Annotated in this window: 56 protein-coding genes (1 of these 56 running past the window's edge); 23 read left to right on the forward strand and 33 right to left on the reverse strand. The window is 62.0% G+C overall.

Annotated features, from left to right (window positions below):
• The first annotated feature begins 73 nt into the window (after nucleotides 1-73).
• The 3 genes from trpB to ALTERO38_RS19750 all read left to right on the forward strand — a co-directional run bounded on the left by trpB (nucleotide 74) and on the right by ALTERO38_RS19750 (nucleotide 2743).
• On the forward strand, nucleotides 74-1285 hold the full coding sequence (gene trpB, locus ALTERO38_RS19740; RefSeq protein WP_159969425.1) for a tryptophan synthase subunit beta: 1212 nt from the start codon (nucleotides 74-76) through the stop codon (nucleotides 1283-1285).
• On the forward strand, nucleotides 1282-2103 hold the full coding sequence (gene trpA / locus ALTERO38_RS19745) for a tryptophan synthase subunit alpha (RefSeq protein ID WP_159969426.1): 822 nt from the start codon (nucleotides 1282-1284) through the stop codon (nucleotides 2101-2103). Before trpB ends, trpA begins: the two co-directional genes overlap by 4 nt.
• A gap of 115 nt (nucleotides 2104-2218) precedes the next feature.
• Nucleotides 2219-2743: a transposase gene (locus tag ALTERO38_RS19750; protein ID WP_159969427.1), complete on the forward strand. Its 525-nt coding sequence runs from the start codon at nucleotides 2219-2221 to the stop codon at nucleotides 2741-2743.
• A gap of 42 nt (nucleotides 2744-2785) precedes the next feature.
• On the opposite strand, the gene ALTERO38_RS19755 is transcribed toward ALTERO38_RS19750, so the two are convergent.
• A complete protein-coding gene (locus tag ALTERO38_RS19755; RefSeq protein WP_159969428.1) occupies nucleotides 2786-3250 on the reverse strand; it encodes a nuclear transport factor 2 family protein in 465 nt (154 codons plus the stop codon).
• Between the two features lie 12 nt (nucleotides 3251-3262).
• Complete coding sequence (locus ALTERO38_RS19760) at nucleotides 3263-3874, reverse strand: NAD(P)-dependent oxidoreductase (protein WP_159969429.1); 612 nt, start codon at nucleotides 3872-3874, stop codon at nucleotides 3263-3265.
• 150 nt (nucleotides 3875-4024) lie between these two features.
• Here ALTERO38_RS19760 and ALTERO38_RS19765 point away from each other — a divergent pair, with 150 nt between their 5' ends.
• From ALTERO38_RS19765 to ALTERO38_RS19775, 3 genes are all read left to right on the forward strand, one after another.
• On the forward strand, nucleotides 4025-4408 hold the full coding sequence (locus tag ALTERO38_RS19765; protein WP_159969430.1) for a helix-turn-helix domain-containing protein: 384 nt from the start codon (nucleotides 4025-4027) through the stop codon (nucleotides 4406-4408).
• Between the two features lie 147 nt (nucleotides 4409-4555).
• Nucleotides 4556-5398, forward strand: a complete 843-nt coding sequence (gene yghU / locus ALTERO38_RS19770) for a glutathione-dependent disulfide-bond oxidoreductase (protein WP_159969431.1) — start codon at nucleotides 4556-4558, stop codon at nucleotides 5396-5398.
• 465 nt (nucleotides 5399-5863) lie between these two features.
• Nucleotides 5864-6652 (forward strand): hypothetical protein, encoded by a 789-nt coding sequence (locus ALTERO38_RS19775; RefSeq protein ID WP_102837245.1) that lies wholly within the window; start codon nucleotides 5864-5866, stop codon nucleotides 6650-6652.
• A gap of 82 nt (nucleotides 6653-6734) precedes the next feature.
• Here ALTERO38_RS19775 and ALTERO38_RS19780 read toward each other — a convergent pair whose 3' ends face one another.
• The 7 genes from ALTERO38_RS19780 to pnuC form a co-directional block, all read right to left on the reverse strand.
• Nucleotides 6735-7226, reverse strand: coding sequence for a DUF4126 family protein (locus ALTERO38_RS19780; protein WP_159969432.1), 492 nt, complete (start codon nucleotides 7224-7226; stop codon nucleotides 6735-6737).
• Between the two features lie 98 nt (nucleotides 7227-7324).
• The gene (locus tag ALTERO38_RS19785; protein WP_159969433.1) at nucleotides 7325-8008 is read right to left on the reverse strand and encodes a TrkA family potassium uptake protein; all 684 of its coding nucleotides are present in this window, start codon (nucleotides 8006-8008) and stop codon (nucleotides 7325-7327) included.
• Nucleotides 7998-9329: a TrkH family potassium uptake protein gene (locus ALTERO38_RS19790; RefSeq protein WP_256663924.1), complete on the reverse strand. Its 1332-nt coding sequence runs from the start codon at nucleotides 9327-9329 to the stop codon at nucleotides 7998-8000. The genes ALTERO38_RS19785 and ALTERO38_RS19790 overlap by 11 nt, the downstream gene beginning before the upstream one ends.
• 392 nt (nucleotides 9330-9721) lie before the next feature.
• Nucleotides 9722-11200, reverse strand: coding sequence for a YdgA family protein (locus ALTERO38_RS19795; RefSeq protein ID WP_159969434.1), 1479 nt, complete (start codon nucleotides 11198-11200; stop codon nucleotides 9722-9724).
• Nucleotides 11201-11495: 295 nt separating this feature from the next.
• Entirely contained in the window at nucleotides 11496-12041 is a 546-nt protein-coding gene (locus ALTERO38_RS19800) for an AAA family ATPase (RefSeq protein ID WP_159969435.1), read from the reverse strand.
• Nucleotides 12042-12097: 56 nt separating this feature from the next.
• Nucleotides 12098-13933: an ABC transporter ATP-binding protein gene (locus ALTERO38_RS19805; RefSeq protein ID WP_159969436.1), complete on the reverse strand. Its 1836-nt coding sequence runs from the start codon at nucleotides 13931-13933 to the stop codon at nucleotides 12098-12100.
• Nucleotides 13934-14309: 376 nt separating this feature from the next.
• Entirely contained in the window at nucleotides 14310-14897 is a 588-nt protein-coding gene (pnuC, locus tag ALTERO38_RS19810; RefSeq protein ID WP_159969437.1) for a nicotinamide riboside transporter PnuC, read from the reverse strand.
• Between the two features lie 308 nt (nucleotides 14898-15205).
• Between pnuC and ALTERO38_RS19815 the strand changes: the two genes are divergently transcribed.
• The gene (locus ALTERO38_RS19815) at nucleotides 15206-16387 is read left to right on the forward strand and encodes a patatin-like phospholipase family protein (protein WP_159969438.1); all 1182 of its coding nucleotides are present in this window, start codon (nucleotides 15206-15208) and stop codon (nucleotides 16385-16387) included.
• A 153-nt stretch (nucleotides 16388-16540) separates the two neighbouring features.
• Here ALTERO38_RS19815 and ALTERO38_RS19820 read toward each other — a convergent pair whose 3' ends face one another.
• From ALTERO38_RS19820 to ALTERO38_RS19865, 10 genes are all read right to left on the reverse strand, one after another.
• Complete coding sequence (locus ALTERO38_RS19820; RefSeq protein WP_159969439.1) at nucleotides 16541-17107, reverse strand: DUF1993 family protein; 567 nt, start codon at nucleotides 17105-17107, stop codon at nucleotides 16541-16543.
• A 110-nt stretch (nucleotides 17108-17217) separates the two neighbouring features.
• On the reverse strand, nucleotides 17218-17601 hold the full coding sequence (locus ALTERO38_RS19825) for an ACT domain-containing protein (protein WP_159969440.1): 384 nt from the start codon (nucleotides 17599-17601) through the stop codon (nucleotides 17218-17220).
• A gap of 386 nt (nucleotides 17602-17987) precedes the next feature.
• The gene (locus ALTERO38_RS19830) at nucleotides 17988-18533 is read right to left on the reverse strand and encodes a hypothetical protein (protein WP_159969441.1); all 546 of its coding nucleotides are present in this window, start codon (nucleotides 18531-18533) and stop codon (nucleotides 17988-17990) included.
• Between the two features lie 80 nt (nucleotides 18534-18613).
• Entirely contained in the window at nucleotides 18614-19129 is a 516-nt protein-coding gene (locus ALTERO38_RS19835; RefSeq protein ID WP_159969442.1) for a hypothetical protein, read from the reverse strand.
• Nucleotides 19130-19219: 90 nt separating this feature from the next.
• The gene (locus tag ALTERO38_RS19840) at nucleotides 19220-19624 is read right to left on the reverse strand and encodes a hypothetical protein (RefSeq protein ID WP_159969443.1); all 405 of its coding nucleotides are present in this window, start codon (nucleotides 19622-19624) and stop codon (nucleotides 19220-19222) included.
• A gap of 443 nt (nucleotides 19625-20067) precedes the next feature.
• Complete coding sequence (locus tag ALTERO38_RS19845; protein ID WP_159969444.1) at nucleotides 20068-20625, reverse strand: hypothetical protein; 558 nt, start codon at nucleotides 20623-20625, stop codon at nucleotides 20068-20070.
• Nucleotides 20626-20869: 244 nt separating this feature from the next.
• Nucleotides 20870-21868, reverse strand: a complete 999-nt coding sequence (locus tag ALTERO38_RS19850) for an NAD(P)H-quinone oxidoreductase (RefSeq protein WP_159969445.1) — start codon at nucleotides 21866-21868, stop codon at nucleotides 20870-20872.
• A 280-nt stretch (nucleotides 21869-22148) separates the two neighbouring features.
• Nucleotides 22149-24194 (reverse strand): hybrid sensor histidine kinase/response regulator, encoded by a 2046-nt coding sequence (locus ALTERO38_RS19855; protein WP_159969446.1) that lies wholly within the window; start codon nucleotides 24192-24194, stop codon nucleotides 22149-22151.
• 111 nt (nucleotides 24195-24305) lie between these two features.
• On the reverse strand, nucleotides 24306-24506 hold the full coding sequence (locus tag ALTERO38_RS19860) for a DUF2934 domain-containing protein (protein WP_159969447.1): 201 nt from the start codon (nucleotides 24504-24506) through the stop codon (nucleotides 24306-24308).
• 156 nt (nucleotides 24507-24662) lie between these two features.
• Nucleotides 24663-26756: a PAS domain-containing sensor histidine kinase gene (locus ALTERO38_RS19865; RefSeq protein ID WP_256663925.1), complete on the reverse strand. Its 2094-nt coding sequence runs from the start codon at nucleotides 26754-26756 to the stop codon at nucleotides 24663-24665.
• Between the two features lie 377 nt (nucleotides 26757-27133).
• Between ALTERO38_RS19865 and ALTERO38_RS19870 the strand changes: the two genes are divergently transcribed.
• Nucleotides 27134-28924 (forward strand): sensor domain-containing phosphodiesterase, encoded by a 1791-nt coding sequence (locus tag ALTERO38_RS19870; protein ID WP_159969448.1) that lies wholly within the window; start codon nucleotides 27134-27136, stop codon nucleotides 28922-28924.
• An 82-nt stretch (nucleotides 28925-29006) separates the two neighbouring features.
• On the opposite strand, the gene ALTERO38_RS19875 is transcribed toward ALTERO38_RS19870, so the two are convergent.
• From ALTERO38_RS19875 to pbpG, 4 genes are all read right to left on the reverse strand, one after another.
• Nucleotides 29007-29189, reverse strand: coding sequence for a hypothetical protein (locus ALTERO38_RS19875; RefSeq protein WP_159969449.1), 183 nt, complete (start codon nucleotides 29187-29189; stop codon nucleotides 29007-29009).
• Nucleotides 29190-29253: 64 nt separating this feature from the next.
• Nucleotides 29254-29895, reverse strand: coding sequence for a DUF4157 domain-containing protein (locus ALTERO38_RS19880; RefSeq protein WP_159969450.1), 642 nt, complete (start codon nucleotides 29893-29895; stop codon nucleotides 29254-29256).
• 97 nt (nucleotides 29896-29992) lie between these two features.
• Nucleotides 29993-32062: a maltose alpha-D-glucosyltransferase gene (gene treS / locus ALTERO38_RS19885; RefSeq protein ID WP_159969451.1), complete on the reverse strand. Its 2070-nt coding sequence runs from the start codon at nucleotides 32060-32062 to the stop codon at nucleotides 29993-29995.
• Nucleotides 32063-32316: 254 nt separating this feature from the next.
• A complete protein-coding gene (pbpG, locus tag ALTERO38_RS19890) occupies nucleotides 32317-33258 on the reverse strand; it encodes a D-alanyl-D-alanine endopeptidase (protein ID WP_102837712.1) in 942 nt (313 codons plus the stop codon).
• Between the two features lie 419 nt (nucleotides 33259-33677).
• On the opposite strand from pbpG, the gene ALTERO38_RS19895 reads away from it, so the two are divergent.
• Together ALTERO38_RS19895 and ALTERO38_RS19900 are read left to right on the forward strand one after the other, a co-directional pair.
• Nucleotides 33678-33989, forward strand: a complete 312-nt coding sequence (locus ALTERO38_RS19895; protein ID WP_102837688.1) for a DUF883 family protein — start codon at nucleotides 33678-33680, stop codon at nucleotides 33987-33989.
• A gap of 15 nt (nucleotides 33990-34004) precedes the next feature.
• A complete protein-coding gene (locus ALTERO38_RS19900; protein WP_159969452.1) occupies nucleotides 34005-34616 on the forward strand; it encodes an NAD(P)-dependent oxidoreductase in 612 nt (203 codons plus the stop codon).
• Nucleotides 34617-34628: 12 nt separating this feature from the next.
• On the opposite strand, the gene aroE is transcribed toward ALTERO38_RS19900, so the two are convergent.
• Together aroE and hemF are read right to left on the reverse strand one after the other, a co-directional pair.
• Nucleotides 34629-35447, reverse strand: a complete 819-nt coding sequence (gene aroE, locus ALTERO38_RS19905) for a shikimate dehydrogenase (protein WP_159969453.1) — start codon at nucleotides 35445-35447, stop codon at nucleotides 34629-34631.
• A gap of 80 nt (nucleotides 35448-35527) precedes the next feature.
• Nucleotides 35528-36445: an oxygen-dependent coproporphyrinogen oxidase gene (hemF, locus tag ALTERO38_RS19910; protein WP_159969454.1), complete on the reverse strand. Its 918-nt coding sequence runs from the start codon at nucleotides 36443-36445 to the stop codon at nucleotides 35528-35530.
• 153 nt (nucleotides 36446-36598) lie between these two features.
• Between hemF and ALTERO38_RS19915 the strand changes: the two genes are divergently transcribed.
• Nucleotides 36599-37576, forward strand: a complete 978-nt coding sequence (locus tag ALTERO38_RS19915) for a quinone oxidoreductase (RefSeq protein WP_159969455.1) — start codon at nucleotides 36599-36601, stop codon at nucleotides 37574-37576.
• Nucleotides 37577-37610: 34 nt separating this feature from the next.
• Here ALTERO38_RS19915 and ALTERO38_RS19920 read toward each other — a convergent pair whose 3' ends face one another.
• The 3 genes from ALTERO38_RS19920 to ALTERO38_RS19930 form a co-directional block, all read right to left on the reverse strand.
• Nucleotides 37611-38168 carry an L-threonylcarbamoyladenylate synthase gene (locus tag ALTERO38_RS19920; RefSeq protein ID WP_102837683.1) on the reverse strand — a complete coding sequence of 186 codons (558 nt, stop codon included), beginning with the start codon at nucleotides 38166-38168 and terminating at the stop codon, nucleotides 37611-37613.
• A gap of 63 nt (nucleotides 38169-38231) precedes the next feature.
• Nucleotides 38232-39323, reverse strand: coding sequence for a DNA-processing protein DprA (gene dprA, locus ALTERO38_RS19925; RefSeq protein ID WP_159969456.1), 1092 nt, complete (start codon nucleotides 39321-39323; stop codon nucleotides 38232-38234).
• Nucleotides 39324-39409: 86 nt separating this feature from the next.
• On the reverse strand, nucleotides 39410-40435 hold the full coding sequence (locus tag ALTERO38_RS19930; protein ID WP_159969457.1) for a LysM peptidoglycan-binding domain-containing protein: 1026 nt from the start codon (nucleotides 40433-40435) through the stop codon (nucleotides 39410-39412).
• Nucleotides 40436-40583: 148 nt separating this feature from the next.
• Here ALTERO38_RS19930 and def point away from each other — a divergent pair, with 148 nt between their 5' ends.
• From def to trkA, 4 genes are all read left to right on the forward strand, one after another.
• Nucleotides 40584-41090: a peptide deformylase gene (gene def / locus ALTERO38_RS19935; protein WP_159969458.1), complete on the forward strand. Its 507-nt coding sequence runs from the start codon at nucleotides 40584-40586 to the stop codon at nucleotides 41088-41090.
• A gap of 42 nt (nucleotides 41091-41132) precedes the next feature.
• Entirely contained in the window at nucleotides 41133-42074 is a 942-nt protein-coding gene (fmt, locus tag ALTERO38_RS19940) for a methionyl-tRNA formyltransferase (protein WP_159969459.1), read from the forward strand.
• Nucleotides 42075-42079: 5 nt separating this feature from the next.
• On the forward strand, nucleotides 42080-43402 hold the full coding sequence (rsmB, locus tag ALTERO38_RS19945; RefSeq protein WP_159969743.1) for a 16S rRNA (cytosine(967)-C(5))-methyltransferase RsmB: 1323 nt from the start codon (nucleotides 42080-42082) through the stop codon (nucleotides 43400-43402).
• A gap of 72 nt (nucleotides 43403-43474) precedes the next feature.
• The gene (trkA, locus tag ALTERO38_RS19950) at nucleotides 43475-44848 is read left to right on the forward strand and encodes a Trk system potassium transporter TrkA (protein WP_102837678.1); all 1374 of its coding nucleotides are present in this window, start codon (nucleotides 43475-43477) and stop codon (nucleotides 44846-44848) included.
• 65 nt (nucleotides 44849-44913) lie between these two features.
• Here the strand turns inward: trkA and ALTERO38_RS19955 are convergent, their stop codons facing one another.
• Together ALTERO38_RS19955 and ALTERO38_RS19960 are read right to left on the reverse strand one after the other, a co-directional pair.
• On the reverse strand, nucleotides 44914-45567 hold the full coding sequence (locus ALTERO38_RS19955; protein WP_148925733.1) for a 7-cyano-7-deazaguanine/7-aminomethyl-7-deazaguanine transporter: 654 nt from the start codon (nucleotides 45565-45567) through the stop codon (nucleotides 44914-44916).
• 196 nt (nucleotides 45568-45763) lie between these two features.
• Nucleotides 45764-47173: a PLP-dependent aminotransferase family protein gene (locus tag ALTERO38_RS19960; RefSeq protein WP_159969460.1), complete on the reverse strand. Its 1410-nt coding sequence runs from the start codon at nucleotides 47171-47173 to the stop codon at nucleotides 45764-45766.
• 246 nt (nucleotides 47174-47419) lie between these two features.
• Here ALTERO38_RS19960 and ehuB point away from each other — a divergent pair, with 246 nt between their 5' ends.
• The 5 genes from ehuB (at nucleotide 47420) to ALTERO38_RS19985 (ending at nucleotide 51051) form a co-directional block, all read left to right on the forward strand.
• Nucleotides 47420-48274, forward strand: a complete 855-nt coding sequence (gene ehuB, locus ALTERO38_RS19965; RefSeq protein WP_159969461.1) for an ectoine/hydroxyectoine ABC transporter substrate-binding protein EhuB — start codon at nucleotides 47420-47422, stop codon at nucleotides 48272-48274.
• Between the two features lie 248 nt (nucleotides 48275-48522).
• A complete protein-coding gene (gene ehuC / locus ALTERO38_RS19970; protein WP_102837674.1) occupies nucleotides 48523-49182 on the forward strand; it encodes an ectoine/hydroxyectoine ABC transporter permease subunit EhuC in 660 nt (219 codons plus the stop codon).
• The gene (gene ehuD, locus ALTERO38_RS19975) at nucleotides 49179-49838 is read left to right on the forward strand and encodes an ectoine/hydroxyectoine ABC transporter permease subunit EhuD (RefSeq protein ID WP_102837673.1); all 660 of its coding nucleotides are present in this window, start codon (nucleotides 49179-49181) and stop codon (nucleotides 49836-49838) included. The genes ehuC and ehuD overlap by 4 nt, the downstream gene beginning before the upstream one ends.
• A complete protein-coding gene (ehuA, locus tag ALTERO38_RS19980) occupies nucleotides 49835-50668 on the forward strand; it encodes an ectoine/hydroxyectoine ABC transporter ATP-binding protein EhuA (protein WP_159969462.1) in 834 nt (277 codons plus the stop codon). Before ehuD ends, ehuA begins: the two co-directional genes overlap by 4 nt.
• 65 nt (nucleotides 50669-50733) lie before the next feature.
• Complete coding sequence (locus ALTERO38_RS19985; protein WP_159969463.1) at nucleotides 50734-51051, forward strand: tetratricopeptide repeat protein; 318 nt, start codon at nucleotides 50734-50736, stop codon at nucleotides 51049-51051.
• A 32-nt stretch (nucleotides 51052-51083) separates the two neighbouring features.
• Here the strand turns inward: ALTERO38_RS19985 and ALTERO38_RS19990 are convergent, their stop codons facing one another.
• The 3 genes from ALTERO38_RS19990 to ALTERO38_RS20000 all read right to left on the reverse strand — a co-directional run bounded on the left by ALTERO38_RS19990 (nucleotide 51084) and on the right by ALTERO38_RS20000 (nucleotide 52914).
• Complete coding sequence (locus ALTERO38_RS19990) at nucleotides 51084-51359, reverse strand: PilZ domain-containing protein (RefSeq protein ID WP_148925728.1); 276 nt, start codon at nucleotides 51357-51359, stop codon at nucleotides 51084-51086.
• 28 nt (nucleotides 51360-51387) lie between these two features.
• On the reverse strand, nucleotides 51388-52275 hold the full coding sequence (locus ALTERO38_RS19995) for a lysophospholipid acyltransferase (RefSeq protein WP_159969464.1): 888 nt from the start codon (nucleotides 52273-52275) through the stop codon (nucleotides 51388-51390).
• 72 nt (nucleotides 52276-52347) lie between these two features.
• Nucleotides 52348-52914: a DNA-3-methyladenine glycosylase I gene (locus ALTERO38_RS20000; protein WP_159969465.1), complete on the reverse strand. Its 567-nt coding sequence runs from the start codon at nucleotides 52912-52914 to the stop codon at nucleotides 52348-52350.
• 140 nt (nucleotides 52915-53054) lie between these two features.
• Between ALTERO38_RS20000 and glyQ the strand changes: the two genes are divergently transcribed.
• The 3 genes in view from glyQ to gmhB are tightly spaced (at most 4 nt apart) and all read left to right on the forward strand, a layout consistent with a single transcriptional unit that may run on beyond the window.
• On the forward strand, nucleotides 53055-54002 hold the full coding sequence (glyQ, locus tag ALTERO38_RS20005) for a glycine--tRNA ligase subunit alpha (RefSeq protein ID WP_102837667.1): 948 nt from the start codon (nucleotides 53055-53057) through the stop codon (nucleotides 54000-54002).
• Entirely contained in the window at nucleotides 53999-56053 is a 2055-nt protein-coding gene (gene glyS / locus ALTERO38_RS20010) for a glycine--tRNA ligase subunit beta (protein WP_159969466.1), read from the forward strand. Before glyQ ends, glyS begins: the two co-directional genes overlap by 4 nt.
• 4 nt (nucleotides 56054-56057) lie before the next feature.
• A protein-coding gene (gmhB, locus tag ALTERO38_RS20015; protein WP_102837710.1) for a D-glycero-beta-D-manno-heptose 1,7-bisphosphate 7-phosphatase crosses the window boundary here: on the forward strand, nucleotides 56058-56099 show its 5' end (the start). 501 nt of this gene lie beyond the right edge of the window; 42 of the gene's 543 nt are visible here — the first part of the coding sequence; it begins with the start codon at nucleotides 56058-56060; its stop codon lies off the right edge, out of view.

The raw sequence follows: 56099 nt of genomic DNA on the forward strand, positions 1-56099 counted from the left end.
GGGTAATTTCCTGCCCATCGCGCATGCCTTGCTGAGCCAGGGCGGCTGCCACTCATTCCCGCAGGAGATGACCATGACTTCATTCCGCAGCGGCCCTGACGCCAGGGGCCTGTTCGGCCGCTTCGGCGGCCAGTTCGTCGCCGAAACCCTGATGCCGCTGATCAACCAGCTGGCCGCCGAATACGAAAAGGCCAAGAGTGATCCGGCGTTCCTCGAGGAGCTGGCCTACTTCCAGCGCGACTACATCGGCCGCGCCAGCCCGCTGTATTACGCCGAACGCCTGACCGAGCAGTTCGGCGGCGCGAAAATCTACCTCAAGCGCGAAGACCTGAACCACACCGGCGCGCACAAGATCAACAACTGCATCGGCCAGATCCTGCTGGCCAAGCGGATGGGCAAACAACGCATCATCGCCGAGACAGGCGCCGGCATGCATGGCGTGGCCACCGCCACCGTGGCCGCGCGTTTTGGCATGCAGTGCGTGGTCTACATGGGCACCACCGACATCGAGCGCCAGCAGGCCAACGTTTTCCGCATGAAGCTCCTCGGCGCCGAGGTGATCCCGGTCACCGCCGGCACCGGCACGCTGAAGGACGCGATGAACGAAGCCCTGCGCGACTGGGTAACCAACGTCCACAACACCTTCTACCTGATCGGCACGGCCGCCGGCCCGCACCCCTACCCGGCCATGGTGCGCGACTTCCAGTCGGTGATCGGCAACGAAGTACGCGAGCAGATCATGGAGAAGGAAGGCCGCCTGCCCGACTCGCTGGTCGCCTGCATCGGTGGCGGCTCCAACGCCATTGGCCTGTTCCACCCCTTCCTCGATGACGAAGCGGTACAGATCGTCGGCGTCGAAGCGGCCGGTCACGGCATCGACACTGGCAAGCACGCCGCCAGCATGGCCGGTGGCGCACCGGGTGTACTGCACGGCAACCGCACCTTCCTGCTGCAGGATGCCGACGGCCAGATCACTGACGCGCACTCCATCTCCGCCGGCCTCGACTACCCCGGCGTCGGACCCGAGCACGCCTGGTTGCACGAGATCAAACGCGTCGAGTACGTGCCCTGCACTGACGACGAAGCCTTGAAAGCCTTCCACCAGTGCTGCCGCCTGGAAGGCATCATCCCGGCGCTGGAATCCGCCCATGCCCTGGCCGAAGCCTTCAAGCGCGCGGCGACGCTGCCCAAGGATCACCTGATGGTGGTCAACCTCTCCGGGCGCGGCGACAAAGACATGCAAACCGTCATGCACCACTACGACGAACAGGAAGAACACATATGAGCTCGGTAAACGCCCGTTTGCAGACGCGCTTCGACCAGCTGAAGCAGGAAAACCGCGCCGCGCTGGTCACCTTCGTGACCGCCGGTGACCCGGACTACGCCACCTCGCTCGCCATCCTCAAGGGATTGCCGGAGGCCGGCGCCGACGTCATCGAGCTGGGCATGCCGTTCACCGACCCGATGGCTGATGGCCCGGCGATCCAGCTGGCCAACATCCGCGCCTTGGCGGCCAAGCAGAACCTGCCGAAAACGCTGCAGATGGTCCGCGAATTCCGCGAGACCAACAGCAGCGCCCCGCTGGTGCTGATGGGTTACTACAACCCAATCTTCGCCTACGGCGTCGAGCGCTTCGTCAGCGATGCCAAGGAAGCCGGTGTCGACGGCCTGATCGTCGTCGACCTGCCACCGGAGCATAACGACGAACTGTGCGACCCGGCCCAAAGCGCCGGCATCGACTTCATCCGCCTGACCACCCCGACCACCGACGACCAGCGCCTGCCCACCGTGCTCAACGGCAGCTCGGGCTTCGTCTACTACGTCTCGGTGGCCGGCGTGACCGGTGCCGGTTCGGCGACGCTGGAACATGTCGAGGAAGCGGTGGCCCGCCTGAAGCGCCACACCGACCTGCCCGTATGCGTCGGCTTCGGCATCCGCACGCCGGAACAGGCCGCCGCCATCGCCCGGCTGACCGACGGCGTGGTGGTGGGCTCGGCGCTGATCGACCAGATCGCCGGGGCCAAGAGCCCGGAGGCTGCGGTGGAAGGTGTGCTCGGCCTGTGCCGCGAGATTAGTGCAGGGGTGCGCGGCGCACGCGGCTGATTGCGCTGGTGGGCTGAAGCCCACCCTACATGGACCTTCAATTCCGTAGGGTGGGCTTCAGCCCACCACTGCGTTAATACCATCCGCACCACCCCATGAAGGCAAGGAGGCCTCCATGTCGAACTACCGGCGCAGCACCGTGCCCGGCGGCACATGGTTCTTCACCCTGACCCTGGCCGACCGTCGCTCCCGGCTGTTGGTCGAGGAAATCGCGCTCCTTCGCCAAGCCTATGGCCAGACGCTGCAGGCCCGTCCCTTCCGCACCCTCGCCATTTGCATCCTGCCCGATCACCTCCATGCCATCTGGACATTGCCGGAAGGCGACGCCGACTACTCCGGCCGCTGGAGCTTGCTCAAGAGCACGTTTTCGCGACACTTCCCGGCGAGCTTCCGGACCGCAAGCAAAACTCGCAAGCGAGAAAAAGGGCTGTGGCAGCGCCGCTTTTGGGAACACCAGATCCGCGACGCTACCGACCTGCAGCGGCATGTGGATTACGTCCACTTCAATCCGGTCAAGCACGGGCTAGTCAACAGCGTTGCGAACTGGCCGCACTCGAGCTACCACAGGTATGTCGAAAAAGGGCTGCTGTCCCAGGATTGGGCTGGCAGTAATACGGCGATTGGCTCGTTCGGCGAATGATTGGCGATACGAGTCCAGCCCCCGCATGCCGATCACACGCTTCTAGAACATGGTGTTGTCGTTCGCCGACTCGGCGGGCACATCCTGAATCACGTCCCAATGTTCGACGATAACGCCATCGTCGACCCGGAAGATGTCGACCACCGCCTGACCGCGGTCCTCGGGGCCATTGGTTGAGTGCACGTGCAGGTAGACCAGATCGCCGTCCGTCGCGCTACGCACGATACGAGCGCGTGATTGCGGGTTTTCTTTGAAGAAGCCGCTGAAGTAACCCACGAAGGGCGCCTTGCCGTCCGGCACGTCAGGGTTGTGCTGCGTGTAGTCATCGGCAACGACACGTGCGGCCTCTTCCACCTGATGCTTGTTGAAGAACTGGTCGTAGAACTCGACGACCAGGGTGCGATTGGCATCCTCGGCCGCGAGATCCCGTGTGGATGGGCTGGCGGCGAAGATGGTGGTCGACAAAGCGGACAGCAGCGCGGCTGTCATCATAAGCGTGCGAAGCATGAGCAAATTTCCTTAGTAACCGACGGTAAAACGCTGGCGTACATGCGCCGGGTGCTCGATCTCGTCGACCAGCGCTACGGCGTAGTCTTCGAATGAAATACGGCTGCCTTGCGCGTTGCTGAGCAGCGCATCTTTGCCAAGGCGAAACTGGCCCGTCCGCTCACCTGGGACGAACTCGGCCGAAGGCGACAAAAAGGTCCATTCAAGCTCGGTCACCTGCCTGAGCTGCTCGAGAAAGGCCGCGCCGCCAGAGGCTTCAGCTTTGTAGGCTTCGGGAAAATCATGCAGGTCGATGACACGCTGACCTGGCGCGACCTCCAGGCTGCCGGCCCCGCCCACCACCAGATAGCGCTTCACGCCAGAGGCGCGTACCGCCTCGATCAGGGTGTGCGGCTCGGACGAGGTGAAGTTGACCGCGCTGACGACGGCATCGTGACCGCGCAGCGCCGACGTCAGGCCCTGCAGGTCTTGGGCGTCGCCCTTGACGGCGATGACGCCGGGCAGCTCGGCGATTCGCTCGGGATGGCGAGCAATTGCAGTTACGCGATGCCCACGGTCAGTGAGCTCTCTGAGAATGCGCGACCCGGCTGAGCCAGAGGCGCCAATCAATGCGATATGGGACATGACGCAATCCTTTGTCTAGTTTATGGACCAGGTATGTTTTGTAGACCTTAGGTGCGAGCAATGCTACGTTTCGCCGCCTCGCCCCACAAGAAGTCAGGTTCGTGGTACCTGGTCACACTGGGCTGACCTGCCTCGCCGACGGAGAACCCTATGCTGCGCGATGAAGTCATTAACGCTGCCTTGGACCACCCCTGCCCGATCCGCGATGTGCTCGATCGCATTGGTGACCAATGGAGTTTTCTGGTGCTTGAAGCGCTGGCCGAACGCACGCTGCGCTTCAATGAGCTCAGCCGTGAGATCGGGGATATCTCCAAGCAAATGCTTTCGCGAACCCTCAAGCGGCTGGAGATGGATGGATTTGTGCACCGCACCCTGTACGCCGAGGTTCCTCCGCGGGTGGAGTACCAACTGACGGACCTGGGCCGAGGGTTTCTGGTGCCCATGCAGGCGTTGGTGCAATGGGCCGATACCCACCACGCTCAGGTCTGCCAGTCACGTCGCGCGTATCGCTCAGCCGAAGGGGCTGTCGATTGATGCCGCATCAGTGCCAAGCCCAAGACCGGTATCCCGAACAAACCATTCCCCATCGATGACCAATATCGACCGGCTCGATTTCGACCGCGCCGTCTGAGCGCGTAGGATGCCCTGCACATCCCCAGTACCCACGCGAGGAGATTGTTCATGCCCGATAGCACTTACGTACCGCCGAAAGTCTGGACCCACGACGCGCCCTCGGGTGGCAAGTTCGCCAGCATCAACGCCCCGACCGCCGGTGCGCGGGAGGAAAAGCCGTTGCCGGTGGGCAAGCATCCGCTGCAGCTCTACTCCCTGGCCACGCCCAACGGCGTGAAGGTCAGCATCATGCTCGAAGAGCTGCTCGCTCTCGGCCACAGCGGCGCGGAATACGACGCCTGGCTGATCAAGATCGGTGACGGCGACCAGTTCGGCAGTGGCTTTGTCGAGATCAACCCGAACTCCAAGATTCCCGCGCTGGCCGACCACAGCGTCGACGGCGAGCCATTGCGGGTGTTCGAGTCGGGCTCGATCCTGGTGTACCTGGCCGAGAAGTTTGGCGCCTTCCTGCCGACCGAAATCCGTGCGCGCACCGAAACCTTGAATTGGCTGTTCTGGCAGATGGGCTCGGCGCCCTTCCTCGGCGGCGGCTTTGGCCACTTCTATGCCTACGCGCCGGAGAAGTACGAGTACCCGATCAACCGCTACGCGATGGAGGTCAAGCGCCAGCTCGACGTGCTCGATCGCCAACTGGCCGAGAACCGCTACATCGCCGGCGACGACTACACCATTGCCGACATGGCCATCTGGCCCTGGTACGGCGTGTTGGCCCGCGGTGAGCTGTACCAGGCCGGTGAGTTTCTCTCGGTGCAGGACTACAAACATGTGCAGCGTTGGGCCGCCGAACTGGCCGAGCGACCCGGCGTGATTCGCGGACGCAGGGTCAACCGCACCTGGGGCGATGAGTCGGAGCAGGCAGCCGAGCGCCATAGCGCAGCGGATCTCGACTGATCACCGGGCGCCAGACCCAGGACCTCTACGCGCGGCAAGCCCCACCGCGCGCATGCGGCCAGGGCGGATGCAACCTGATTGTGGGCAGGGTGTCTTGCCTTCACCGCATGACCTCATACAACGCACCATCAGCGCAGGTCGAAACGTTCTGGCGCCGCCCCCATAACACGGATGCTCCATTCTCCCAGCAGACCGATCACTGCAGACCCGGCCATCTGAACAAGGTGACGCCCGGCGGGCGCATCACGGCGAAGCCCCTCCCTGAAGATCTCCCGCCCGTTACGGCTTTGCGCCGCGCTGCCCCTCGACTTTTCTGAACTATGCCGCCCAGGCCAGACCAAATACTCATGAGCGCTGCTCCGAGGAGCGGATGAGCCGCCATCACTATGGCAGCTGTACTCATCAGTCCCGGGATAAGCGCAGTGCTCGGATAACCCAGTTGTTCAACACAACGCGAGGTGAACCATGAAACACACACTAGTAGCGGCGTTTGCGACGTCGACCGATGCCAACCGTACCGTGGGCGACCTGATGTCGCGGGGCATCGCCCGGGAACAGATTCACTCAGTAGGTGCTGACAGCGCGAACATTCATGCCTACGACGCGCCCTACTCCACCGAAGGCGGCACTGTCGACCGCGAGCATCACGAAGGCAAGGTCGCGCACTTCTTCAAATCGTTGTTCGGCCATGAGCCGCACGAAGAACACCGTCGCCATGCCACCGCCTACCCGGAAGCCGTACGCCGAGGCTCGCTGGTGATCGCGGTCGACGTGCACGACGACGATCAACTGGTCCGTGCACGCGACGCCCTGGAGTACAACGGCGCGCTCAATATCGACGACAACGGCAACGGTGCGGGCGCGACTCCAGGCTATTCCGGCGCAACTAGCCCCTATGCGGGCGCAACCGGCGGCGACAGCCACCTGGACAAGCACTTCGCTGGGTCCGCCAGCCATGCAGGCCATTCAGCCGATACCCATCGCGATACAGGCGCCCCGGGTGCGGGAACAACCGATACAGCGGCAACAGGCCGTACGGCTGATACCCATGCAGGCTCCGGCGATACCGGCCGCTACGATGTGGGCACGGCGGCCAAACGGGCCGGCACGGACTACCCGGAGAACGCCGGCACCGCATCCCCGACTGGCGGCGGCCTGGCCGGCGAGACGGTCGGTACTCGCGACGCGACGGAAAGCTTGGACGCCACCCACGCGGGCACCTGCACAGACCGGATCTGCGTGATCAAGCGGTAAAACGGTTGACCGACCGGTGAGCGATCAAGGGCCGCAAAAAGCGGCCCTTTTTTGCCGGCTTCAGCGAGGCGCGTCTAGGTCCTCAGCGCCCGTCCAGTGCGCGCCGCAACCCGGCGTTGCCGATCGCCAGGGCCACGCAATCTTCTGCAAGGCCTAGGGCGGCATTGGCCATCGGATTGGGCTGATAGGGCTTACGCAGGCTCAACCCCACCTTGGAAGCGACCAGTGCGGCGGATGCCCCGATCAATATCGGGAGTCCTATCGGCTGTCGACGCACACTGGCCAACGCTGCTGCGGTCACCCCGCCCGACAAGGCTCGAAACATCATCGATGGCAGGATGGTCCTGTCCGGCGCAAAGGGCATCTTGTCACCCAGCAGTTCGCCCACCGCCATGGGTACAAGAAATTGCTGCATGCGATGCGAGGCCAGGGTTCGCGCCGGCTCGCCCGCCTCGTCGATGTCGTCCCGCGCGGCCAGTGCCCGGCTGGTCATGGTGGGGGCCAGGGTGCTGCGCATCCCTGTTACCAGGCCGAGCGCCAGCGCGCCCCACAAAACATTGCTCAGAGTGGTCATGCGTGTGTCTCCCGGTGGCTTTTAGATGCGACCGGGTTAGCGCATCAGCCGTTCATGTTCATCTCCGAGCGGTCAGCTCGTCCCGCTCTGTGATGTCGCTAGCCCTTGGCCGCTGCAAACTTCTCTACCCGCTTGGTTTCACCTGCCACGATCAGGATGTCGCCCGGGTGGATCTGGGTTTCAGGCTTGGCGTAGATGAAGTCTTCGTGCGCCCGCTTAACCCCGACGATGGTAACGCCGTAGCGCTTGTGCACGCCGGCGTCCGCCAGGGTCTTGTCATGAATGTTGCGTGGGGCGTGCGTCGAGGCGATGGCAAACCCGTCGTCGAACTCGATGAACTCGAGCATCTTGCCGGTCACCAGATGCGCCACGCGCTCGCCCATGGAGGTTTCCGGGTACACCACGTGATGGGCTCCGGTGCGCTCGAGGATCAGCCCGTGGCGCTTGCTCAAGGCCTTGGCCCAGATGTCCGGTACGCCGAGTTCCTGCAGCGCGAGGACGGTCAGCACGCTGGCTTCCAGGTCGGTGCCGATACTCACGACCACATGGCGGAACTGATCCACCCCGAGCTGGCGCAGCGCGCGGATGTCGGTCGCGTCGGCCTGCGCCACATGGGTCAGCTGGTCGACCCACTGCTGCACGTTGGCGCTGTTGCTGTCGATGCCCAGCACTTCGTGGCCCATGGACGTGAGCGAATCGGCAACCGCCGAGCCGAATCGCCCCAGGCCGATGACGGCGACACTGTCGTTCTCGAATGTCTTGCCGAACAGGTTATCCAACAATGGGGCGTTCCTCCGGATAGCGGTAATGTTTGGTCACGCTGCGCAGCGCAAGGGCCGTCGCCAGCGTGATGGTGCCGACCCGGCCGATGAACATCAGGGCGATGATCACCAGCTGGCCGGACGCTGGCAGATCGTCGGTGATCCCGGTCGACAAACCGACCGTGGCGAACGCGGACACCGCCTCGAACAGCACCACGCCGAGCTCGTAGTCCGTCATGCTGAGCAGCAACATGGTGCCGATACCCACAATGAGCGAGCTGAGAAACAGCACCGTCAGCGCCTGGCGTTGCGTGGCGTAAGAGATGCGCCGACGGAAGGCGACTGTGTCCTCATTGCCACGGATCTCGGCCCAGATGAAGAAGAACAGCAGGAAGAAGGTCGTCACCTTGATCCCGCCCGCCGTACTGGCGCTGCCGCCGCCGACAAACATCAGAAAGTAGTGAACGGCCAGCGTCTGCGCTTCGAGCTGGCCGACGTCCAGGCTGTTGAACCCCGCCGTGCGCGCCACCGCCGAGCTGAACAGGGCTGACAACAGCTTGTCACCCAGCGACATGCCGCCCAGCGTGCCGGGGTTGCCCCACTCGTAGAACAGAATCGCCAGCGTGCCGCCGAACAGGAGCACGGCCGAGCCCCAGAGCGTGATACGGGTGTGGATTGTCCAAGGCTTGCCGCGCTGGTCGCGGCGAAACTCGTAGAGCACCGGAAAGCCCAGGCCGCCGATGATCAGCGCAAGCATGATCGGCACCAGCACCACCGGGTCCGTTGCGAAGCGCATCAGGCTGTCGGAATAGGTCGAGAAACCGGCGTTATTGAAGGCCGATACCGCGTGGAAAAGACCGTCCCAGAGCGCCTTCGGCCAAGGCACGTCATAGGTGAAATGCAAGTGGACGGTGAGGATGGCGGTCACGACCAGCTCAACACCGACCGTGACCAGCAGAATCAGCCGCAGCACGCCGGTCACATCGCCGAGACCTAACGAGCGCGTCTCCTGCTGCGCGACCAGGCGGCTGCTGAGCTGTAAGCGGCGCTTGACCAACAGCCCGAGCAGGGTCGCGCCACTCATGATGCCGAAGCCACCCACCTGAAACAGCAGCAGGATCACGCACTGGCCGAAGAACGACCAATAGGTCGCCGTATCCTGCACGATCAGACCCGTCACGCAGACGGCCGAAACTGCCGTGAACAGCGCCGTCAGCAATGACGCGCTGTCAGGCCCGGCGGTCGACACAGGCAACAGCAAGAGCACCGTACCCAGCAGGGTCGCAGCAAGAAAAGCGAGCGGAATGAGGCGAGCCGGTCGGCGAACTGCGTTGCTGAGCAAAGTTGATTCCTTAGGTGTTCCCTTGGCTGCTGACGTTCGCGCAAAGCCTTGGCACGAGCCTCTACCTTGTGCGGCCACCCTCGGTCAGTGGGCCGCGACAATAGCAAAAAGCATCGCGGCTGCGCTGCACAGCGCGGTTAGGCTGGCACGACGGATCCAACGCCCTGATGCTCTATCGACAGGCCTTGTCCGCAGCTGTTCACCTGCAGCCCGCGACACTACCCGAGCCAACCGCACCTTGTTTCTTGCAAACCTCATCAGTTTCTTCAACCCAAGGGCGATCCAGCATCGCCGCTGATTCAACCGGCACATGCAATCGACGTTGCAGCTCCGGTTCTCGTCCGATCAAAAAAGGCGACCCGAAGGTCGCCTTTTTCACACGGTACGGGCCGTTACTGGCCGAGCAGGCCGGCGCCCAGTACCGAACCGAAGGCAAAGCCGATGAATTCCTGAACGGTCATATCTTGGCCATTCAAGGTCACCTTGTCGTCGGCGTAATGCAGTGAGCTGGCCAGGCGATCGCCTTGCAGCTGGAACCAGCCCGCACCGAGTGCCATACCGCTGAACAACTCGGTCGTCAGGTCTGCCTGCTGCTGCAACGCAGCAGGGTCGGCGCTGTACTGCGGTTCGCGCTGAGCAATCAGGCTGGCAACATCGCGCACCAGGCCTTTATCGATACCTGCTTCGGCTTTGAGCGACGCCAGCATGCTGGTGATCATCGCATCAGGAGTAAAGGCTTCTGCACTCGGGGCCTGCAGGTCGGCCACAACAGACAGGCGGGCCGCACCGTTAGCGGTCTCGAAGCCGAACTCGTCGAGCGCCAAGGTGGGCTTGTGCTCCAGCAGTTGCAGGGCAAGCGCCTGCAGCTCCTGCTGTTGAGCGTCGGTGATGCTGTCGAGTGCCTCCTGCGGGGTCGCACCGCTGTCGAGGATCTGCTTGTAGCTTTCCAGCAGCGCCTTGAGGCTGCTTTCGTCCAGATCGCGCAGGCTGAGGGCCAGCGCCAGGTTGCGGATGGACTGACCATTGGCCCCCACCTCGCCGACGCGGTAGGCGATCGACTGGTTGAAGCCGCCGCTGCTTCGACTCGACACTTCATCAATGGAGGCTTTCTTGATGATTACGGCGGGATTGTTGTCCGTCTGGATTTCCATGCGGTCGAGCGTGATGGCAGACGGGCCTTGGCCGAACCCGTCGACATAGTCGTGCTTGTCCACGGTCATGCCGATACCGCTTAGCTTCACCCGCACCGGCTTGCCATCATCACGGCGTTGCAGGTTCATGTCGATTTCCGGCAGCTGACCTTCCAGGCGCACGGTAGTGGTTTCGTCGGCCACTTCGAAGTTCACGCTGCCAGCCGCAACGCGAACCGTGCCGTCTTCGTTCTCAAGACTGAGAGGCGCCGAGCGCAGCGCGCCTTGCTGGCTGCCGTCATAGCCGAAGGCGACGTCACCGACCAGCGGGTTTTCACCTGAAGCGGCCTCGAACAGCGCTTCGGTCTGCGCTGATCGCTCAAGACGGAAATGGCTCTGGGCCGCAACCGGCATCAGCTGCCCATTGGTCAGGCGTGAAACCGGAAACGGGCCATGCTCGATGCGGTCTTCCAACAGCACGGCGTATTGCCGGGGCTCGCCGTCGCTGTCCTGAACCTCGATGTCGACCTGATAGCGGGCGCTGCTGGAAAGCAGACCGCCTTCGAAACTGAGCATTTTGACGGCGACGTCGGCACCGGCTCCAACGCTCATCTCGCGCAACTGGATATTGGCCTGCTCGACGGCATCACGGGCAGTCGATTCAACCTGGGTGCTGGTGTAAACAGTGGCGCCGCCGATGAGGACCAGTGGAATGGCTACGGCAAGTGCGATTTTTTTCATGGAAACATCCTGTGCGGCGGCTGGGCAGACGTCCTGTCAGCCGGTGGTTGGCAAGCGGCCGCACTCTATCAGCGAGCCTGTGCAGTCTCCAGCGCGCCTTGCAGCGGGATCGGAAGGCTGAGAACGCGGCGACAAATCACGACGCTCTCACCCGCTGATAAACCAAACCCAAGCTAAGGATTCCAACTCACCGTCCGCGCCAGCGGTGGATGTGAAAAGCGACATCCACCCTACAACCGTAGGAGTGGATCACGCCTCACCAGTCCACCCCACGCCACACGCCACACGCCAGCGGTCATTTACCCGCGCTTCCGCGTGTTTGCGCCAGCAGCGCCAGGGTTTGAGCGATCGCCTGCTGCTCGCGGCTGGCCCAATCCCCGCCGATCTCCACGAAGGGTTGCTCGTTCCGCTGGAGCCATTGGCGGCAGGCGTCGTGGAAGCGCAGGCGCTCGACAGGCTCCGGTTGGCAGCGCTGGCCGTCTGTGTGCCATACGGCCCCTTCGGGCGAAAGCAGCAAGTGCTGGTCATAACGGCGCGCCAGCAGCTCATCTTCCAGCCACGCCGGGCAATCATCGAACAGCGTCCGGCTCCAGAGCATGTTGCTCAGCAGGTGGGTATCGAGGATCAGCAGCGCCGGGCGCTGGCCTCGCGCGGCGTCTTCCCAGGCCAATTGCCCGCGGGCGATGGCCGGGATATCTGTGAGGCAGGTGTCGCGCTGTTCGCGGTCGATGAAATGGCGAACGTACTCGCCCACTACCAGTCCGCCGAAGCGCTGCTGCAGACGCGCGGCGAGCCAGCTCTTGCCGGTCGATTCGGCGCCGGTGAGCACCAGCACCTTCATTGGTCTGCGCCCCTCGCCTGTCTGGTGTTCCCGTTCATCTGCCCCTGCCGTCCCGTTCAATCCACACCCACAAAGCCGCCGGTCTGATGCTGCCACAGCCTCGCATAGAGGCCGCCGCGCGCGATCAGCTCGGCGTGGGTGCCGGTCTCGATCACCTGGCCCCCATCAATCACTACCAGCCGGTCCATGCGTGCGATGGTCGAGAGCCGGTGCGCGATGGCGATCACCGTCTTGCCCTCCATCAGCGTGTCCAGGCTCTCCTGAATCGCCGCCTCGACTTCCGAATCCAGCGCCGAGGTGGCTTCGTCCAACACCAGAATCGGCGCATCCTTGAGCAGCACGCGGGCGATGGCGATGCGTTGACGCTGGCCGCCGGAGAGCTTCACGCCGCGCTCGCCGACCATGGCCTCAAAACCCAGGCCGCCCTGGCTGTCGTCCAGCGTTTTGATGAACTCGTCGGCGCGGGCCTTGTGCGCGGCGCCCCAGAGGTCTTCTTCGGTGGCGTCGGGCTTGCCGTAACGCAGGTTGTCGCGGATGGAGCGATGCAGCAGCGAGGTGTCCTGAGTGACCATGCCGATGTTGGCGCGCAGGCTCTCCTGGTTGACCTCGGCGACGTTTTGCCCGTCGATCAGGATGCGCCCGCTTTCCAGGTCATAGAGGCGCAGCAGCAGGTTGACCAGCGTCGACTTGCCGGCGCCGGACGGCCCGACCAAGCCGATTTTCTCCCCGGGACGGATATCGATGCTCAGCCCGCTGATCACGCCACCCTTTTTGCCGTAGTGAAAATGCACGTCCTCGAAGCGCACGCCGCCCTGCTCCACCTTCAGCGGCTTGGCGTCTTCGTGGTCGACCACGTGACGCGGCTGGACGATGGTCTGCATGCCGTCCTGCACGGTGCCGACGTTCTCGAAAATGCCGTTGACCACCCACATGATCCACTCGGCCATGTTGTTGATGCGGATCACCAGGCCCAGCGCCAGGGCGATGGCGCCGGTGGTGATCAACGCCTCGCTCCACAGCCACAGCGCCAGCGCGCCGGTGCCGACGATTAGCAGGCCGTTCATGCAGGTGATCAGGAAATCCAGGCTGGTGATGATGCGCGACTGCAGCTGGAACTTGCCGAGCAGCTCCTGCATGGCCTCGCGGGCGTAGCTTTCCTCTTCCTTGGAGTGCGCGAACAGCTTGAGCGTGGCGACGTTGCTGTAGCCGTCCACCACCCGGCCCATGACTTTCGAGCGTGCAGCGGAAGCCGCCGCCGAGCGCGCCTTGATCCGCGGCACGAAGTACCAGAGCGCCGCGGTGTAGCCGATGATCCATAGCACCAGCGGCACGATCAGCCGTAGATCGGCGGCGGCGAACAGGTACAGCGCACTGCCGGCGTAGACCACCACATGCCACAGCGCGTCGATCACCTGCATGGCCGAATCGCGCAACGACGGGCCGGTCTGCATCACGCGCTGGGCGATGCGCCCGGCGAAATCGTTCTGGAAGAAATTCAGGCTTTGCTTGAGCACATAGCGGTGGTTCTGCCAGCGCACCAGATTGGTCAGCCCCGGGTTGATCGCCTGATGGGTCAGCAGATTGTGCAGGCCGAACACCAAGGGCCGGATGATCAGCGCCACCACCGCCATCCACAGCAATGCGTTGCGGTGTTCGGTGAAGAAGGTCCGCGCGTCATCGGTCGTCTGGGCCATGTCGATCAGCTGGCCGAGGAAGCTGAACAGCGCCACCTCGATCAACGCCGCGAAGAAGCCGATCACCAGCACGGCGATCATCAACGGCCAGACCTGCTTCAGGTAATGCGCATAGAACCGCAGCAGGCCGGCGGGCGGCTCCACGTCCGGGCTGGGCTTGAAGACGTCGATGAGCTTTTCGAAACGGCTGAACAACATGGGGAACAGTCTGCTCTGGCGAATGGGCGGGCGTGTTGCTGACAGGGGCGATGCCGATCTTTGAGAGCGGCAACCGGGGTCTACCTGGACGTGGGTCGAGGCGCTCTGAAACGCGGGTTTTGCTGATGCAGCGTAGCAGTATCCGAAGTGCCTGGCGGCACCCTGGTCGGAAATGCGCCTCGTGCCGAAAGTGGACAGGCCTGCCAATTTAGGCGTGCAAGAAGAGCTTAAAGTGCGCCAGCCAGGCTGGGACTAGTTGGGCCTGTTCATCAGGTCTACGACACCGGGGCCGCTGGCCCTTATCCGTAGGGTGGGCTTCAGCCCACCACCCTCGGCCCAACACCGTTCCGGTGGGCTAAAAACCCACCCTACATCGTTAACTGTCTGCGGGCGCCGCGTGTTCATGAACCGCCGCCCTCGCCTGCCGCCATGCGCGCAGGCCCATCACCGCCAGCAACGTGAACAACCCATACAGCCCTGCGGTGAGCCAGTATTCCTGAAAGACAAAGAAGGCCACGTAAAGCGTGTCCACCACAATCCACAGCATCCAGCACTGCCAGCGCTTGAGCGCCATCCACAGCTGCGCCAGCAGGCTGAAGGCCGTGAGCGTTGCATCCGGCCAGGGATAGGCCGCTTCGGTAGCGGTCGCCATCAGCACACCCAGCCCAACACTCCCCAGCACCGCGACAACAAGCCCAACGCCGACCTCCAGGGCCGTCGCGCCCACCACCGGCCGACCGCCGTCACTGCCGCTACCCCGCGTCCACTGCCACCACCCATAAACCTGCATGGCCGCAAACACCCCGTTGAGCAGCACCTGCGAATACAACCGCACCTCGAAAAAGAACCAGGCATACAGCGACACCATCACCAACCCGATGGGCCAGCACAGCGGGTTCTGGCGGACGGTAAGCCAGACGGCGAGCACACCGAGGGCGGAGGCGATGAGTTCGAGGGTGGTCATGGGGTGGAGGTCAGAAGCGGCTACGGGGCGGGCATGATACGGCAAGCATGCGGAACGGTTCGAAGCGCACCGGGTGAGTGGGAATGGCTGGGCTATTCAGTTCAGGTTCACAAATATTGGTCAGCCACGCACGTACTCGTAGGGTGGGCTTCAGCCCACCGTCAAACCCCACCCCTCCGGTGGGCTAAAGCCCACCCTACGTTTACTGCCTTCGCCGGCGGGTGACTGCCCCCCTTTTTCAGTAATCTGTTCTTCGTTTTTCATGTGCGAGCCCTAGCTCTACCGAAAACCCCGAACTGGAATCATTGATGACCGAGGACACTGCAACCAACCCAGGTACCACTGGGCTCATTCTCTCGGGCGGTGGCGCACGAGCGGCGTATCAGGTTGGCGTGCTTTCCGCGATTGCCGATCTGCTGCCCGATTCTTCACGCAACCCGTTCCCCGTGATCGTCGGCACCTCGGCGGGTGCGATCAATGCCGTCAGCCTGGCGTGTGGCGCCCTGCACTTTTGCGAGGCGGTGCGGCGGCTGAGCAACGTGTGGCGCAGTATTCATACCGATCAGGTGTACCGCAGCGACTGGCCGGGTGTGTTGCACCAAGCCAGCCGTTTCATTGGCCACAGCGTGCTCGGTATTGGCAAGCAAGCGCCCGTTGCGCTGCTCGATAGTTCGCCCCTGGCCAGGCTGCTCGAACGCGAACTGGATTTCTCGGGAATCGCCGCGGCAATGCGCCATCGGCAACTGCGCGCGATAGCGGTGACGGCATTCGGCTACGAGTCGGCCGAGGCGGTGACCTTCTATCAGGGCCATGGCGCCATTGACCCATGGCTCCGCCATCGTCGGGTGGGTGTGCCGACCCGCCTGGCTATTCCCCATTTGCTGGCCAGCTCTGCCATTCCGCTGATCTTTGAGCCGGTCAAGATCAACCGCGAGTATTTTGGTGATGGCGCGGTACGCCAGACCGCACCGATCAGCCCCGCCCTCCATCTGGGCGCTACACGTGTACTGGTGGTCGGGGTCAGTGGCAACCCGATAGATGACCAGACCAAGACCGCGCCAACACCAAGGCCGACAGGCACCATCCCGAGCCTGGCGCAAATCGCCGGGCACATGCTCAACAGTACCTTCATCGACAACGTGGAGAGTGATATCGAGCTGCTGGAGCGCCTAAATCTACTGGGGAAACTGGTGCCTATCGAACAACGGAAGCGCGCCTATGGCCTGACGCCCATCGAGGTGCTGGTGATTTCGCCCAGCCAACCGCTGGACAAGATCGCCGCCCGCCATCGGCACGAAATGCCTGCGGCCCTGAGACTTTTCCTGCGCGGCCCTGGCGGCACACGCGAAGGCGGCGGTGGGCTGTTGAGTTATCTGTTGTTCGAACTCGGCTACTGCAGCGAGCTGATCGAACTGGGTTACCAGGACGCCATGGCCAAGAAAAGCGAGCTCACGGCGTTTTTAAGGCTTGAGCGTCCAGAGTTCGCATAGCGCTTTACAGCGCCCTCGGCAGAAGCTGTGGGTCTCGGGTGGCAAACGAAGCGTTGTCCACGCTACTTCAGCCGCCTGCTCTGCCGAAGCCCGGACGCTGCGTAGGGTGGAAAACGGCGGAGCCTTTTCCACGCCCACGTCCGGGCTATCTAGCTAGCCCTTCGGAATGGTTTCAGGACGCACATAGGGCAGCATGTGCGCCACGTAGTCCGCCTTGCCGAGATTGATGCCTTCTTTACGCAAGATCGAATACGCAGTCATGACGTGAAAATAGAACTGGCCCAGCGTCCAGTCACGGGCGTACTGGTCTGCGGTGAGATCCAGCACCATCCCGTTCGGAAGTTCATGGGCGATGGGCTTATCCCCATCCACATCGAGCGCATCGCCTGCAAGGCGGTCGAGCACCGCCACCGTCTCATTGATCCGGGCGTAAGCTTCAGCGAGCGATCCGGGGCTTTTGACCGCCTGACGTCCCTCATTGAGTAGCTCGTTGATAGCAGGCGGAAACGCCTCTCCCCTCAGCCGGCACATGGCTTCTCGCGCCTGCACACAGGCAAAGCGAACCTGCGTCGACAGCGGATACATGTCGGGCGCCAAACGTGCGGATAACAGTGCTTGTGTCTCTGTTTCCGGTAGCTGGGCCTGGGCCTTCTTTAGCCAGCCTGCGAGAGTTTTGAGCATTTGCGTGTAGGTTGGGACGAGCAGTGTCGTTAGCTGCATGGCTTCGCACCTTGGGGAATTGGGAGGCAACGTCGAAGAAAGTGACAGGGTGTTATGAAGCAAGCTACCTGAAAGGTAGATAGCCGTTCGCTTTTCCCAACTCAGTGTTATCAGTCCAGGAGGCGGTGACCCGCGTCTTTCAAAACCTCCACGGCATTTTCGAGATTCATCGACTTGATCAAGATGTAGTCGGTATCGAAGGTGCTCACCGCGAAAATGCCGATAGCGGCAGCCGCGAGCGGATCAAGCAAGGAGGCCAGGACACCCGTCTGATCAAAGGCGAACGGCCCCTGCACCTTGATCGCGCGCCAATCGCTGTCCACTCGGGCTAAACCGGTTGCGACGCCCTCAGCGCAGACAATCGAAAGCTCATCATCCGTCCGGGTGATCGACATAAAGCCTGGTGACGCCAAAACCGCGTTCGGCAGGTCAGCATCCCGCTCCAACTGGGCGATCACGAAGCTTTGGGGGAGGACAGAAAAGGCGTGGTTCATGTCAGGTCACCTTGTGATAAAGCGAGCGGGCCGCGAAGGTAGGACATAGGCGACCCGGCAAATAACGGCAGGAGAAAAAATCGGTCCTTTTACCCAGGCGTTACCATCAGGCAGCAACGCGTGGACAAGCGAAGCGTTGTCCACCCTACGCCACCACCCTCGCCTGCTCCGCCGGACCTCGGCATCGTAGGGTGGAAAACGGCGGAGCCTTTTCCACGCGTTTCGTCCAGGCTACCTCACTGGACGGGGCAGCGATGAGCTATTGGGTTTTCGCGGTGATTCGTGCAGCGGTTAAACAGATAACGGAGTTAGCGGACGGGAAAAGCGCCGAATAAATAAATCTGTCCCCTTTTCTTTGTTAAGCCTTGCCCATGGCTCCTGGCGCATTAATTACCAGGCGTTTTGTAGACATTGAGTCGCTCGGGCTGGCGCTGCGCTATAGCGAAAATAGTTTCAGATAAGGCACGAATGAGCTTGCACAGGAGTGCCACTAGCTCTTCAGTTTCACCTGACTCAAGTCGTAAGGACTCTTGAAAGAGAAGGAGTGGAAGTTTGATAGGAGAATCTGCCAACGGTTGAGTTGTGGAAATTTTGAAGTGCATCCGCTCTTCATCTGAGTGGGCGACTACCTTGCGGCGAAGGTCAAGGACCTCGCTCTTTAGTCGCTCCTCGGCCGCGTTTAACTGCACGCCGACGGCGCGTAAGCCGAGCGTGGTACGACCTCGGGAAACTTCAAAAGGGCGCGCAAATGCAACAATGGCAGAATTCTCGTAGCACTGAAACTTGCGTAGTTCCGCTATAGAGTATCTTGCCGCGTAGTCGCACTCTTCTTGCAGGAATGTCAGGGCGGATAGAGCTTGTTGGAAGTCTCCGCACGACTGAATAACCCGAATGAGTTGCGTATCCGTAAGGTCGGGAACTGGGCTATCCATAATCTTCCAAATGAGCCTAACGCTCAAAGCAGCAGGCCGTTAAACGCTTGCTTGGTCTGCTGGCTTTGCTTGTAGAGATTTTAAACGACATTGTCAGTATAGTTTTTTACATAATCCACGATATTGAGGATAGCCTTCCAACTTTTTCCGTTTAAGCTACCGTAGTAGTAGATATAAGGGTTGAACAACCTTTGGTCATAGCCTTGACGTTCCACTTCAACATCGTACTTTATAGTTTTAGCGTGGATTATCTTATTGCAAGCTTCTCTGAGATTCAGACCTGTGACGTTATTAGGGTTGTCCAGGTTTTTTATAAGACTTCCACAGTTACTATCGTAGTTCTTAAGATCGCCATCTCTATCATCGATAACTCTAGCAATCACAGCAGAAGTTAAAAGGATTCGAGTAGCTTCAACTTCGAAGAAATGATCAAGTGCATACATAGCGTGGTTTAGATAAGGATCGTCCGCACACATTTCAGACAAACGACGGCTAGCAAGAAATTGGTTAAGCAACCTATATAGATCTAGCCTTACAATTTCAATTTCAGGCCCATAGCTTGAACCAAATATTTTTGGATTTTCCCACTCAGCCATGGCTGTATCTCTAACGTTTGGTTAAGGGGCGGGCTTTAGCCGTCCCAGTGAGCGAAGCGAGCGATTTGAACGAGTTGTTAGGCTTGGCCATTACTCAGTGCCACCATAATTCTTCATTGCCCCAAGCTGTACTGCGGTGACAACCGATAATAGGCTGGTTCCAATCATTAAACCTTTTCTTTCTTTATAGGTATGAAATATTCCTACTAAGCGAGTGAGAGACCAGTCGTTTGAAAGCTCATGACCGGCGGGCCAAGAGAATATCCCGCCACCACTTACACCGCGCGGACTAAGCGGGTTCATTTTTTTGCCATCGATTGGGGAGATGGCGTTTTTTTTACGAAATCGAATGATGATGCTGAAATCACTAGTTAAATTCAGTTCATTGTATGTTTCGTTTGTGGCCGAAAGGCCACGGTAGGATGCAAACTCTGAGCTAAAAACATCACCATTTTGGCGCGATTTGCTTGCTGGGTAGCCACAAATTGAGTACATCTTTAACTCAGTTGCGTTATGGATGATTTCGCATCTTGACTGATGTAAAGGCTTGAAATAAGCAAGTAGGCTTCTAGCGAAGGTTGGGTGAGCCTGAAATAAGCTATATCTACGGTGTCTTCCGATCTGTTGCTTTCAGGCAGCAAGTCCACATATGCCATGTACCCATCAATTGCAGATATGCCGTTGGCGGTCGGGGCCATCAAACTCCCGTACTCAGTTATATCTGTAACGTGCGCTGCGGTGAAAAGAAAAGGGGCTCCTTGGAATTCTATAAAGATACCGGTTCCAACCTGCTCAACTTTTCCTGAGCTTAGGTGTTCTACAAAGATAGGGACAAGAGAGTCGTGTGGGTCGACAGCGTACATATAGAGCCTAACGATTAAGCTAAGGGGCGGCGGAACGCCGTCCCAGCGAACGAAGTGAGCGATTTGATCGCATTATTATAAGCCAAGCACGCCATCACGATATTTCCCTAAATCAACAACCCATGAATTTGATATGCGGTGCAGCTGATGCGCAAGGTTGCGAAGACATTCTGGAGTGAAAAAACGATTTTCTTCGCCTAAATCCGAATTTATGAATTCGAGAATATTGCCATGGCAGATATTGTGACGGTTGCGAACAAGCTCAACATCAATGCGATTTGGCTTTTCGGATGCCAGCTTTGCTGCGAAGTCAGGCTCATTGTCGAAGGCCAGAGAACCTACAGGGATGCTAAGTTCTTTGGCAGCATTTATGAGATTGTTGCTTAGTAACTTGTAGGGCGAAAGCGCTGTAATGTTTGATTTATTTCCGGATTGAGCCATGGTTATACGCATGGATGCTTCAATTCCGTTAAGAAAGCATGAGCATGCAGGGATATATAACTCATTCTGTAATGCTTTGACGGCTTGAATGAAAAACCAATGAATCTCTGCGCCTCGTAAGTGCTCAATGAAGTGCCACTGCTCCTTCAACTCAAACTCACGTCTTTCAAAGACGTTATCAGGCTCAAACATTTTTCTCTCTTGGCTTACAACTATATTAGCCACCATTTGGTGTATAAGACGCCGAACGGGCGAGGTGTATAACATTCCTTCTACGCCTATCCGAACAGCTCTAGTATAGGCGTTACAACGTTATCGGCACCCGTCCGGAATGTTATACACCATGAGTTTTTCAGCTGGATGCGCACCATTCCTTTCCTTCGGCATCTGGTTCAAACACAGCAAGGGCCGGAGCATTACCGGCCCGTCCTCGTGTCTAGCGCCCAACCGCCAACATAATCTTCCCAATGTGTTTGCTGCTTTCCATCAGCCGGTGCGCTTCGGCGGCTTGATCGAGGGGGAAGGTGGCGTGGATCACGGGGTGGCAGAGGCCCTGGTCGAGGAGGGGCCATACCTTGTCGTGCAGCGCCTTGGCGATGTCGGCTTTTTCCTCGCGGCTTCGTGGGCGCAGGGTGGAGCCGGTGAAGGTCAGGCGCTTGCGCATGATAGGCATGGTGTCGAGTTCGACGCGGCTGCCCTTGAGGAAGGCGATCTGCACCAGGCGGCCCTCTACAGCGAGGGATTTGATGTTGCGGGGGATGTAGTCGCCGCCGACCATGTCGAGGATGACGTCGACGCCGTTGCCGTCGGTGGCTTGCTTGAGGACTTCGACGAAGTCTTCTTCGTGGTAGTTGATCACCCGGTCCGCACCGGCACGCCGGCAGGCGTCGGCCTTTTCGCTGCTGCCAACGGTGGTGAAGACGGTGGCGCCGAACTGCTTGGCCAGTTGGATGGCGGTCAGGCCGATGCCGCTGGAGCCGCCGTGCACCAGGAAGGCTTCACCGGGTTGCAGGCGACCGCGCTCGAACACGTTGCTCCACACGGTGAAGTAGGTTTCCGGCAGGGCGGCCGCTTCCAACAGTGACAGCCCGGCGGGCACCGGCAGGCAGTGTTCAGCCGGGGCAACGCAGTATTCGGCGTAGCCACCGCCAGGGGTGAGGGCGCAGACCTGATCGCCGACCTTCCAGCCGCTGACGTCAGCGCCGAGCGCGACGATTTCACCGGAGATTTCCAGGCCGAGCAGCGGCGAGGCGTCAGGCGGAGGCGGGTAGCTGCCGGAGCGCTGGAACACGTCCGGGCGGTTGATGCCGGCGTAGGCCACACGCACCAGCACATCCTGCGGGCCGGGCTCAGGCACGGGCCCTTCGGCCATCCGCAGGCACTCGGCGCCGCCGCCGGGACGGTGATCGATATGTCGCATGGTTTCTGCACTCATCAGCTGTTTCTCCTTTCGAGGGGCCGGACCTGTGAGCCTGCTGCGCTCAGCCATGCTGCGTTCCGAGCAGCCTGATGTTCGCTCGCTAGCAGTTCACTGGGGCTATGTGGCCGCGTTGATTGAATGGTCTGGTCGGTACACGGTAGTGCCCGCGTGGCGCGGCGCCAACCTTGATTGTTCAGCGCAAGCGTTGCGCTTCACTGAAACGTAGCGCAACGGCTAGGCGCGGCTGGCGCGATTCAGCAAACCTGTGCCCGAACCGCGCTGCTGCGGGCGCAGCTCAACGGCCATGCGGACTCAGCATTTCCCCGACCTTGAGGGCAAAGGCGTCGATGGCGAACGGTTTGGTCATCACCGCCATGTCCGGGCCAAGCAGGTCATTGGCGGCGAAGCTTTCGGCATAGCCGGTGGCGAAGAGCACTTTCAGCCCGGGACGTTGCTGGCGGACGATTTCGGCCAGCTGCCGGCCGTTCATGCCGGGTAGGCCGACGTCGGAGACCATCAGGTCGATTCGCTGTGGGCTTTCGGTGATCAACAGCGCCTCGGAGGCTTCGCCGGCTTCCAGCGTCTCGTAGCCCAGGTCATTGAGCACTTCGACCACCAGCGAGCGGACCACGGGTTCGTCTTCGACCACCAGAATCGTTTCGCCGGTACCTTGTGGCGTTCGCTCGGGCGCCACTTCTACAGTGCTCATCTCGCCATGGTGAACGGGCAGGTAGAGGTGCACCTGCGTGCCGCCGTAAGGCTGAGACTCGATGTGTATGTAGCCCTTGGCCTGTTTGATGTAGCCATAGATCATCGAGAGCCCGAGGCCGGTGCCCTTGCCGATCGGCTTGGTGGTGAAGAAGGGCTCGAACGCGCGCTCGATCACGTCCGGCGTCATGCCAACGCCGGTGTCGCTGACCGTCAGCAGCACGTAGTCGCCCTCGGTCAGGCCGCGACGGCTGGGGTCCGGCTCGCTGCCCAGGTGGAAGCTGGCCGTAGAGAGGGTGATGCGGCCGCCGTGCGGCATGGCATCGCGCGCGTTGATGACAAGGTTGATGACGGCGTTTTCGAGCTGATTCACGTCCATGCAGGCGGGCGGCAGCCCCGCACTGAGCTGGGTGACGACCGCGACATTCTCGCCGGTGGTGCGGTGGAGCAGGTCTTCCAGCGAGGCGACCAGCTGGTTGACGTCGACCGGCTTGAGGTCGAGCGCCTGCTGGCGAGAGAACGCCAGCAGCCGTTGCGTCAGGGCCGCTGCCCGCTGCGCTGAAGTCACAGCAGCATCGATGTAACGCTCGACATCCGCCACTTCGCCACGCCGATAACGTCGCTGCATGAGGTCGAGGCTGCCGATGATGCCGGTCAGCAGGTTGTTGAAGTCATGGGCGATGCCGCCTGTGAGCTGGCCGACGGCCTCCATCTTCTGGGCCTGACGCAACGCCTGTTCGGTGCGGCTGCGCTCGCTGACTTCCGCGGCGACGCGGGCTTCAAGGGTTTCGTTGAGCTGGCGCAGGCGGTGCTCGCTGACCCGCTGGGCCTGTTCGGCTCGCTTGCGTGCGCTGATGTCGGTGCAGGCACCGGCAATGTAGGCAAGCTTGCCGGTGGCGTCGCGAAAGGCTTTGGCCTTGCAGGCCAACCAGGTCTCCGGGGTGGTATTGGCCAGGCGGAACTCGACCACCCCATCGAGCGCCTGCGCGTAGCGAGCAAAGGCCTGCTGCACCCGCTCGCGGTCATCACCGTGCACGTGCTCGATGAGCCGTTCAAGGCTGTCGAGCCTTTGGCCCAAGGCGAGCCCGAACATCTGTTGCAGTGAGCTATCGAACTGCAGGCTGCCATCATTCAGATACCAATTGAACGTACCCGTGCCAGAGGCCTGCAGCGCGGCGCGGAAGCGCTCGTTGGTATGGCTAAGCGTAGTGCGATCCTCGCTGAGCACCTGCTCGGTCACGTCATCGACCTGATGGATGATGCAGAGCAAATCGCCGTGCTCGTCCAGCACCGGTACGTTGAGCGGGCGCCAATAGCGCAGCTCGAAGCCGCCACCTTCGCACTCGGGCCGAGGAATGTCGTAGCGGGTAATGGCCATGCGATCCGGTATACCGGTCTGCAGTACTCGCTCGAGAGAGGCGCGCAGCACGCTGGTGCCGAACTCGTGAGGTTCTTCAGGATTCTTGCGGAACACCTCAAAAACCGGCCGCCCAACAATGTCTTCCCGGCGCGTATTGGTCGCACGTAACTGCGCATCGCTCGCCGCCAGAATGATAAATGACGGCTCAGGCGAAAGAATGAGGTGCAGATTGGGCACGGCCTGGAAAATGGCCTTGAAGTCGAGATTTACCATCGGAACGAATGACCAAGAGGAGGAAGGCGCGGTCTGCCGTAGCAGCTGCGAAACGGTGGTGCCTGGCGTCGGAGCCGGCGCTGACACACCGCGCCCCGACGACTCAGCCGATCAGCGTTCGCCTTCCGGCTGCTTGGGCATGGGAATCGCGACACTGCTTTCGACGCTGCCAGCGGTGGCATCGCCTTCCTTGTAGAAAGGCTCCATCTCGTCGCGCGCTTGCGCCCAGTTCTCTTGCTCCTGCCCGTCGGGACGGCCCTTGGCTTCCCAGATTTCATGGGCGCGTTCGCGGATACGTTGTTCGTCAGCCATGTCTTTACCCTCATTGTGCTGGGCGAGACGCCTATTGCGGCATCTCGGCTTGGTTCGGTGTTTTCTCACCGGGTATTCAGCAGAGGCAAGGAGCGGGCAGATGGTTCCAGTGCAAACCAGGTTACCCGACGAAAGTCCTAGCGAAAGGGTAGGAATTCAGCCACGCAGCGCGGCTGACTGTCCGATGAGCTCGTGCATCCGCTCGGCCAGGTTGTTGACCGAGAACGGCTTGGTAAGCACCGCCATGCCGGGCTCCAGCTGGCCGCTGTGGAACAGCGCATTCTCGGCATACCCGGTGATGAACAACACCCGCAGATCAGGACGACTGAGACGACCGGCGTTGGCGAGCTGCAGGCCGTTCATGCCGCCCGGCAGGCCAACGTCGGTCAGCAGCAGGTCGATGCGCACGCTGGACTGCAGCACTTCGAGCCCCGCCACCGCGTCGGCAACGACAATGGCGCGATAGCCGAGATCTGCCAGCAGGTCGGTAATCAGCAGCCGCACCGTCGGTTCATCATCGACGACCAGCACGGTCTCGCCTCGCTGGGCGGGCAGCACGGGCGGCAAACCGCGCGAGCCAGTATCGCGGTCTGCGGTGCCGAGGTAGCGTGGCAGGTAGAGGCTGACAGTGGTGCCAGCGCCCAGTTGGGAACGGATACGTACCTGGCCCCCGGACTGCTGCGCGAATCCGTAAATCATCGACAGGCCGAGGCCCGTGCCTTCGCCCATCGGCTTGGTGGTGAAGAAGGGCTCGAACGCCTTGTCCAGTACTTCGGGCGGCATGCCTGTGCCGGTGTCAGTGACCCGGATCGCCAGGTATTCGCCCTCGGGAATCTCCTGCTGTCGGGCGCTCTGGGTATCGAACACGCGGTTGCCGGTTTCGACCGTGATGCGTCCGCCTTCGGGCATCGCGTCGCGGGCATTGAGGCAGAGGTTGAGCAGGGCGTTTTCCAGCTGTGACGGATCGACCAGCGCCGTCCACAAATCGCCGGCGCAGTAGCTCTCGACGACGACATTCGGTCCCACGGTGCGCTGCACCATGTCGAGCATGCCGCTGACCAGCCGACCGGCATTGATGGCTTTGGGTGCCAGGGTTTGGCGGCGGGAAAACGCCAGCAGGCGATGTGTCAGCGCCGCGGCCCGCTTGGTTGCGGCCTGGGCGATCAGTAGGTATTTCGAGATCTCGTCGGTGCGCTTTTGTCGAATTCGGGTCTCGATCATTTCCAGGCTGACCGAGATGCCCGCCAGCAGGTTGTTGAAGTCATGCGCCAGGCCGCCGGTGAGCTGGCCGACCGCTTCCATTTTCTGTGCCTGACGCAGCTGATCATGGGTCGATTCGAGCTGCGCCTGTCGCGCCCTTTCCTCGGTGATGTCTCGGCCGGTGGCGTACGTCTTGCTACCTGCCGGTGCGGCAACCCAGGAGATCCAGTGCTGCGCCCCGTTCTTGTGGCGGTAGCGGTTGACGATCCGCACCTGCTGGCCACCGGCCGCGGCCAGGTAGGCGTCAACCGTACACGGATGGTCTTCTTCAACAATGAATTCGTTGATGTGATGCCCGATCAGTTCTTCGGGTTGATAGCCGAGCAAGGCTGTCCACGCCGGGTTCACCCGCTGGAAGATACCCTCGAAGTTGATCACCACCATCAGGTCGGGCGAGGTGTCCCACATCAGGTTGCGCTCTTCCGTACGGATGGCAACCTCGTGCGCCAACTGCTCGTTCATGTCCCGCAACTGCTGCTTGGCGACCAGGCGCTGCTGTTCGGCGATCACCTGCCCCGTGATCTCGATGCCCTGATTCAGCAGGCCGACAATGCGGCCGTCTTCGCCGAAAATCGGCGTCGCGCTGATGTTCCAGTAGGTGACCTCCGGCAGGCCGTTGCGCACCATGGGCAGCTCGACCCGGTCCTGTGCGAAGCCTTCGCCGGTGCGCATCGCATGTGCAAACGGGGGCGCCACCATCTCCCAGACTTCGCCCCAGACCTCCGCCACGGGCTGGCCGAGGGCGTTGGGGTGTCGGTCCGCCATCGAACAGACGTAAGCGTCGTTATAGAGCATCCGCAGCTCCGGCCCCCAGAGCACGGTTCCCAGCAGCGGCGAATTCAAACAAGCGCCGACCATGGCGCGCAGGGACTGCGGCCAACTCTCGATCGGGCCGAACGGCGTGGCCGACCAGTCATGGCTTCGCATCAACGCCCCCATCTCACCGCCACCGGAGAGAAAAGCAGGCACCTCATTTATCGCGTCAGGCATGTCCGGGCATCGTCCTTTGGAACCTCCACCGCGCGTGTGGGCGGTTCCTGCTGCTGGTTGTCGGCTGTTGAACCCCACCGGGTCCGAATTCACCTGTAAGGGATGAAGTTTGGAAAACGATGCGGCCAAGGCGTTCCTGAGCGACACCGAAGAGAGAATCCTACACATACGCGAGCGTGGATCCGAGACGAGGACGCCCACGCCGACACCACTGCACCTCTTGTCGGCACCTCGTCAAGGAACAAACGCACCGGTCGATATGTTGGCAAGAGGTTCTGTTGTGCTGATTCCCTGGGCTTGACCCTGATCTCCGCACAACCCATTCCGGACGTCGAGCTGACGGTTCGGGCCCATTTGAATTTCCAGGCAGTGATCGTATGGCTGGTGCTCCAATCCCGATAAATGAAGCGCAGCGTCAGTTGCAGGTGACGCAGTTGTGCCGGCTGGACACAACGCCCGACGAGGTGTTCGAGCACATCGTGAGCATGGTGGCGGAGTATTTTCAGGCGCCGATCGCATTGATCTCGATCGTCGACGAACAGCGCCAGTGGTTCACCGCGCGGGTCGGGCTGCTGGCGCAGGAAACGCCGCGACAGGATTCCTTCTGCGCCTACGCCATTCTCGCCAACGAGCCGTTCCAGGTGCTCGATGCCACCCGGGACGCACGTTTCCAGGACAACCCGCTGGTCACCGGTGAGCCGGGCATTCGTTTCTATGCGGGCATGCCCCTGGTCACGCCGGAAGGGCTGGGCCTGGGCAGCCTGTGCATCATCGACACCCAGCCGCGGCGGGCGATGACCCCGCAGGAACTGTCGATGCTCGAGCATTTCGCCAAGCTGACGATGGCGCGCATCCTGACCCTGCGTCGCACCAACTTCATCGACGCATCCACCGGATTGCTCAACCGCTCGCGGCTCGAGGATGACGTGGCGCGCGCGGCCTCAACCTCCCAGAGCAATGTATTGGTCGTGGCCGATGTGATCGGGCCGACGCTGCTGAACGACATCATCAAGGTGCTGGGTCACAGCTTTGCCCAAGCGCTGATGCTGCGCATGAAGCAGACGCTGCAAGCGCAGCTTCCCGACCCGTGCGGGCTGTATTGCATCAGCCCGAGCCGTTTTGCCTTTCTGATCCCGGACGGGCCGTCGGGTGAACTAACCCAACTCTACGAGCGAATCATCGCGGCGTTCGACGCGCCAGTGCAGTGCAATTCGATTCCGATCAAGACCCAGATCGGCCTCGGCGTGCTGCCGCTGCACAGCGGCGTGCTGGAGCAGGACTGGCTGCGCCTGGCGATCACCTCGGCTGACGACGCACGCGACCGTGGCATCGGCTGGTCGCCTTATGAATCCCGGCTCGATGCGGTGCAGCAGCGTGCCTTCACCCTGCTCAGCGGCCTCGCCGAGGCGCTGCACGGCGACGGCCAGCTGCGGTTGGTCTACCAGCCGCGCATCAGCCTGAACGATGGCCGCTGTACATCGGTCGAGGCGCTGCTGCGTTGGGATCACCCGACGCTCGGCGCCATCGGCCCGGCCGAATTCATTCCACTGGCCGAAAAGACCGCGCTGATCCGCGAGCTGAGCCTGTGGGTGGCCGAGCAGGCCGTGATGCAGGCGGCAGCCTGGCAACGCCAGGGGGCCAGGTTCAAGGTGGCGATCAACGTGTCGGCGTCGGACCTGGACAGCTCGGCCTTTGCCAACCGTCTCATCGAGTTGCTGAACAGCCAGCGTCTCAACCCGACGAGCCTGGAGGTGGAGTTCACCGAAAGCGCGCTGATGCGTAACCCCGGCGAAGTCAACCGCCAGCTGCAGCGTTTGCGCTCACTGGGCGTGGAGGTGGCCATTGACGACTTCGGCACGGGCTACAGCAACTGGACCTATCTGCGCGACCTGCCGGCCTCGACGGTCAAGCTCGATCAGTCATTCATCCGCAACCTGAGTGACGACGAAAAGGATCGGCGGCTGGTACGGACTATCATCGACTTGGCCAAGCGCCTGGAGCTGCGCGTCGTCGCCGAGGGCATCGAAACCCAGGCGATCTGCGAGCTGGTGGCTCAGTGGGGGTGTGACGAGGGGCAGGGCTATTACATCGCCCGACCCATGGCGCCCGAGTTGCTGCTGGGTTGGGCTGCGCAGAACGCGCTGACCGCTCAAAGCAGCGCAGGCTGAATAACCGCGACAGACCATATCGGTCAGCCTCGGACGCTGACCGAGACTCAGGCGCCAGCGCGCGTTGCACTGGCCGCAGCGGTCACTCTTTCGCTGCATGATGATCATCACTGACGCGCACAGCAGTTTGCGCGGCCTCCACATCATCGAGCAGGTATTGCGTGTTGCCCTCATGGTCGGTGATGCGGAAGACCACCTGAACGCCGGGCCCACGCAGCGCCTCGGGTATATCGTTGCCCCGGAGCTTGGTCACGGTCACAGACATGTCGGTCTCCTTGTGGCGATAAGGTTGTGACCGAAACCGACCCAAGGCGATCCCTCAGCCTAGATCATTCGGCTGAGTGGCGCCGAGCTGCGCTTTCACCAGCTTCGCGCAGGGCCGCTTCGCGCTCGAGCTGCACTTCCATGGCATAACCCGGCTGTTCGACGCTGCCGTAGTCGCGGGTGTAGCGCCGGGTAAACTCGCCCACGCCCCATTCCAGGTACTGCTCGACGTGTTTGAGTTCGTGCGCCCAGAGCGCGACGTTGTCGAGGGCATCGGCCTCGTTGCGGAAGACGATGATGTCGATCAGCGTTACCGCGACGATGTCCGGGTTGCGCAACAGGGTGTTGGCGGCAGTCAGCACGCTGTCATCGCCGACGCGGTAGCGCGCGGTCTCCAGCACCGCCAGGTCGAAATAGGGCTCCAGCTGAGAGCGAATGTGCAGCGGGATCGGCCGGCTCTCCTGCAACGCCAGCCTATCGCGCGACTGACGGATCCAGGTCTCAAGCCCCGCGGCCGCCAGCCATTGCATCTGCTCGTACAAGGTTTCGGACTGCTGCGCAGAGGCCGGCATGCACACGCAGGCACCCAGGCAGAGCGGCTGCTGGCCGGCCGGGCAGGCCGTCTGCGCCTGGCTCGAAAAGATCGACGAACCGAGCACGCAGGCGAAAAGCGTGCGCAGGAAACGGAAGCGGGAGGTAGCGGACACGTAGGTACTCTTCGGATGAGCTAGGCGGCCCGCAGGGCCGGCCGGCGCGCACTATAGCTGCGTCGGCCGGCCAGGCGAAGAGGGCGCTGATGCCCGGTCAGAGCACCGGTGATGCGGCGCTGACTACGCGCAGGGCAAGGCCTTCGTAGGGGTCGAGATTGAAGGTCATCTCACCGTTTTCGGTCAGGTCGCCTTCGATGCTTTCGTGGATGATGTCGACCACCGGCCCGGGCGCTACGCCGGGGAGGGTGACCGTCTCGCTGATGGTCTCGGAGCTGAAGTTGAGCGCCGTGATCTGCACGCCTTTACCTGCGGGCAGTTCATGGACCATGACCAGCAACCCGGGCGCCTGCACATCCGGAATCAGGATCTGCTTGCTGGCGGCGATGTCGTAGGCGCGGCGTACGCTGAGGATGCGCTTGAGCTGGCAGGCGAAGGAACCGCCATTCTGCAGCTGCTCGACCAGGCTGCCGTACAGCGAGCGCGCCTTGGGCAGGCCTTCGCTGGAGGTTTCCACCTCGGGTGCGATATCGGCCAGATCGTAGCCGCCGCGATGCAGCCAGCGGGTGTCGCCTTCGGTCATCAGGTGTTCCACCTGCTCGGCTTCCAGCGGCAACGCGCCGACCAGATCCCAGCCGGAAAGGGCGAACACACCGGGCTGCATGGCGTTGAACATCACCAGCAGAATATGCAGGCGCTGGATCTGTTCGATATCGGCCGCGCTGATGGTGTTGAGGTCACGGATGCCCAGCGCCGCCGTGATGACGCTGACGGTGGTGCAGGACACGCCGTTGGTGACGAACTTGAGGTTGTAGGGCGCGTGCTCGCCTGTCAGGCGTTCGTACATCTCCTCGCGGATGTGCTCGCGCAGGACGCCGCCGGGCAGGGTCTGCCCGTGGTAGTGGTAATGGTCGTAGGCGTGCAATGTCCAGAAATGCACCAGTTCCAGGGTCAGCTCGTCGTGGTTCTGCATTGCGTGGATCAGCGAAGCCGGATCGATGCCGAACGCGTGGACCTCACGCAGCATCAACCGCAGGAACTCGGTATCCCCAGTCACGAGGGCGTGGTGATAAGCCGGACGAGTGATGAAGTCGTAGGACAGGTCGGCGCCACCGTGGGACATCGAGGCGATGTCGTCGATGGTCAGGTTCAGTTCCTGGAAGCTGAAGCCGCCGGCCTTGCGGATGGCGCCGGCAATCAGCTGGTTGCCGGTCACTGACAGCGGATGGCCTTCGGACCAGGCGGTGCCTTCAGCGCGACGCTCGACACCCAGGAAGCCGTTGGCATCCAGGCGCAAGACGCGCGCGCCCGAGACGTCGATGGCATGCAGCGCATCGCCAATGATCAGTTGCTGGGCGGCGAAGGTGGGGTCGAGCCAGTTCAGCGACGGCTGGCCTTCCTTGAAGTAGTGCAGATAGACCCAGCGGCGGCGTTTTCCGTCGACCCCAGTGACCACGTTGGTCACGCTCCAGTCGGTGTCCTTGATGCCGGGCTCGAAGAAGATTACCCGCTGCAGCTGGCCGACGATGTAGTGCTTTTCCTTGAGCTGATCGACCACCGGCGGCGGGAGGTTTACCGCATCCCGGCCCTTGGGCACGGCCGGCAACAACGGCCAGTCTTCCTCGTTGATCTCGACCATGTGGTAGAGGCCTGGATAATCGCCGTAGGCCATCTCGGCGAGGCGGAAATCCGCGCCCTTGCCGGTGTGCGCCGGGACGACGTCGTCGATGACGATGGCGTTGTGCGCGGCGGCCATGCGGCTGAGCTGCTGCATCTCCTGCTCGGTCCCGAGGTTGGGGTCGATGTCGAAGCTGATGCGGTCGAAGTTGCCGTCGATGGTCGGCGTGAACTCGCGCCCGCGCAAACCGCCGGAGCGCTTCATCGGGCCGTTGTGAATACCTTGCACGCCCAGCTCGGACAGCGCGCTCCAGAGCCGATCGTCCCCCAGCGCCTGCAACACCGAGCCGCCTTCAGGGGTGATGATGGCGGCCGGGTAGGCGGTGAACCACACCGAGGAGATCGCACTGGCGTCGCGCGGGCGTGCCTGGGCGTAAGGCCGCTGCCAGAGCCGCGCCTGGCCGGCATAGAGTCGGGCCCGCTCGCGGGCGGCGTGAAGCATGGACTGGCTTTCCAGCCACTCGATGTAGGTATTGTCTGGCGTGCTCATAACGACCTTCGATTCCCGTTGCGCTGAGGGCGAATGTAGTCGTTTGAGTCGACTGCACCCGCATCGTTGCATCGAAAAGTCACGCCGTCGCCGGTTGCTCAGTGCAGCGCTGTGAGCGCGGCGGGTCTGAAGGCGCCCAGCCGGGGTGGGCAATGAGCCGGCTCGACGTGACGTCGGGAAGCACAGCAACCCGCCGCGTCACCTCTGCCGCCAGGCACGCACCCCGGCAGTGAAGCGCTTGCTTGCCGCCTCGGTCAGCGGGTGCCGATCACCGTAGCGGCGTCACCCGGCTGCCCGGCCAGCTGACGCTGCGCCATCTTCTGCTGCTTGTAGGCCAGGGCCGCAGGCGCGACCGGCGTGACCTTGCCGGTTTCCATCCACTTCTTCAGGCGGTTGGCATCAGCCATATGGGTGTACTTGCCAAAGGCGTCGAGCACCACAAAGGCCACCGGGCGCTTGTCCATCACCGTGCGCATCACTAGGCAATGGCCGGCGGCATTGGTGAAACCGGTCTTGGTCAGCTGGATGCTCCAGTCAGGCTTGCGCACTAGGGCGTTGGTATTGCGGAACCCTAAGGTGTAGTTGGGCTTGTGGAAAGCCACGGTTTTCTCGCTGGTGGTGCTGAACTGTTCGATCAGCGGGTAGGCCTGACTGGCCTTGAGCAGTTTGACCAGGTCATTGGCGCTGGAGACGTTCTGCTCGGACAGGCCGGTCGGCTCAACATAGCGCGTATGGGTCATGCCCAGCGCCTTGGCCTTGGCGTTCATCGCCTGGATGAAGGCACCGTAGCCGCCGGGATAATGATGAGCCAGGCTCGCGGCGGCGCGGTTCTCGGATGACATCAGGGTCAGCAGCAGCATTTCCCGGCGGCTGATTTCGCTGCCGATGCGCACGCGTGAGTACACGCCTTGCATCTCACGCGCATCGCGGATGGTGACGGACAGGCGCTGGTCGAGTGGCAACTTGGCGTCGAGCGCCACCATTGCGGTCATCAGCTTGGTCACCGAGGCAATCGGCACAACCACGTCTGGATTGCTGGAATAGAGGATTTCGTTGGTTTTCAGGTCGACCAGCAGCGCGCTGCCAGAAGCCAGTTCCTGCTGAGCAGGGGCTTTGGGTGCAGCGAGCGAGACGGGGGACGACATGACGCTGCTGCAGGCGAGCAGCAGACCGAGAAGGGTATGACGAAGCTTCAAGATGGACACCGATGAACTGGCAGTGAAAAAAGGCGCGCCGAAGCAGACGAACGCGGCGCGCATTATACGGAAAAGGCGAGCATAAACATGGCCGTCAGCCCTTATATTTCGGCGCTTCCAGCGGATCGACCGGGCGTAGGGCGCCGGCCGTTTCGCTCGTTTCGCCGTCCGGACCGCTCAGCGAAGCGGCCACAATACAAAGCGTAGATCAACCGACGCAGCGCTGCTGCAGGTGTACGGATTCGCCGTCAAACATGCTATCGGCCGCGCGGCTTTTCGCCACAACCGAGCCGACCAGCGGAACCCGGCTGCCATTGATAGGTCCGCTCATAGCAGTCTGGGTGTTTTGGTTGAGCACGGCCGAACGCACCTTCACGGCTTCGCAGAGTCCAAACCGTACATTCAAAGGGGAGAACGCTATGTCCCGCTTCAGCCGCACACCGACCACCCGCGACGAAATCGAACGCGAAATACAGAACCTGATGGCTGCACTCGATGACCTGAAGGACGACGCCTCGCGCGAATCGCGTAACCGTTTCAATGCGCTGCGCTCGCGCGCCGAAACGCTGTGGAACGAAAACCGATTGGACGAGCACTGCCACGACCTGTCCCGCCGCGGTCGTGACGCCGGGCGCATGGCCAAGGACTGCGCACGCGAGCATCCGCTGAGCACTGTCGCCCTGGCCGCTGGCGCCGTCGCGCTGATTGGCTATCTAGCCACCCGACGCTGATCCGGCCAGGCCATCATGCTCAACGCTGAAACGCCGCGGCTCAAATTCGCTCTGTACGGGGCGCATTCGAGCCTCGGCAATGCGCTGCTTTGCGAGCTGCTGACCCGCCAGCACGAAGCCGTGACCTTGGTCGACGATCTCAATTCGATGACCGTGCGACCAGGCCTGCGCGCCAAAACCGGCGATCTGTTCGATGCTACCAGCGTCTCGCAGAGCGTGGCCGGGATGGATGCGGTGATCTGTCTATTCGACAGCCCTTCATTGGCGACAGCCTCCGGCTCGGCAGCCAACCACCAACCGCATGATCTGGCTCAGGCGGTCGACGCTCTGCTGTCGGGGTTGCCGAAAGTCGGCGTCGATCGGTTGCTGCTGGTCGTGGACCTGTCCGCCAGGGGTGACGATCCAGCTGTTGCGGCAGCGCTGCAACGCATTGCAGCGCATCCGTTGAAGTGGACCCTGGTGGATGCCAAAGCCGATGGTGACGATCTGTCGATTGAGGATTTCAGCGTGATCGACGATCTCGACCCCGGTGATCGCCGCGTGCAGCTAAGGCGTATCGCGGCGGGGATTGTCGACGAGCTGGAGACACCGCAGCACCTGCACGAGGAGATTCACTTCCGCCTCTGATTGCGCTGGCTTTCAGCCAGCGAGCTGAAGACGCAGTGCCGCCAACACAATGGCCGATTCCGGCCGCACACCTCGCCAAAGTTCGAACGCTGCAGCCGCCTGCTCGACCAGCATACCGAGCCCATCCCGATTCGACGCATCACGCTCAGCCGCCCATTGGCAAAAAGGCGTCGCCTGAGCGGCATACATCATGTCGTAGCAGAAGGTGACTCCCGGCTCGATCAGGCCATCGCCCAGCGGTGGCAGCTCGCCGCCGAGGCTCGCCGACGTGCCGTTGATGATCACATCGAACGGGCCTTGCAGCTGCTCAAAGGCGCTGGCACTCACCGGCCCCAGCTCGGCAAATTCACCCGCCAGCTGTTCGGCCTTGGCCAGGGTGCGGTTGGCGATGACCAGCGCGGCCGGGCGCTGCGCCAGTAGCGGCTCGAGTACACCGCGCACCGCCCCCCCGGCGCCCAGCAGCAGGATCAGCTTGCCTTGCAAGGTGACGCCGGCGTTATCCAGCAGATCGCGGACCAGACCGATACCGTCGGTGTTGTCACCCAGCAAGCTGCCGTCTTCGAGCTTTTTCAGGGTATTCACCGCGCCGGCACGCTGGGCGCGCTCACTCAGCCTGTCAGCCAGGCGGTAGGCCTGTTCCTTGAACGGCACGGTGACGTTGGCGCCCAGACCCGTCTCGAAAAAGGCTTTGGCAAAGCCAGGAAAGTCATCCAGCGGCGCCAGCAAGGGTTCGTAGCCGAGATCCTGCCCGGTCTGTTCGGCAAACAACCGGTGGATCTGGGGCGACTTGCTGTGCCCGATGGGGTTACCAAAAACGCCGTAGCGGTCCATCAACAATTACTCCGCTTCAAATAGGTTCTGCACCCGTCACGCGTAAGCGTCTGGCAGACGCAGCGTATGAGAAAGCCATGTCAGCGCTGCTCGCACAGCCAGTCTCGATCCTGCAGGAAATACTCGGTCAGGCGCGCCTCCGGCGAGCCGGGTTCGGGATGCTTGTCGTAACCCCAGCGCACCAGCGGCGGCAACGACATGAGGATCGACTCGGTGCGTCCACCCGATTGCAGGCCGAACAGGGTGCCGCGGTCGTACACCAGGTTGTATTCCACATAGCGACCGCGGCGCAGCTCCTGGAAGGCGCGCTCGCGTTCGCCAAACGGTATCGCCTTGCGACGCTGGACGATGGGCAGGTACGCCTCGATGTAGGCATCGCCCACCGCCCGCATGAAGGCAAAGCTGGTATCGAAATCCCATTCGTTCAGATCATCGAAGAACAGCCCACCGACTCCGCGCGGCTCGTTGCGATGCTTGATGTGGAAATAGTGGTCGCACCATTCCTTGTAGCGCGGGTAGACATCGGCACCGAACGGCACGCAGGCATCCCTGGCCACCCGGTGCCAGTGCACGCAATCCTCTTCGTTGCCGTAGTAGGGCGTCAGGTCGAAGCCGCCACCAAACCACCAGACCGGCTCCTCACCTTCCTTTTCGGCGATGAAGAAGCGCACGTTGGCGTGGGAGGTCGGCACGTAAGGGTTCTCCGGATGGATCACCAGCGACACGCCGAGCGCTTCGAAACCACGGCCGGCCAGTTCCGGACGATGGGCACTGGCCGAAGGGGGCAGACCGCTGCCGTGAACGTGGGAGAAGTTGACGCCGCCCTTTTCGATCAGCGCACCGTTTTCGATGACCCGGGTCCGGCCACCACCGCCTGCCGGGCGCGTCCAGGCATCCTCGACGAAGCGCGCGCCGCCGTCCTCAGCTTCAAGGGTGGCGCAGATACGGTCCTGCAGATCGAGCAGGTAGGCTTTGACGGCTTCGGTACGCTCGTTCACGAATTCACCTTGGCAAGTGGGCTGCGTTGCCGCCGGGCATGGGCCCAGAGCGGCAGCGCTAGAACAGAAGGCCGGCAAGCATATCACCGGGCCAATTGACGGACGCGCCCGGGAAGCGTTGGATAGGCTCCTTTGTATTTGCCAGGAGTCGATATGTCGCAGCGCATCCAGTTCAGTCAGCACGGTGGTCCTGAAGTCCTCGAACAGCTCGACGTCCCGGTCGCCGCACCCGGTGTCGGTGAGGTCCGCGTGCGCAACCATGCGATCGGCCTGAACTTCATCGACACTTACTTTCGCAGCGGGCTCTACGCGCCGCCGAGCCTGCCGTCGGGCCTGGGCACCGAAGGTGCTGGCGTCGTCGACGCGCTGGGGGAGGGCGTCGATGATTTCGCGGTAGGTGATCGTGTCGCTTACGCGACCGGGCCGCTGGGTGCTTACGGTGAGCACCACACCCTGCCAGCGCGGCATCTGGTCAAGCTGCCCGAAAGCGTGAGCTTCGAACAAGCGGCTTCAGTGATGCTCAAGGGCCTGACGACCCAGTATCTGCTGCGCCAGACCTATGCGCTTAAAGCCGGCGAAACCATCCTGTTCCATGCGGCGGCGGGCGGTGTCGGATCGATCGCTTGCCAGTGGGCCAAAGCCATCGGCGCCAGACTGATCGGCGTGGTGGGCTCGGCGGAAAAGGCTGAGCGCGCCAAGTCGCTGGGCGCCTGGGCAACCATCGACCGCACGCAGGAAGATGTGGTGCAGCGCGTATTGGAGCTGACCGATGGCCAGAAATGTCCGGTGGTCTACGACTCGGTGGGCAAGAGCAGCTGGGACGTCTCGCTCGATTGCGTTGCCCCGCGTGGCCTGCTGGTCAGCTTCGGCAATGCCTCCGGCGCGGTGACGGGGGTCAACCTCGGTGTACTGGCCCAGAAGGGCTCGCTGTATGTCACCCGGCCGACTCTGGCCGGCTACGCCACCTCAGCCGAACGCCTGCGAGACATGGCGGCCGAGCTGTTCGAGATGATCGCCCGCGGAAAGATAGAGGTGGAGATCGGCCAACGCTACACACTCGCCGACGCCGCCGAGGCACAGCGCCAGCTCGCCGCGGGCAGGACGACCGGCTCGACCATTCTCCTGCCCTGAGCCGGCAGGCGTGTACGCCCTGACGCCAGCGGCGTCAGGAGGCGCGAATCACCTCGCCGTTGCGTATGTCGCGGATGGTGGAGGGGTTTTTACGACCGCCCAGGCTGCCGCCAAGCACGCCGTCCAGATCGCCAGGGAAGTATTGCTCGACGCGCAGACGCGACCGCGCCGAAGGTCGGCCGGCCGGGTTGGCCGATGTAGATACCAATGGGCCGGTCAGGGCGCATAGCCTGGCCACCAGCGGGTGATCGGTCACACGAAGCGCCACGCTGTCATGCTCGCCGGTGATCCAGTCAGGCAGACGGTCGCGGTGCGGGACCAGCCAGGTGTTCGGCCCCGGCCAGCTGCCAACCAACCGGTCCAGCCAGCGCTCAGGAAGATCGTCCAGCAGAAATTCGAACTGCTCGATGCAATCGGCGACCAGGATCAGGCCTTTCTCCACTGGCCGCTCCTTGAGAGCGAGCAACCGATGCACCGCATCGCTGTCCCAGGGATCGCAGCCCAGCCCCCACACCGCCTCGGTCGGATAAGCGATGACTCCACCACGCCTAACGACTCGCGCCGCCTGCTGCACACGCCAATTGCCGACCATTGCCAACTCCACTGAGACTGATCGGCGAAGTGTACCCAAGCGCCGGTGGCAGCACAGCAGCCCTCAACCCGTACAGGCGATCCAGCGCCCGTTCTCGCAAACAATCACGCCCTCGATTTCAAGCTCGGTAAGCGCTGCGAGGGTTTCCGACAAAGGCTGGTTCACGGCACTGGCCAGCGCCTCGCTGCTCATGGGGGCGGCATGCAGCTGGGCGACTAGTGGATGCATCGGCTCGGATCGTTGCGCTTCGGGAGCGGCCGGGCCTTGCTGCCAGCCGCGCAAGGCTTGCAGCACATCTTCGACACTTTCCACCAGCGCCGCGCCCTGGCGAATCAGCTGATGACAGCCTCGGGCGCCCGGATGGTGGATCGAGCCGGGAATCGCATAGACCTCACGGCCCTGCTCGGCAGCCAGACGGGCGGTGATCAGCGAGCCGCTCGAAGGGCTTGCCTCGACCACCAGCACACCCAACGACAAGCCGCTGATGATGCGATTACGACGTGGAAAGTTGGCGGCCTGCGGCGGGCAATCGAGCGGTAACTCGGATACCAGCGCACCACCTCCTTCAACGATGCGTGCAGCCAGCCCCAGATGGCGACGCGGATACAGTTGTTCGAGCCCGGTACCCAGTACGGCGATAGTCTTGCCGCCGACGTCCAGTGCGCCTTGATGAGCCGCACCATCAATACCCAGCGCTAGACCGCTGGTGATCACGAAACCACCGCGAGCCAGGCTGCGCGCAAAGGCGGTGGCGTTATCCAGCCCCGGCCGGGAAGCACGTCGGCTGCCAACCATCGCCAGCTGCGGGCGCTCCAACAGGCCAGGGTCACCCTCGACGAACAGCAGCGGCGGAGCGTCCGGCAGCTCTTCCAGCAAACCGGGATAAGCAGGGTCATCCCACATCAGCAGATGCCGCGCCGGCGCTTCCAGCCACTTGAGGCTGGCGGCGGCTCGCTCACGGATGGCCGGACTGCGCCTGGCTTCGGCGCAACCAGCCGGTAAACCCAGCGAGCGCCAGGCGGTGGCTGGCGCACTGAGGGCAGAAGACGCATCGGGAAACGCGCTGAGCAACTTACGCAGGCGACGCGGGCCCAGCTCCGGCAACACGTGCAGGCGCAGGCGCGCTTCCAGTTCGGCAGGGGAAATCGAAAGCATAAGAGCAGTCCTTGTCTCGTCGCACCGCATCCATGCAGTGCTTGTTCAGCAGAAATGACAAGCCCCGCAATGCGGGGCTTGGGGTCTCAGGGGTTGCGGACCTTGTCCATCACCGAAAGTGAGCGTGTCGCCTGCAGGACCAGCCCATAGCTGAGCTTGTCGTAGGTGCGGAACACCATCAGCAGGCCCGAGCGCTCGTCCGGGATCTTCACGTTTTCACCGGTGACCCGGTCGCGGACGGTTTCGCCGGTCTTGTACACCGCCAGCACATTGCCGACGTTCAGCCCGTCACGCGCGCCCCGATTCAGGGTGACCACATCGAACTGACCGATCTGGGTCACGCCGCGCGGTACATCGAGGATCACGCCGTTGATTTCTTCTTTCGGCTCGCTCGGCATGAAGGTCGAATTAATCGCACGCTCTTCGCTAGGGAACAGACGGTCGCCGATACGCGCTTCCTGAGTGACCCGCGTAAGCATCATGGTGGCAATGTCACCTTCCATGTCGAGAAGCTCGGCGGTGCCTACGTCGTCGGCGTTAATACCGAGGAATTCACCGGTCTCCGGGTCCACGTAGGTCTTGCCCTGACGGAAGATGCCGTAGATACCGATGTCATCCTGGAACTCGCCGCGGCCGTAGACGCGGTCACCAGAGCCACTGATCACGCGCTCGGCATTGCCGGCAACAATGTAGGGCGCGGCCTCGAATTCAGCAGCGCTATCGACAATGCGGTTACTCAGCAGAAAGCTGTTGATGGCTTCCAGCGGGATGGTACTGATGGCCTCGGCCATTGGCGTGCTACGAACGGTGGGGGAGAGCTTGATCGTTCCGCGCGACGCGCCACGGTTGAGCATGAGGCGCGGTTGGCCTTCGATGTAGACCAGGCTGAGGCTGTCGCCAGGATAGATCAGGTGCGGATTTTCGACCTGCGGATTGGCGTGCCAGAGTTCGGGCCATTTCCAGGGCTCGCTGAGAAAGCGACCGGAAATGTCCCAGAGTGTGTCGCCTTTCACTACGGTGTACTGCTCCGGATGGTCATCCTTGAGCTGTACAGCGGCGTGCGCCATGCCGCCAACCGCCACCAACAGCAGGGCGAGTAGTGATTTCCTCATGTGGTGAATCCCTTTATGATGTGCCTTCACGTAAAGCGCCCTAGCGCCGCAGTAACCCTTGTGGAAAGCGGCGTTAAGCCGTTTACAAGCTGCTCGGCATCTTAGCAGCGGCTTTTGACTTTATTCCATAAGTGCATCACAAACGCATATGGCAATCCTGAACATCCTAGAATTTCCCGATCCACGCCTGCGCACCATCGCCAAACCGGTGGACTTGGTCGATGACGGCATTCGTCAGTTGATCGACGACATGTTCGAGACCATGTACGACGCACCCGGTATCGGCCTGGCCGCGACGCAGGTCAACGTGCACAAGCGGGTCGTGGTGATGGACCTGTCCGAGGACAAGACCGATCCACGGGTCTTCATCAATCCCGAGTTCGAGTTTCTCACCGACGAGATGGAGCAGTATCAGGAAGGATGCCTGTCAGTGCCCGGCTTCTACGAAAACGTCCACCGGCCACAGAAGGTGAAGATCAAGGCGCTGGACCGCGACGGCCAGCCCTATGAGCTGATCGCCGAAGGCCTGCTCGCGGTATGCATCCAGCACGAATGCGATCACCTCAACGGCAAGCTGTTCGTCGACTACCTGTCCAATCTCAAGCGCGACCGGATCAAGAAGAAGCTGGAAAAGCTTCACCGTCAGCAGGCTTGATCTCCCACCCCAAAGGCTTGCAGCGGCAAGCCTTTTTTATTGATGAGTCCTTCTATGCGCATCGTTTTCGCCGGCACGCCGGAATTCGCCGCTCAGCATCTACAAGCCCTGCTCGACGCCAAGCGTCAGGTCGTGGCCGTGTATACGCAGCCGGATCGCCCGGCGGGCCGTGGCCAGAAACTGATGCCCAGCCCCGTCAAGCAGCTCGCGCTGCAGCATGAGATTCCGGTGTATCAACCCCAGAGCCTGCGTGACCCAGCTGCGCAGGCGGAGCTGGCGGGGTTGCAGGCGGACCTCATGGTCGTCGTCGCCTACGGCTTGATCTTGCCGCAGGCCGTGCTGGATATGCCGCGCCTGGGCTGCATTAACAGCCATGCCTCGTTGCTGCCGCGCTGGCGTGGCGCAGCGCCGATTCAGCGGGCTATCGAAGCAGGCGATGCCGAATCTGGCGTGACCGTCATGCAGATGGAAGCGGGGCTGGACGCCGGGCCGATGCTGCTCAAGGTCCGCACACCGATCACAGCGGAGGATACCGGTGGCACCCTGCATGATCGGCTGGCCGACCTCGGCTCGCGTGCCGTGATCGAAGCGGTCACTGCGCTGGAAGCCGGTACGCTCGTTGGTGAGGTTCAGGACGACAATCTGGCCACCTATGCGCACAAGCTGAACAAGGACGAAGCACGGCTCGACTGGAAGCGACCGTCGGTCGAGCTTGAGCGGCTCGTGCGGGCATTCAACCCTTGGCCGACCTGCCACAGCAGCCTCGACGGCGCTGCAGTGAAATTTCATGCTGCGCGTGCATCCGCAGGGCAGGGCACGCCTGGACAGATCATCGAGGCAAGCAAGGACGGCCTGGAGGTCGCCTGTGGCGAGGGTTCGCTGATCATCACTCGCCTGCAACTCCCGGGCGGCAAGGCGCTGGCCGTCAGCGACGTGTTCAACAGCCGCCGCGAACAGTTCGCTGTCGGCAAGGTGTTTGAATAATGTCGATGAACCCGCGTCTCGCCGCTGCCCGCGCATTGGCCGTGGTGCTGTCCGGCAAAGCCTCGCTGAACAGCAGCCTGCCCGACGTGCTGGCCAAGGTGGACGCGCGTGATCGTGGCCTGACCCAGGAGCTGGCGTTCGGCACCGCCCGCTGGCAGCCGCGTCTCTCCGGTCTCGCCGAGCGATTGCTGCAAAAGCCATTCAAGGCAGCGGATCGCGATGTCGAGGCCTTGCTGCTGGTCGGGCTGTACCAGCTGTTCTACACCAGGATTCCGCCGCATGCCGCCATTGGTGAAACCGTGGGCTGCGCGGAGAAGCTGAAGAAGCCCTGGGCAAAAGGGCTGCTCAACGCCGTGTTGCGCAACGCCCAGCGTGACGGCGAAGCGCTGTTCGCCGAGCTCGAACGTGACCCGGTGATTCGCTTTGCCCACCCGCGCTGGCTGCAGAAGTCGCTCAAGGCTCATTGGCCGGAACATTGGGAGGCGATCTGTACCGCAAACAACCTGCATCCGCCGATGATATTGCGGGTCAACCATCGCCAGGTCGGGCGCGACACCTATCTCGCCGAACTGCAGGACGCCGGCATTGAAGCGTTCCCCTGCAGCCACAGCGAAGACGGCATTCGACTCGCCGCGGCCTGCGATGTCACGCAGCTGCCGGGCTTTGCCGAGGGGCGCATCAGCGTACAGGACGAAGCCGCGCAGCTGGCCGCCAGCCTGCTCGATCTGGCTCCCGGCCAGCGGGTGCTGGATGCCTGCTGTGCCCCGGGCGGCAAGACCTGCCACATCCTCGAACGCGAACCTGCGCTGGCTGAAGTCATCGCCCTGGACCTTGAGCCGAAGCGCTTGCAGCGTGTGCAGGAAAACCTCGATCGCCTGCAGCTCGACGCCAAACTGGTGGCTGCCGACGCACGCGCCACCGACGATTGGTGGGATGGACAACTCTTTCAACGGATCCTGCTCGACGCACCGTGCTCGGCGACCGGCGTTATCCGTCGGCATCCCGATATCAAGCTGGCGCGCCAGGCCGACGACATCGCCCCCCTGGCGGCGCTGCAGGGCGAGCTGCTCGACGCGCTATGGCCGACCATGGCTGTCGGCGGGGTTCTGCTGTACGCCACCTGTTCGGTACTGCCGACCGAAAACCGCGAGGTGATCGAAGCCTTTCTCACGCGCACACCCGGCGCCCGCGAACTGGACCTGCCCAAGGGGTTCGGCGTCGAACAGCCGCATGGACGTCAGCTTTTGCCTCAGGACAATGGCCACGACGGCTTCTACTACGCCAAATTGATTAAAGTCGCGGCCCAACCCAATGGCCGACAATCCTAAGGTGAGCCAGACGCCAACGTCTCGGCTACCTCATGCTGTGGCGGTTACAAGCCGCCTTTCAGGAGCGATCGCGTGAAGATCATCATTCTCGGCGCAGGGCAGGTGGGCGGTACGCTTGCCGAAAACCTCGCCAGCGAAGCCAACGACATCACCGTGGTCGACACTGACGTCGATCGCCTGCGCGACCTCGGCGACCGCCTGGACATCCGCACGGTAGTCGGTCGTGGCTCATTCCCCACGGTGCTGCGTCAGGCCGGTGCGGACGACGCCGACATGCTGGTAGCCGTCACCAACAGCGACGAGACCAACATGGTCGCCTGCCAGGTCGCTTACACCCTGTTCCACACCCCGACCAAGATTGCGCGGGTGCGCGAGTCGGTGTACCTCACCCGTTCAGGTCTCTTCAGCAACGAGGCGATCCCGGTCGACGTACTGATCAGCCCCGAGCAGGTGGTGACCAACTACATCAAGCGCCTGATCGAACACCCCGGCTCGCTGCAGGTGATCGACTTTGCCGAGGGCAAGGCGCAGCTGGTCGCCGTACGCGCCTACTATGGCGGACCGCTGGTGGGCCAGGAGCTGCGCCAGATCCGCAAACACATGCCCAACGTCGACACCCGCGTGGCAGCAATCTTCCGCCGCAATCAGGCAATCCTGCCGCAGGGCGACACGGTCATCGAAGCGGACGATGAGGTGTTCTTCATCGCCGCGAGTGGCCATATCCGTGCAGTGATGAGCGAGATGCGCCGGCTGGATGACAACTACAAACGCATTGTCATTGCCGGCGGCGGCCACATCGGCGAGCGCCTCGCCGAGGCCATCGAAAGCCGCTATCAGGTCAAGATCATCGAGATGAACCCGGCGCGCTGCCGCTACCTCTCCGACACCCTGGACAGCACCATCATCCTTCAGGGCAGCGCTTCTGATCGCGACCTTTTGGTGGAAGAGAACATCAACGATGCCGACGTCTTCCTCGCGCTGACCAATGACGACGAGGCCAACATCATGTCCTCGCTGCTGGCCAAGCGCCTGGGCGCACGCAAAGTGATGTGCATCATCAACAACCCGGCCTATGTGGACCTGGTTCAGGGCGGTGAAATCGACATTGCCATCAGCCCGCAACTGGCCACTATCGGCACGCTGCTGACCCACGTGCGCCGCGGCGATATCGTCAGCGCTCACTCCTTGCGCCGTGGCGCCGCCGAGGCCATCGAGGTGATCGCCCACGGTGACTCCCGTTCGAGCAAGGTGGTCGGCCGGGCCATCGGCAAGATCGCCCTGCCGCCCGGCACTACCATCGGTGCGGTGATCCGTGACGAAGAAGTGCTGATCGCCCATGACAACACGGTCATCGAGTCAGGCGATCACGTGATCCTGTTCCTGGTCGACAAGAAGCATATCCGCGACGTGGAACGCCTGTTCCAGGCCGGGCTTACCTTCTTCTGACAGGCAGCGCTAGCGCACCCCGCTCGATCTTTGCCCCGATCGAGCGGTGACGCGTCGCCCTTCGCTTATGCCGTCACCGTGCGCTGGCCGGGCAGCAGACGCACGATGGCGTTAAGCAGCATGCCGTAGAGCGGAACGAACAGCGCCAGGCTGATGATCAGCTTGATGACGTAGTCGACGCTGGCAATCTCCACCCAGTTCGCCGCCATGAAGGGGTCGTCGCTCTGCCAGAAGGCGATGGAGAAGAACAGAAAGGTGTCCAGCAGGTTGCCAAAGATGGTTGAAGCGCTTGGCGCGATCCACCACTGGCGCAAGCGCCGCAGCCGGTCGAACACCTGAATGTCTAGAATCTGGCCGAACGCATAGGCAAGGAAGCTGGCGACCGCAATGCGGAACACGAACAGGTTGAATTCACCCAGCGCTGCGAACCCGCCAAACGCGCCCTGGTGAAACAGCACCGAGACCACATAGGAAGCGACCAGCGCCGGAACCATCACCTGCGCGATGACTCGACGCGCCGGGCCTTTGCCGAGTAGGCGCACGGTCAGGTCGGTGGCGAGAAAGATGAACGGAAAACTGAATGCGCCCCAGGTGGTGTGCCAGCCGAACAGGGTAATCGGCAGCTGCACCAGATAGTTGCTGGCGATGATGATGAGGATGTGAAACGCGATCAGACCGGCCAACGTGGCGCGGCGGACCGATGGTGGGAGCTGCAACATGGCATTTCCTTTTTGAGGTGATGGGGTTAGGGAACCCATTGCCGCGCCGACATGGCCCGAGCGGCGCGCATTCTAGTGTCATTTCGACCTGGCGGATAGCGCGCCGGTCGGAACGCCCGGATGCATTTGTCTCCGTCTGTCCCAAGGGGCAACAGCATTCGTGGCTCAAAGCGCTTAGCGGCAGGCCGCCGAGTGGCTAACGAGCGCCGCGAAATTCATGGATTTCCGGGTACTGCTCAAAAACGTCTCGGATGTTTGCCAGGCCGGTGCGCAAGCGCTGATCGCTGCACTCCGCGCCGATGCATAGGCGCATTGCTCTGGGCCTTTGGCTGCCGGGCGGAAGGAACGGATCAGGCAGCGTCAGCGCTATACCGCGCGCGCGCAACTCGTGCTGCAGGGCGTCGAGATCCCAGTGGTCGGGAACATCCAGCCAGGCACTGAGCGAAGCCGGATGGCTGCCGCGCAGGTAATCGCCCAGTTCGGCGCTCACCGCAGCCTGCCGAGCCGCGATCAACTCCCGCTGCAGGCTCACCAGCTCCTCAGCACGGCCACGCTCGATCCAGCGCGTCGCGATCTCGCCAAGCAGGGGCGCTGCCATCCAGCTGTTCACCCTGAAAATGCTCTCGGTGCGCAACGCCAACCGTCGAGGCATCGCCAGGTAGCCGAGGCGCAAGCCTGTTAGTACGGACTTGGTCAGACTGGTGCAATAGAAGGCCAGCTCCGGCAGATAATGGCTCAGCGGCGGCGCCGGCCGGTCGTTACCGAGCAAGGGGCCGTACACGTCGTCTTCGATCACGTAGACGCCGTAGCGGCGTGCGATCTCGGTAATTTCTCGCCGACGGCTGTCTGGCATCAGGCTGCTGGTGGGGTTGTTCAGGTTCGGCGTGCAGACCAACGCGGTGACACGTTCGTTGGCACAGATGTCTTCGAAATGCTCCGGATCGAGGCCGTCGCGGTCAGCCTCTACGCCCTGGAGCTTAAAGCCCAACACCTGCGCGGTACCGATCACGCCGTGATCCGTACAATTTTCACAGAGCACCAGGTCATCGGGGCCGGCCAACGAGGCAAGGGCAAGAAAGATCGCCTGGGAAGCGCCATTGGTCAGCAGCAGATCCTGTGGTTCAACACACAGGCCCAGCCCGGCGAGCCACTGCACGCCCGCCTCGCGGTGATGTTCAAAGCCGGCAATCGGCCGGCAGGCATGAATCCATGGCTGTTCGTGCTCGGCAGCCAGTTCTGCGCAAGCCTGCCGCCAGTAGCGGTCATGGCGCTCGTTGCGGACGATGCGCGCCGTGGAGAAGTCGAGCAGCGAATGTTCGCCGCGGTCGAGCATGGAGGTGGCGACCCGCTCACTGATACGCCGACTGACAAAGCTGCCGCGTCCGACCTCGCAGCGCACCCAGCCCTGGCGCTCCAGTTCCTTGTAGGCGTTGGTCACCGTCTGCACGCTGATGTCCAGCTGCTCGGCTAGCAGCCGTTGCGTTGGGAGTCGTTGGCCATCCTCCAGCTCACCCCGCTCGATATCGGTCGCGATGGCTGTGACCAGCAGCTTGTACTTCGATCCGCCGCCATGCGCGGCGAGCAAGGCGTCTTTCCAGTTGTGCATGACGTTCCACCTCCGTCGAGCCAACAGGATCGGCCGAAGCGCAATGTCATGCAATTGTCCTAGTGCAATCCTATGAGGAAAACCGCTTTTGTATGCTCAGGCAGCGAAACGCGGCGCACCCTCCGGCAGAAGAAGGGGTCGAAAGCCGCGTTGAGGCAGGGAATGCCCTGTCCTGATGCTCTTGAAGCTGCCCTCTGAACTGCAGGTCTCGGCCCGCGAACGATAAAAAGCACAGGAGAATTCACGATGAATCGCGCACGTCCTTTCCGTTTCGGCAAACTTTTGCTGGCCTCCGCCGTAGTGACCGGCCTATCCATCGGTGGCCTGGCCCAGGCGGATACCTTCGACGACATCAAGGCGAAGAGCAGCGTTCGTATCGGCTACGCCAACGAGACCCCCTTTGCCTACACCGATACTGACGGCAGCGTCACCGGCGAATCCCCTGAGATCGTAGAGAAGATTTTTCAGGCAATGGGCGTCGAAACCATCAAGCCCGTGCTTACGGAATGGGGCTCGCTGATCCCTGGGCTGCGCGCAAGCCGTTTCGACCTGATCGCAGCCGGCATGTACATCACACCCGAGCGCTGCAAGCAGGTGCTGTTTACCGATCCGCACTACCAGTTGCAGGACACCCTGTTGGTCAAGGCCGGTAACCCCAAGCAGTTGCAGAGCTACGAAGACATCGCCAAGGATGAGTCGATCAAGCTGGCCATCATGTCCGGCACCGTCAATCTCAATTACGCCCGCAAGGCCGGCATCAAGGATTCGCAGATCGTTCAGGTGCCTGACACCACCTCACAACTGCAGGCCGTGCGCACCGGCCGCGCCGATGCAGCCGTGGGTACCCAGCTGACCATGCGTGGCCTGGCGGAGAAGGCCGGGGATCAGGTCGAAGCCACCGACAACTTCAAGGACGATCCGGCCAACACCGGTTATGGCGCCCTGGCGTTCCGCCCGGAAGACAAGGCACTGCGTGACGCAGTCAACGCCGAACTGAAGAAATGGCTCGGCAGCGAAGAGCATCTGAAGACCGTCGAACCCTTCGGCTTCGACCGCTCGAACATCACCGACAAGACCGCCGAAGAGTTGTGTAGCGCCTGATCAATGGAGCCGGTACGGCAGCCTGGCTGCCGCACCGGACTTTCCTCTGTGAATAGCCTTTTCATTGCTCCGCGACCTGCTCCCGACCCTGTCGCACCCATGCGATATGGCCACTCCCGGCTGGCTGCTGCCCTTTGCCCGTTGCTGGACGCTGGCTGGCAAGACTGTCACCGCTCTCACGCAGCCAAGCTTCGCGAGCCGCTTGTCTTCTCAGCGGCTACTGCCGCGCCGGCCACTGGAAATCCAAGATGACCGAACTCCTCCCCCTCCTGCTGCAAGGGGCCTGGGTGACCGTACAGATCACCTTTTTCGGCTCCCTGCTGGCAATTGTCGCCGCGCTGATCGGCGCTCTGGGCCGACTGTCGCCAATCAAGCCGCTGCGCTGGCTGGCCATCGTCTACATCGAAGTCTTCCGCGGCAGTTCGCTGCTGGTGCAGCTGTTCTGGCTGTACTTTGTCCTGCCGATGCCGCCGTTCAATATCGCCATGAGCGCGTTCAATGTTGCCGTGATCGGACTCGGTCTGAACATCGGCTCCTATGGTGCCGAGGTACTGCGTGGCGCCATCCGCTCGGTGCACGAAGGTCAGTACGAGGCCTGCCAGGCGCTGAACATGACCGCCGGCCAGCGCTTGCGCCGGGTTATCCTGCCGCAGGCATTGCTGGCCGCCATCCCGCCCGGTACCAACCTGCTGATCGAACTGCTGAAAAACACCTCGCTGGTGTCACTGATTACGCTGTCCGATCTGGCCTTCCGGGCTCGCCAGCTTGATCAGGCCACCCTGATGACACTGGAAATCTTCGGCCTGGCACTGGTGATGTACTTCGTGCTCGCACAGATCATCAACTTTTCCATGCGCACCCTTGAGCGGCGACTGGCGCGCGGCCGCATGCGGGGAGGCATGTCATGAATTTCTTCGATTGGGAATTTGCCTGGGAGATTCTGCCCAGGCTGCTTGATGCCTCACTGAAAACCATCGGCATCACCATCGCCGGGTTTTCCATCGCCATCGTGCTGGGGCTGTTCCTGGCAGTAGGGCGTCGCAGCCGGCATCGCTGGTTGTCCTGGCCAATGACCGGTCTGATCGAGTTCGTCCGCAGCACACCGCTGCTGATTCAGGTGTATTTCCTGTTTTTCGTCCTGCCCAACTACGGCTTCAACCTGTCCGCGCTGCAGGCGGGCATCTTTGGTATCGCGCTGCACTACGCCTGCTACACCGCCGAGGTCTACCGCGCCGGACTCGATGCGGTGCCGCGTGCGCAATGGGAGGCGGTCACCGCGCTGAACATGAAGCCGCTCAACGCCTACCGCAAGGTAATCCTGCCGCAAGCGTTGCGACCAATTCTCCCGGCGCTGGGTAACTACATGATTTCGATGCTCAAGGACACGCCCGTGCTTTCCGCCATCACGGTGGTGGAGATCATGCAGCGGGCCAAGAACATCGGCTCGGAACACTTCCGTTACCTTGAACCGATCACCATGGTCGGCCTGTTCTTCCTCATTCTCAGTCTCGGCCTCGCTTGGTTCGTACGCCGACTGGAAAACCGTATGGAGCTTGCCCGATGAACGCATCGATGCCTGCCGGCGACACACAGAACTCAGCCGGCACCGCCAACGAGCCGGAGCTGATGGTGCAGTTTCGCGATGTGAGCAAACACTTCGGCGATCTGACCGTGCTCAATCATCTCGACCTTGATGTACGAACCGGAGAGAAGGTCGCCATCATCGGCCCCAGTGGATCCGGTAAGTCCACGCTTTTACGGGCGCTGATGACCCTGGAAGATATCGACGAAGGCGTGATCATGGTCGATGACGAACCGCTGACCCACATGCCGGATGCCCACGGCAATCTGGTGCGCGCCAACGCACGGCACCTGCGGCGCGTCCGCGGCAAGGTGGGCATGGTGTTCCAGAGCTTCAATCTGTTCCCCCACATGAGCACTCGGCAGAACGTGATGGAAGCACCGGTGCAAGTGCTAGGGCTGTCGAAAAAGGAAGCCCGCGAGCGTGCCGAAGAGCTGCTGGCCATGGTCGGTCTGGAAGACAAACTCGACCATTACCCCTCGCAACTGTCCGGTGGTCAGCAACAGCGCGTAGCCATTGCCCGAGCCTTGGCGATGCGGCCCAAGGTCATGCTGTTCGACGAAGTGACCTCTGCGCTGGATCCGGAACTCTGCGGCGAAGTCCTCAACGTCATCCGCCGTCTGGGTGATGCGCACAGCCTGACCATGCTGATGGTCACTCACCAGATGGGCTTCGCGCGGGAATTCGCCGACCGTGTATGCTTCTTCAACGAGGGCCGAATCCACGAGCAGGGCACCCCGGACGAGCTGTTCGGCAATCCCCAGGAGACGCGCACACAGGAATTTCTCAGCGCAGTCACCCAGGCGAGCTAGGCTGATGGAGCGAGTACGCCACTGCTTCGGCGGCTACCGCAGGTTTGAATTTCCAGGGGAGCGCGATGATCGAATCACTGCAGAAGATGCTGGCCAAGGGCATGGACAACCCCATGCTGCGCTTCGGGCTGGGCAAGGGTTATCTGGACGCTGGTGACGCTGCAGAAGCCGCGATTCACCTGCAACGCAGCGTCGAACAGGATCCGAACTACTCTGCCGCCTGGAAACTGCTCGGCAAGGCACGACAGGCCAGTGGAGATCTAGACGGCGCGAGGCGCGCCTGGGAACAAGGCCTGCTCGCGGCGCAAGCGCATGGCGACAAGCAGGCCGAGAAAGAAATGGACGTGTTTCTTCGCAAACTCAACAAACCGGCCGGCAGCTAGGCCAGCCGCTCAAGCCTGGGCGGGCTGCTGAATCAGTCTTCTTGCTGGACGAAGCGCAGCCCAACACCTTCGGCATCGACCCGCATCACTTCCATTTGCAGCACCGGCGCGGGAATCGGGAGATCCTGAACCTGCCCACTGACCGTCATGCCCGGCTGCAGCTCGGTCAGCTGCGGGTGTTTGACATACACGCCGCCATCGGAGAGATCGCGGGTGTGCGCGAACACTTCGCCAAATGATTCATGGGTGATGCGGATGCGGCACTTCATCGGTGCGCGCGGATGCTGTCGCTGATTCGGGTTGCTCATTGAAGTCCCTTTGCTGGATGAGCTGTCGTTAATACCAGCGTTTTTCGCCGGCGGGTCGCTTTTTGAAGCGCTTCATGGTCCACATGTACTGGCTCGGCCAGGTACGCACATAGCGCTCGATGACGCCGCTCATGGCCGCCACCGCGACCTCGACATCCTCGTCGTACATGGCAGGCGGCGCCGCCTCGAGGATCACCTTGTAGCCCGAACCGTCATCCAAGCGCAACGCATGAAGAAACACGCCCACAGCCTTGCCGCCCGTGAGCATGCCGGGCACAAACTTGCTCGTCAGCGCTTGCGTGCCGAGGAACGGCACGAACACGCCAGCGCCTTCGCTGGGTTCCGGATCCGCCGGTATGCCCACGGCGCCGCCCTTACGGACTTCCTTGATGACGCTGATGATGCCTTCTCGAGTCGAGGGTGCGACCTTGTTGCCCAGCTGGACACGCTGGCGTTGCAGAAGATCATCGACCGCCTTGAGCTTTGGTGGGCGATAAAAAATGATGGGTTTGCACTGTGCGCAGTAGAAGTGATTGAGCACTTCCCAGTTGCCGAGATGACTGGTGATGCCCACCACACCCTTGCCTGAAGCCAGCGCCTGCTCCAGGACCTCAAGGCCCTGGACTTCCTTGACCAGACGCAGCGTCTTGTCTGCTGGCCAGATCCAGGCGCAGGCACTCTCAGTAAAAGCCATGCCGATCTGCTGCAGGCTTTGTCCGAGCAAGCGCTCCCGTTCGGCAGTTTCGAGTTCTGGAAAGCATTTGGAAAGATTGATCCGGGCGACTTCGCGAGAGCGGTTGGGTAGCTTCCACATCAGCCAGCCAATGAAGCGACCCGACCCCTGAACCGCGAGCCAGGGGAGTAGGGCGAACAGGCGCAGAAAGCCAACCACCAGCGCACCTTTGAGCTTGTCCAAGGATCTCTCCCGAAAAATCAAAGACGCTAGTGTAACTGCTTCGTGCAGTTGGCAACTCCTGAAGCCGTCACGTCAGGCGCTGCTCGCGGTTGTTGCCAGCTCCGGGTACTGATCACAGTCCGTGGTGTGGTCCATGACCATGCCGCACGCCTGCATAAAGGCGTAACAGATGGTCGGCCCGACAAAGCTGAACCCGGCCTTCTTCAACGCACGGCTCATCGCCTCCGCTTCGGCGGTTACTGCCGGAACCTGGCTGATCGAGTCGAAATGGTTGATCTTCGGTTCGCCACCCACAAAGGACCACAACCAACCGGCCGGATCGTCCAGCTCGAGCCAGCGCTGCGCATTGCACCGTGCGGCTTCCAGTTTTCGACGGTTGCGGATGATGCCGGCGTCGAGCATGCGTTCGTCGATTTCGGCATCGGTCATCTGTGCCAGACGCTTCGGATCGAAGCCGAACAGCACTTGGCGATAACGCTCTCGCTTGCGCAATACCGTGATCCAGGACAGCCCTGCCTGTGCACCTTCGAGAATGAGAAATTCGAAGAGGACCTGGGGATCACGGGTAGGCACGCCCCACTCGCTATCGTGGTATTCGATGTACAACGGGTCGTCATTGCACCAGGCGCAACGCGGCATGTTTTCAAGTCCTTGAACGAGGCGAATGGCAGATCGGAAAGTGGGAGTGGCGATACGCCGTAGAGCACCCGTCACCACGGGTTCGAGCCGTTATCGGGTATACTCCGAGGCTTTCTGTCGAAGCCAGCACAGGTGAAATTTTGACTCAGCCTACGCCTGCCGTGCGCACCTTCCAAGACCTGATCCTAGCCCTGCAAAACTACTGGGCAGAGCAGGGGTGTGTCGTTCTGCAACCCTATGACATGGAAGTCGGCGCCGGTACCTTCCATACCGCCACCTTCCTGCGCGCGATCGGTCCCGAGACCTGGAACGCTGCCTATGTGCAGCCCTCGCGCCGGCCCACCGACGGCCGCTATGGCGAAAACCCGAACCGCCTGCAGCATTACTACCAGTTCCAGGTGGTCCTCAAGCCCAACCCGGAGAACTTCCAGGAGTTGTACCTCGGTTCGCTCAAGGCCATCGGGGTCGACCCACTGGTCCACGATATCCGCTTCGTCGAAGACAACTGGGAATCCCCGACATTGGGCGCCTGGGGTCTGGGCTGGGAGATATGGCTCAACGGCATGGAAGTCACTCAGTTCACCTACTTCCAGCAAGTAGGCGGCATCGAGTGCTATCCGGTGACCGGCGAAATTACCTACGGCCTCGAGCGACTGGCCATGTACCTGCAAGGCGTTGACTCGGTCTACGACCTGATCTGGACGGATGGCCCGTTTGGCACCGTCACTTACGGCGATGTGTTCCACCAGAACGAGGTGGAGCAGTCCACCTACAACTTCGAGCACGCCAATGTGGAAAAGCTGTTCGAACTCTTCGACTTCTACGAATCGGAAGCCAACCGGTTGATCGAACTGGAGCTGCCGTTGCCCACCTATGAAATGGTGCTCAAGGCCTCGCACACCTTCAACCTGCTGGATGCGCGCCGGGCTATCTCGGTCACCGCACGGCAGCAGTACATCCTGCGTGTGCGGGCGCTGGCTCGCTCGGTCGCGCAGAGCTATTTGCAGGCGCGCGCCAAACTCGGCTTTCCCATGGCCACCCCGGACCTGCGTGACGAAGTACTGGCCAAGTTGGAGGCAGCAGAATGAGTGCACTGGATTTCCTGGTCGAGCTCGGCACCGAAGAGCTGCCGCCCAAGGCCCTGGGCAAACTGTCCGACGCGTTCCGCGCAGGCATCGAGAAGGGCTTGAAGGACGCCGGCCTCAAGCATGGTCGGGTGCAGGCCTTCGCCGCACCTCGGCGTCTGGCGGTATTGATCGAGCAGCTCGACACCGAACAGCCTGACCGCAGCACCAACCTCGACGGGCCGCCTCTGCAGGCGGCCTTCGACGCCGAAGGCGAGCCGACCCAGGCGGCCTTGGGCTTTGCTCGCAAATGCGGCGTTGATCTGGCAGAAATCGACCGCAGCGGCCCGAAACTCAGATACAGCCGTTCGATACCCGGCCAGGCAACCTCCGAGCTGCTTCCGGCTATCGTCGAAACATCGCTCAACGAGTTGCCGATCCCCAAGCGCATGCGCTGGGCCTCGCTTAGGGAAGAGTTCGTCCGGCCGACGCAGTGGCTGGTCATGCTGTTCGGTGATCAGGTCATCGATTGCACTATTCTTACGCAACGCGCCGGTCGCGAATCGCGCGGGCATCGCTTTCACAGCCCGAACCCGGTCCGCATTTCCAAGCCAGCGAGCTATCTGGAAGACCTGCGCGGCGCTTACGTCATCGCCGATTTTGCTGAGCGTCGCGAGCTGATCGCCAAGCGGGTCGAGCAGCTGGCCAGCGAGCAGAGCGGCCGCGCCATCGTGCCGCCAGCGCTGCTGGACGAGGTGACGGCGCTGGTCGAGTGGCCTGTACCGCTGGTGTGTTCCTTTGAAGAACGCTTCCTGGAAGTGCCGCAGGAAGCCTTGATCACCACCATGCAGGACAACCAGAAGTATTTCTGTCTGCTGGACGCCAACGGCAAGCTGCTTCCGCGCTTCATCACGGTTGCGAACGTTGAATCCAAGAATCCGGCTCAGATCGTTGCAGGTAACGAGAAGGTGGTGCGCCCGCGCCTCACCGACGCCGAGTTCTTCTTCAAGCAGGACAAGAAACAAGCGCTCGACAGCTTCAACGAACGCCTGAAAAACGTGGTCTTCCAGGCTCAACTCGGGACTGTCTACGACAAAGCAGTGCGCGTCTCCAAGCTGTCCGCGTTTATCGCCGAGCGCACTGACGGCAATGCGCAGTGGGCAGCACGCGCGGGCCTGTTGAGCAAATGCGACCTGGCTACCGAAATGGTGGCCGAGTTTCCCGAAATGCAGGGCATCGCGGGTTACTACTACGCTGTCAACGATGGTGAACCCACCGACGTCGCCTTGGCACTGAATGAGCAGTACATGCCCCGCGGTGCCGGTGCAGAGCTACCCAGCACCCATACAGGCGCCATCCTGGCTGTGGCCGACAAGCTCGACACCCTGGTCGGCATCTTTGGCATCGGCATGCTTCCCACAGGCAGCAAGGATCCCTACGCACTTCGCCGCGCGGCTTTGGGCATCCTGCGCATCCTGATCGAGAAGCGCCTGGATCTTGATCTGGTCGCCGCGGTGCGCTTCTCCATCAGTCAGTTCGCTGGCCAAGTGAAAACCGAGGGCTTGGCCGATCAGGTTCTCGAATTCATCTTTGATCGCCTGCGTGCACGGTATGAGGATGAAGGCGTCGAGGTGGCATCCTATCTGGCGGTTCGTGCCGTTCGGCCGGGCTCGGCCCTCGACTTCGATCAGCGCGTGCAAGCCGTACAGGCGTTCGGCAATCTGCCGGAGGCCGAGGCCTTGGCTGCAGCGAACAAGCGTGTCTCGAATCTGTTGAGCAAGTTCGAGGCGAAGCTGCCAGCCACCGTCGAGCCACGTTACTTCGACAGCGCTACCGAGTTCTCTTTGTATTCTGCGCTGCAGCAGGCCGAGCAAGCCGTGCAGCCTCTGGCTGCGGATCGACAGTATCGCGAGGCGCTTGAGCGTCTGGCGCACCTGCGCGGCCCGGTGGATGCCTTCTTTGAGGCGGTATTGGTCAACGCCGAAGACGCTTCGGTCCGCGCCAACCGCTATGCCTTGCTTGCCCGGTTGAGAGGATTGTTCCTTGGCGTTGCCGATATTTCCGCACTTGGCTAAGCCGGTGAAGCTGATCGTGCTGGATCGCGACGGCGTGATCAACGAG

The organism is Pseudomonas sp. 9Ag (assembly GCF_902506445.1).
GTDB lineage: Bacteria > Pseudomonadota > Gammaproteobacteria > Pseudomonadales > Pseudomonadaceae > Stutzerimonas > Stutzerimonas stutzeri_AB.

Coding starts and splice junctions, on each gene's coding strand:
- trpB (WP_159969425.1), top strand. CDS start 74: ATGACTTCATTCCGCAGCGGCCCTGACGCCAGGGGCCTGTTCGGCCGC.
- trpA (WP_159969426.1), top strand. CDS start 1,282: ATGAGCTCGGTAAACGCCCGTTTGCAGACGCGCTTCGACCAGCTGAAG.
- ALTERO38_RS19750 (WP_159969427.1), top strand. CDS start 2,219: ATGTCGAACTACCGGCGCAGCACCGTGCCCGGCGGCACATGGTTCTTC.
- ALTERO38_RS19755 (WP_159969428.1), bottom strand. CDS start 3,250: ATGCTTCGCACGCTTATGATGACAGCCGCGCTGCTGTCCGCTTTGTCG.
- ALTERO38_RS19760 (WP_159969429.1), bottom strand. CDS start 3,874: ATGTCCCATATCGCATTGATTGGCGCCTCTGGCTCAGCCGGGTCGCGC.
- ALTERO38_RS19765 (WP_159969430.1), top strand. CDS start 4,025: ATGCTGCGCGATGAAGTCATTAACGCTGCCTTGGACCACCCCTGCCCG.
- yghU (WP_159969431.1), top strand. CDS start 4,556: ATGCCCGATAGCACTTACGTACCGCCGAAAGTCTGGACCCACGACGCG.
- ALTERO38_RS19775 (WP_102837245.1), top strand. CDS start 5,864: ATGAAACACACACTAGTAGCGGCGTTTGCGACGTCGACCGATGCCAAC.
- ALTERO38_RS19780 (WP_159969432.1), bottom strand. CDS start 7,226: ATGACCACTCTGAGCAATGTTTTGTGGGGCGCGCTGGCGCTCGGCCTG.
- ALTERO38_RS19795 (WP_159969434.1), bottom strand. CDS start 11,200: ATGAAAAAAATCGCACTTGCCGTAGCCATTCCACTGGTCCTCATCGGC.
- ALTERO38_RS19800 (WP_159969435.1), bottom strand. CDS start 12,041: ATGAAGGTGCTGGTGCTCACCGGCGCCGAATCGACCGGCAAGAGCTGG.
- ALTERO38_RS19805 (WP_159969436.1), bottom strand. CDS start 13,933: ATGTTGTTCAGCCGTTTCGAAAAGCTCATCGACGTCTTCAAGCCCAGC.
- pnuC (WP_159969437.1), bottom strand. CDS start 14,897: ATGACCACCCTCGAACTCATCGCCTCCGCCCTCGGTGTGCTCGCCGTC.
- ALTERO38_RS19815 (WP_159969438.1), top strand. CDS start 15,206: ATGACCGAGGACACTGCAACCAACCCAGGTACCACTGGGCTCATTCTC.
- ALTERO38_RS19820 (WP_159969439.1), bottom strand. CDS start 17,107: ATGCAGCTAACGACACTGCTCGTCCCAACCTACACGCAAATGCTCAAA.
- ALTERO38_RS19825 (WP_159969440.1), bottom strand. CDS start 17,601: ATGAACCACGCCTTTTCTGTCCTCCCCCAAAGCTTCGTGATCGCCCAG.
- ALTERO38_RS19830 (WP_159969441.1), bottom strand. CDS start 18,533: ATGGATAGCCCAGTTCCCGACCTTACGGATACGCAACTCATTCGGGTT.
- ALTERO38_RS19835 (WP_159969442.1), bottom strand. CDS start 19,129: ATGGCTGAGTGGGAAAATCCAAAAATATTTGGTTCAAGCTATGGGCCT.
- ALTERO38_RS19840 (WP_159969443.1), bottom strand. CDS start 19,624: ATGTACTCAATTTGTGGCTACCCAGCAAGCAAATCGCGCCAAAATGGT.
- ALTERO38_RS19845 (WP_159969444.1), bottom strand. CDS start 20,625: ATGTTTGAGCCTGATAACGTCTTTGAAAGACGTGAGTTTGAGTTGAAG.
- ALTERO38_RS19850 (WP_159969445.1), bottom strand. CDS start 21,868: ATGAGTGCAGAAACCATGCGACATATCGATCACCGTCCCGGCGGCGGC.
- ALTERO38_RS19855 (WP_159969446.1), bottom strand. CDS start 24,194: ATGGTAAATCTCGACTTCAAGGCCATTTTCCAGGCCGTGCCCAATCTG.
- ALTERO38_RS19860 (WP_159969447.1), bottom strand. CDS start 24,506: ATGGCTGACGAACAACGTATCCGCGAACGCGCCCATGAAATCTGGGAA.
- ALTERO38_RS19865 (WP_256663925.1), bottom strand. CDS start 26,756: ATGCCTGACGCGATAAATGAGGTGCCTGCTTTTCTCTCCGGTGGCGGT.
- ALTERO38_RS19870 (WP_159969448.1), top strand. CDS start 27,134: ATGGCTGGTGCTCCAATCCCGATAAATGAAGCGCAGCGTCAGTTGCAG.
- ALTERO38_RS19875 (WP_159969449.1), bottom strand. CDS start 29,189: ATGTCTGTGACCGTGACCAAGCTCCGGGGCAACGATATACCCGAGGCG.
- treS (WP_159969451.1), bottom strand. CDS start 32,062: ATGAGCACGCCAGACAATACCTACATCGAGTGGCTGGAAAGCCAGTCC.
- ALTERO38_RS19895 (WP_102837688.1), top strand. CDS start 33,678: ATGTCCCGCTTCAGCCGCACACCGACCACCCGCGACGAAATCGAACGC.
- ALTERO38_RS19900 (WP_159969452.1), top strand. CDS start 34,005: ATGCTCAACGCTGAAACGCCGCGGCTCAAATTCGCTCTGTACGGGGCG.
- aroE (WP_159969453.1), bottom strand. CDS start 35,447: ATGGACCGCTACGGCGTTTTTGGTAACCCCATCGGGCACAGCAAGTCG.
- ALTERO38_RS19915 (WP_159969455.1), top strand. CDS start 36,599: ATGTCGCAGCGCATCCAGTTCAGTCAGCACGGTGGTCCTGAAGTCCTC.
- ALTERO38_RS19920 (WP_102837683.1), bottom strand. CDS start 38,168: ATGGTCGGCAATTGGCGTGTGCAGCAGGCGGCGCGAGTCGTTAGGCGT.
- dprA (WP_159969456.1), bottom strand. CDS start 39,323: ATGCTTTCGATTTCCCCTGCCGAACTGGAAGCGCGCCTGCGCCTGCAC.
- ALTERO38_RS19930 (WP_159969457.1), bottom strand. CDS start 40,435: ATGAGGAAATCACTACTCGCCCTGCTGTTGGTGGCGGTTGGCGGCATG.
- def (WP_159969458.1), top strand. CDS start 40,584: ATGGCAATCCTGAACATCCTAGAATTTCCCGATCCACGCCTGCGCACC.
- fmt (WP_159969459.1), top strand. CDS start 41,133: ATGAGTCCTTCTATGCGCATCGTTTTCGCCGGCACGCCGGAATTCGCC.
- rsmB (WP_159969743.1), top strand. CDS start 42,080: ATGAACCCGCGTCTCGCCGCTGCCCGCGCATTGGCCGTGGTGCTGTCC.
- ALTERO38_RS19955 (WP_148925733.1), bottom strand. CDS start 45,567: ATGTTGCAGCTCCCACCATCGGTCCGCCGCGCCACGTTGGCCGGTCTG.
- ALTERO38_RS19960 (WP_159969460.1), bottom strand. CDS start 47,173: ATGCACAACTGGAAAGACGCCTTGCTCGCCGCGCATGGCGGCGGATCG.
- ehuB (WP_159969461.1), top strand. CDS start 47,420: ATGAATCGCGCACGTCCTTTCCGTTTCGGCAAACTTTTGCTGGCCTCC.
- ehuC (WP_102837674.1), top strand. CDS start 48,523: ATGACCGAACTCCTCCCCCTCCTGCTGCAAGGGGCCTGGGTGACCGTA.
- ehuD (WP_102837673.1), top strand. CDS start 49,179: ATGAATTTCTTCGATTGGGAATTTGCCTGGGAGATTCTGCCCAGGCTG.
- ehuA (WP_159969462.1), top strand. CDS start 49,835: ATGAACGCATCGATGCCTGCCGGCGACACACAGAACTCAGCCGGCACC.
- ALTERO38_RS19985 (WP_159969463.1), top strand. CDS start 50,734: ATGATCGAATCACTGCAGAAGATGCTGGCCAAGGGCATGGACAACCCC.
- ALTERO38_RS19990 (WP_148925728.1), bottom strand. CDS start 51,359: ATGAGCAACCCGAATCAGCGACAGCATCCGCGCGCACCGATGAAGTGC.
- ALTERO38_RS20000 (WP_159969465.1), bottom strand. CDS start 52,914: ATGCCGCGTTGCGCCTGGTGCAATGACGACCCGTTGTACATCGAATAC.
- glyS (WP_159969466.1), top strand. CDS start 53,999: ATGAGTGCACTGGATTTCCTGGTCGAGCTCGGCACCGAAGAGCTGCCG.